Raw genomic sequence first — 46,596 nt, 5'->3', positions numbered from 1 at the left:
CTAATACTAATATCTTAGTTCAATCAATTAATGACATGGCTGAATCTATAAAAGAACAAGCTAATGGTATAACTCAGATAAATGATGCTATATCTTTACTAGAGCAATCTACTCAAGGTAATGTAAACATAGCAGATGATGCTTCTAAGATTTCTAACTCTGTAACTCATATAGCAGATGAGATAATGAATGATGCTAATAGGAAGAGGATATAAAAGAATATCTAAAAGAAGAAGTGTAAGGAGAGATAGTAAAAAGAATATCTAAAAGAAGAAGTGTAAGGATAAATAGCAAGAATAAATAGTAAAAAGAGATTCTCTTCTTATGGGCTAATTATTTCAATACTAAGCTTTTTTTTGGAAGAAAATCTAAGTTTAGATTCTCTTCCTATAGGGGGTGGATTCTATAAATATATAGGTTTATAAATATATGGATTCTATAGATTTATGGAATCTATTTCCATTATCGCTATGTTTGTTGCTAGGGGGCTAAAGTCTATGGCGTTGGATGTATTAAGACTATTATTAACACTGCAATTACAAAAGAGCATTTTACTTTGTTCTCTCTAAAACATATGACATAGTCTTTTGTGGTAATGAAGTCTTGATATATGATAGACTTTATATAAATTTAGACAAAAGAGATTCTATTTAGGGCTTGAAGAAGTACATATAAAAGTAGATGAAAAGTATAGGGCTATATTAGGCAGTAAGCATATAAGCTATAAAATAAAAAATATAACAAAACTAATATTACGCATAAATATTTTGCAAAAAAGTAAAGCAAAAGTATAATAAATCTGCTAGCGTATACTAAAGTGTTTACTAGCTATTAATAACCTTTAAGCCTTGCTTTTAGCTTTGCTATAATCTAATTTTTAATTCATAAAAGGTTGCTACTTTGAGTCTTGTTAGCATGGCGTTTCATCGATTATTCCCCAATATATACTCAACTGTATATATATGTGTAAACTTTAATGCAAACTCATGCAACGTTAGTGTTACTATTAAGAAATCTGGAGGCATCTTAAGCGAGGAAACTAAGGTTTTTAAGATAGTTAACTATCAGATCTCAATGGATGTTGTAAAGTACATAAGGAAGCTTCAAAATAAGTATCTTTTTAGCTATTTATGCATCATGAGTAAGACTAATGATGACATATTATTACCGACAAACGACAAGGCTAGATTTGAAAGCTATGGCGTGTCTGTTAGAGACTATAGAATGTTAAAAGTTATGAATAGCAACATCTGTCTTTCTAAGGTTGAGATAGCAAAGTTTGAAAGTATATTCAGCAAGTCTTTGGGGATAGATTATATATTTTCTGCTTATTTTGTGCTTTATATTAGGGCAAAAGAGCTTTTTGATACCAACTTAAGACTCTTTGTTTTGCTAGAAAAAGAGAGCATGTGTCTAATGGTAGCTAGCACTAAAGGTATAAGATATGGCGCTATCTTTGACTTACACGAAGAAGAAGTTCCTTTGCCTCCTACTAAGCCTATAGATTCTAATGTCAATAAGACCTTAGATAAAGAGCTAAGCACTAGCAGTTTGGACTTAGAAGATTTAGGAGAGCTAGAAGACTTAGATACAGATTTGGACGATTTAGATTCTATAGACTTTGATTTTAAAGATGATGGCAAGACTACTGATGCAAGCAATGCCATATCTTTAGACATCATCCAAGATCTAGGTCATATAAGTAGTGTTACTTTAAAGTTGCAAGATGCTATAGAAGACTTTTATCATAATAAGCTTTATGAAGCTGAATTTTTATATGAGGTAGTTGTGTTTGCGTCTTATAATATGCCCGTACAGTCGCTTATGCATATAAAGCAGGGCTTACTTTTAGATATAAGAAGTGAGCTTTTAGATGTTAACAAAGAGATGATTAAGCTAGCTGAGTTAGAGCTAGGAGGAAAGTGATAAATGACTTATAGTTTTACAAAAGCAAAGAGCAAAAGTGTCTTAAAGCTAGCAACGAAAATCTGGATTCCTTACATCATAGTAGCCATAGTCATACTTTTTGCATTTAAGTTCGTACTAGGTATACAAACTTTAGCATTGCAAAAAGACTATGAGCGCATAAGGCATGCAGATGCACAAACCTTATCTAATATATCAAAACTTCAACACGCTGAAGATAGACTAGCCTATGAAGGCCAGTTTATAAAAGATATAGACTTAAAAGACGCAAAGCTAACTAAGGCTTTTCTTGGAATCTTAAATCTGATTCCAAGTCAGATAAGGATTTCTGAGATCAAGATATCAGGAGGGGAGGTTTTTATAAAAGGCATAACTCCAAGTAAAGAGCTTTTTTTAAACTCACTTCAAACTCAGCTAAAAAGTATATTTGATAACAGTAAGTCTAGCTTTGTAGAGCTTGGCAGTGGTTGGTATAACTTTGAATCAGTAAGCACGTTAAGAAATAATGCGAATTTTCAAAATCGTATAGAAGATAAGTAGGGCAGGGGTTATGAAGTCTTTTTTTAACAACATAGACCCAGAATCAATCTTCCGTCACATCTTATGGAGTGCTGTTTTTATAATAATTTGTGCCTACATATGTATAGATATCATAGTCCCAGCCATTGCTAAGTATAAGGGTCAAGCTTTTATGAATGACTCTGCTAAAGTAAGTCTTGCACAAGTAAGTCAGATAGAAAAAGACTTACATGCAAAGATAGAGCTAATTAAGTCTCAAAATGCCCAAGCCCTAAAAGACTTTCACAGAAACGTCCAAGCAAGGGATATAAAAAAGGCGTTAAATCCATTTTTTGTAAATCTTAATGTAACTCAAGTTGGCTTCAAGATAGACCCTAAAAACAATGTAAAAGAAACTACTTATGAGATAAGTGGCACTAGTCCAAATATAAACTATATAACCGACATGGCTATAAATCTTAGAAAATCTCACATTTTTGCTAATGCCTCTTTTCCAGTCTCTATAAAGAGTAGAGGAAAGATGCTAGATTTCACATATACTGTGGTTGTCTTTCAGGGAGTTTTTAACTTTAGAGCTTTAAAAACACATCCTGTAGTGTTAAAAACTAGATAAAGCCATAAAGCTTAGAAAGGATATACATGCAGATAGATTGGAAGAAGCATCCACTAGTGCCTTGCGTAGTTCAAGACTATGAAAATAGTGAAGTTTTGATGCTTGCTTATATGAACGAAGAAGCCTTAAAGCTTACTCAAAGCTCTAAAGTCGCCCACTACTTTTCAAGATCAAAAGATCGTATATGGAAGAAGGGTGAAAGTAGTGGTAATTTACAGCATGTAAAAGAGATGTGGCTAGATTGTGATAGTGATACTATCTTGATAAAAGTACTACAAGTTGGAAGTGCTTGTCACACAGGTGCAAGAAGCTGCTTTTTTACTTCGTTAGATTCTAATAAGGAATCTAAAAGTGAGTTTAGTGAGACTAAGTATCCAGTGCTTTTAAAGCTTTACTATGAGCTTGTTTCCAAAAAGAGTGCAGACCCTAAGCTATCTTATACAGCAAGTCTTTATGCAAAAGCACCAAATGCCATAGCTAAAAAGGTGATAGAAGAAGCAGGTGAGTTTGCCCTAGCTTTAAAAGATAGTGATGAAAAAGAAGTGGTACATGAGTGTGCTGACTTGTTTTATCATATACTTGTTGGGCTAGCTTATAAAGATATCCACTTAGATAAGATAGACCAAGAGTTAAGTGCTAGGATGGGCTTAAGTGGACTAGAAGAAAAAAGACAGCGTAAATCATAATTAAGATAAATAAGTAAAAAAGCAAATGCAAATCTTTCACAGTATAGAAATCTTTTTAATGACACTTAGCCTACTAGAGATAGTAGTTTATATCATCATATTTAGCATAGGTGCATGCTTTGTGCTTCTAGCTTTGTTAGTTTTTAAGTACAAGACACTTTCTATCCTTTCTTTTATATTAGGCATAGTTATCATACTTTTAATCCCCTTTGCCATGCGCTACTTTATGCAAGAAAGACTTTACAAGATAGAAACTAGCATATCAAAAGATACAGTTTTAAGATATGTAAATACTTACTATTTAGATGCCAATGTCACTAATGTGGGCATGGCAGATATTAGCTACTGTGAAGTTGGTGTGCATATATTAAGGTCAAGTAGTACTAAGTTTGGAGCTTATAAAGGTAAAGTTTTAGATTTTTTTAGGCCACTAGCTGTATTTAAAGATCGCTTTAATATGGACTTAAAAGTAGGTAAAAGTGAAAATATCTCTTTGCAGTTAAACAACTTTAAGTATAGGGATTTTCCACGTGAAGTATATATACAGTGTCATGGTGTAAATCTAAAAGACCAGCTAAAAGAGATCAAAGAGAGGGTAAAAGGTTTATAAAAATACTAAGTTTTGTACGCTTAAATGGCAATTTTTAATTATCATGTCCCTTGTTATTTTACTATTTGGCTAGTTTTTGGATTTAATGGCATTATTATCACTTTGCATCCTGTGTTATAAAGGACGTTAATGAAATATATATCAATTGGACTGCTTAGTCTTATGAGTATAGTTGCTAGTGAGGCCTTAGCTCAGACTAGTCCACATATACATGAACATGGGAGCATAATAAAAGGGGTACAGCTTCCTAATAGCGACTTTGAGCATTGGTATGCGGTTAAAAATGATGATAATTACTATGATGATATAGGTGATAGTGCAAGCTCTAAAAACACGTGGTCTACTGGTAATGCAGGCTATGTAAAAGGCGTAGGAAGGCACGCCATAAGGGGTGCTATGCCAACTGATAAGGTGCAAGGTGAAAATGGAGGCTTTGCAGCAAGGCTTACTACACATGAAGTAGGACTTGGTGTATTTGCTAAAAAAGGCATAGCTGCTGGAAGCTTGTTTACTGGTGTGTTTTATATAGACCCAGATTCTAGATTTTTACTACATGATAATCAGATCCGCCCTATCTTTGGCGTGCCATTTACTAGCAAGCCAAAGTCTTTTTCTTTTAAGTATAAGTATCAGCCAGCCCCAGTTGTGGAAAATGGAAGGGATAGTAAGATGGATGGCATGGTGGATGCTATGGATGCTTATGTCATCTTGGAAAATAGAAGTGGTGGGAGTGTAAAAAGGTTAGCTATAGGATGGTTTAGAAGTAGTGCTACTCAAAACACTTGGAAGGAGCAAACTGTCCCTTTAGTTTATGCACATGGCAGTGCCCCAGCAGGCTTGCAAGACTATGAAAAGCGTATCTTAAAGTATGGTCCTGAAACGGTTAATGAAAGAAGTCTTGATCCATCAGATAAGCAGCCTCTTGCTAGTTGGGGGGATATATCCACTATGAATCCAACCCACATCATAGTTGTGTTTTCTTCTTCTTATGAAGGCGATGACTTTATAGGCGCACCGGGTAGTACGTTAACAGTAGATGATTTTAAGCTTAACTATTAAAGCTTTTTAAGCCTTACTTGTTTTGCCTCTCTTGTAAATGCGTGATTTATCTTAGCGCTTTGTGCATCTCTTACAAGTGATATAGCCTTTTATACAATCATATTTCTTATTAAATATCATTACTTAGTCACTGCAAAACTTGCTTACTACTAGACTTATAAAAATAAGTCGTGGAAACTAGGTATTTAAAAAACTTTTTTTGATTTTATGGAATCTAATTTTTATCAGCACGAAATGGGTGAGAATACCTTTTACCTAGAAAACTATCTTTATTAATACTTATTTATTTGCAAATAACTATATGTAAAAAAATTGTTACATGTAGTAGCCAAAGACTAATGATATTTAAAAAGACTTATAGGGATTAAGAAAGAAGAAGTTTAAGTTCTAGCTAGTTTTAAAAGTTTAAAACTAGCTAGTTTAAGTTTGAAAGCTTACTACTTAAAACTTAGGCATTTTAAGTTTGGCTTTGAAGCCAGCTATTATTATGATGATTAGTAATATGATACTTATCACATAAGAAGCAGGCGGTATAGGTGCACTTTCGCCACTTGCATAAGAGTGCATACCAGCTAGGTAGTAGTTAACTCCAAAGTAAGTCATGATGACACTATAAAAGCCAACTATAGCTAGGAGGTTAAGCACGTAAGGGAAGTACTTGATTTTTAAGAATCTTACGTGAAGTATAACTGCATACACACCAATAGATACTAGTGCCCAAGTCTCCTTGCTATCCCAGCCCCAGTATCTACCCCAAGATTCATTAGCCCAAACACCACCTAAGAAGTTTCCTATGACTAGCAAGAAAAGACCTAGCATTAAGCTCATCTCATTAACGGCAGTTAGTGAAGTTATGGCGTTATCTATATGTGGTCTTGTCTTGCCTCTTGCTATAAAGAGTAGTAAAACTATGATACCTAAGACTGCACTTAGTCCAAAGAAGCCATAGCTAGCTACTATGATAGAGACGTGGATGTTTAGCCAGTAGGACTTAAGAACTGGCACAAGATTCCCGATTTGTGGATCCATAAAGCCCCAGTGGGCTACAAGCAAGGCTATACCTGCTAGGAAAGTAGCACTACACAAGGCTAGATAGGACTTGCGAAGTATGATGATACCTGCTATACCTGCTGCCCAAGCTATATAAAGCATGGATTCATAGCCATTTGTCCATGGGGCGTGCCCTGAGATATACCACCTTAGGATTAGTGCTATGGTGTGGATTATCAAAGTTATAAGCATAAACACCCAGATAGTCCCGCCAAGGTACTTATTAACCCTTTTATCTCTTATTATAGCAACTAGTGAAAAGATGAAAAGGATGATACCAAGGATTAAGTAAGCATACTCTATGGCAGGGAAGATATCTACTTTATTTAAGATAAGTTCTGCGTTTACGTGTCCTTTATCTAAGAAAAGTGGGCCACCATTTTGATCTTGATAGTTGCTTAGTATCTCAAAAAGCTTATCCATATTGCTATAGTCATGTTCAAGCATAGCCATTTGTATCTCAGCCCTAAAGAAGATTCCAATAGCATTAATGATAATGGCAGTTTGAGGAGATATCTCTTTTAGCTTAGCTTCATCTTCTATGCTTAGTTGGAAAGCACCGGGATTTAGCTTTTTAACTATTAAGTCATCTAAGGCTAGCCAGTTATCATTTTTATTAGGGAAGATTTTTAGATAGCTCCATATATTGCCCGGATATACATAGCCTAGTTGTTCATTAAGCTTTATGACTGCTTTATCAAACTCATTTTGCTTGCCTTGAGGCTTTCTCATGGCGTCTTGGAAGAGATTATAAAGTTTATAAGAATCTGTAGAGCTATCGCCTTGTTCTATCTTTTTCATATCAAAAGCATCACTTAAAGCGACATACTTGCCTTTAGTTACACCTAAAAACTCTCTTAAGTGTTTGTCACTAACTTTTATAAATCTAACCTTAGCCATATCGCTTGAAAGTGTCATAAGCCCTAGTAAAAACTCAGTCGAGTTTATGCCTTTATAAGAGTCACTTCCTACTATCTTTCTCATCAAGTCAGTAGCAAAGGTATCAACTAGCTTTATACGACCATCAGTATCTTGCATCTGCAAGCGTTTAAACTCATCTAAATACTTTGACTTGATAGTCTTTAAGGAATCAACCCTAGCTTTTATGCTAGCTGGGTCATCTTTAGCAAAGGCTTGCTCTAGTACTGCATATCTATCATTTAGCACGCCTTTAGATTCTTCTATACTCTTATGTGCTTCTTCCATGGCTTGTGAAGTAGCAATCTTAGAATCTTCTTTAGGTGCTTCTTTGGCTTCTGCTTTTGCATTTTTAGATTCTTCTGCACTAACTTTAGCTGTATCTATAGGAGTTGAGCTTATGCCTAAAGATCCAAGTGCACTATCTTTACCGTGCATATCTATCTTTTGAACACTACTTGTGCTATTTGCTTCATTAGCCTTTAAAAGGTGAGGCATGCCAAGTGTAGCACCAACTACAACTAATACTGCTAAAGCCCTCTGAGACTTAACAAAACGTGAAAGCTTTCTAAAACGTCCATCTCTTACAAAAAGTAGCAGTATCGCACCTACTATCATAAAAGCATAAGACACATAGGTTGGAATCTTGCCGGGATCTTTATTAACTGAAAGAACAGTACCTGTGTTAATAGTAGTAAAGCTTCCATCACTTCTTTCTACATCTTTACTTGTATAAGAACTTTGGAAGAATCTATATCCTCTGTAGTCAAGAACGTGGTTCATGTAGATTTTAAATTTCATAGGTTCTTTTAATTCCTTATCGATTACTAAAACATCAGATGAGTAGGCACTGTGCATAGTAGAGCCCGGATACATATCAAGATGGAATTTCTCTAGCTTGATGGCAAAAGGAAGTGCTACTTTTTTAGGACCCCAAGTAAGGATTAAGATTCTATCACCTAGCATGACAAAGGCTTTATTATCATTATTTACTACATTGATATTTTGACTTACGCCATCATAAGTGACTTTAAGCCTAGCAACATAGAGGTTTTCTTTCTTTTCTTTTGAGATGTTTATTACATCAATTGATTTAATAGTTAGTTTTTTGCCATAGACCTCTAAAGAGTCATTAATCGAGCTTCTAGTATAAGGGCTAAGGTTAAAGCCTAGTGAAGTCTGAAAAGAGTCTTTAGAAATAATAGAATCTGCACTGATATTGTGTACATTAAAGTTTGAGGCATCTACTTCATTACTCATAGTTAAGTTTAAGTAGTGATCAGCTGAAGTTGCATAGTGGCTAGTTTCGCCATTTTGTATGCTCATAGTCCCTTCAAAGCCCCAAAAGCGTGTGATCCCAGCGCCAATTATTGCTAGGATAAAGCCAAAGTGAAGTATCTGTATAGCCCACTTAAACTTCTTTCTATAAATTATGCTTAATATCATACATCCTATAATGTTTAAGCCAAGCCAGATGTTTAATACATCAAACCACCACGCTTTATAAATGACATCATTTGCCACTACAGTTCCATAGTACTTTTCTATAAATGTCGCTATACCTATGGCTGCTGCATAGATTATCATCAAGGCTATGCTTAGCCCAATTGATGCAAAGAGATTTTTAATGATTAGTTTTATTACCTTCATTGTATAGCGACCTTAGGGTTAGGATGTTGGGCGTTGTAAGTTGCAAAAAGCTTCATTCTGTCATTTGGACTACTAGCTTTTTCCCAAAGACTTTCATCTTTTGTGAAATTTAATGCATTTATAAAAACATCTTGTGCCACGTAGCCTGGCACCCTAAGCACAGTAGCACCAGTCTTTGAAGCAAAGATGATAGAAGGAGTTCCTGCGACGTTATACATCCTAGCAAGATTTAACGTGTCTATTTTTTTGTTGTTTAAAAACTCTACATCATGCTGTTTTGTATAGCTTATATTGATGTAGTAGGCACTAAAGTCTTTTTCCATATAGTCTTGTATAGGCTTATCTTCTTTTAGGTCTTGTTTTAGCTTATCGCAGTAGTAGCAGTTATTTTGCCCAAAGATTAAAACGGTAGGTTTGTTATCAGTTTTTATATCTGAAGTTGGTTTGAAAACGTGTGTTAGTCCTGCATAGCTTTTTTCATCTATATTTTGAAGCTGTGCTACTTGAGAAGAGCTTAGGCTAGAGCCAGTAGATACAGAGACGTCATCGTCCCCACCACAGGCTATTAGTACACCAGCGATTAATATGCTAGAGCCATAGAGAATATATTTTTTCATAACACTTCCTTTCTTTCTTTGGGGTTTATGGGCGTTAGTTTAAGACGTAAGTTTCGAGTTTTGGCTAATTTTTCTTAAATACTATTTTTTTTCTTTTAGAGACTTTTCAAAACTTTGATAAAGCACTATCCTTTCTTGCTCACTGCTTGCACTCTTCCACTTATTGCTTTTTATAAACTTAAGCATAGTTACTAATCTATCATGTCCGGGATAGCCAGACACTCTAAATATAGTCTTTCCTTCCTCACTTACAAAAACTATCATAGGGGTTCCAGTTAGATTGTAAAGTCTAGCATAGTCTCTTGAGCTTATGTTGTTTAGTTTCAGATAGCTAACATTATGCTTTTTATCATGTCTTATGTTTATATAGTAGGGCGAGAAGTTTGCCTTAAGGTAGTTTTTTAAAAAATCATCTTTATTAATATCAGACCTTAGCATGGCACAGTAGTAACAGCCTGTTTGTCCAAAGACTAAAAATATAGGCTTATTATCTATTTTAATATCAGCGTTTGGGTTAAATATACCTTTTAAGTCAGGCTCACCATAAGTATAGCCATCATCAGTATTAGCTAGGGCTAGACCACAGCAAAGCAGAAGCAGGAAAGTAAGTCGTTTAAACATAAGCATAAGAAGTTAGTCCTTTTTGGTTAGATGTGAGATTAACTCTACAAAATCATCACTATCATTTAAGCACTCACAAACCCTATAGCTTGGCACTTTAAGTTCATCAGCTAGGTCTTGATACTGCATGGAGAGTTCGTATTTTGTTTCTGAATTATCTATGGTAAAACTTAATGGATAGATTATAAGTTTTGATTTTGCGTGTTTTTTTATAGTGGCGTCTGTATTTGGTCCTAGCCACTTTATAGGGCCTATCTTTGACTGATAAGAGAGGATGCAGTCTTTAAAGTGGATGTTTTTAGATTCTAAGTTTTTAATTATGGCTTCTTTGCTTGCTATGCACTCTTTTTCGTAGTTATCGCCTTTTTTTACAACACTAACTGGTATGGAGTGGGCACTTAGTATCAAAACAAAGTCTTTTGGGTCATCTTTGCCTAGGTTTTTTAGTATCTCTTTTACTATGCACTCTATGTATAAAGGATCATCAAAATATCTATCAACTACTTTTATACTTGGTTTGTAGTCTAAGATCTTAAGATTTTCTAGTACGTCTTGGAAGGAAGAAAGAGAGGTTGTAAAGCTATATTGCGGGTACATGCTAAAAAGCACTAAGTCTGTTATACCCATGTCTTTAATTTCTTTTAAGACCATATCAGCATAAGGTGGAGTATATCTCATAGCGTAAGTGTAAAAGTTGCTTTCATCTTTAGTTTGAAGCTTCTTTACTAGGCTAAAAGTTATAGGCGTTATAGGAGAGCTTCCACCTAGTGCCTCATAGATCTTGCTTGATTTATCACTTCTTTTTTTTACTATGAAGTTACCTATAAAGCCTCTTACTTTCTCACTTTTGATAGATAATATATTTGGATCATTAAACATATTTCTTAGAAAAAGAGGCACTTCAGTCGGGCTGTTTGGGCCACCCATATTTAATAAAATGATGGCTTTTTTATATTTTTCGTGGAGCATTACGGTAAGTCATGTCCTTTGTTTTGCGTTAATCCAAAATCTTAATAAAAAAAAGTTAATATTACCTTTTGCAAAATCTACTTACTCACTAAAAAGTATTATTTAAAAACAAGGAAGGCTTTTAGAAATCATGATGGACCACTCTATTATCAACCCCTATATGGATGGAAGGACTTTGCATCAAATCTTTGCAAGCCTTTTGTTCATACCCTATGTATGGTACATCTACGTACTTTTTACTTTTAAAACCTACAAGGCACTTAACTCAAAACTCTTTTTTATAATGCCCATAGTGTTTTTTCTAGTAGCAGTTAGCTTTTTTTCTGGAATCTTTTTGCTGGCTATGAGACATTTTGTAATGGACTTTAAGATAAGTGCTATGATCTTTGTGTTTTTATGCTACGCCATAGGTGAAGGCGTAAGGCTTAAAAAGATAAAGTTTGCTAGGACTAGTGAAGAGCGCTTTGCAAAGTATGTAAAGGGTTGCAAGATAATGTATATTTGCTTTTTAGTGCTTTATATAATCATGATGGGCATAGCTGAGGGGATGAATTAAAAAACTTCTGCTTTTCTTAAGGAGGCATTTATGAAGGTTGGAAAAAAGTTTTTAGAACACATTTTTGTAAGTGCCTCTATTAGACGGTGGAATGATCAAGCCTGCCCAGTTGAGTTTATAGAGCTTGATAAGCAAGCCCATAAGATGCTTATAGCTTTTTTACTAGTTAATCTTGAAGAAGAAAATGGCAAACATATAGATAAAGAAAGGCTTATAAAGTACTTCCTTTTTAACTTTTTTGAGAGAATAGCTTTAACTGACATTAAGCCGCCTATCTTTTATGAACTGCAAAAAGAGTGCAAAAAAGAGCTTGCTCACTTTGCTTGTGAAAGCTTTGTAGATGAGCTTCCAAAAGACTTTTTAGAAGAGATGAAGGAGTATCTAAGCAGTGATGTTAAAGATATAGAATCTAAAATCTTACTAGCAGCACACTTTTATGCTTCAAAGTGGGAGTTTGACATCATCTATAACTTTAACCCTAGGCTTTATGGCGTGCAGCATATAAAAGATGCCATCACAAAGTCTATAAGGGCTAATGAAGATTCTTTAAACTCACTTAGAAGCCTTTACGCCCTTCACTATAAAGACTTAATAGACATGTTCGCACAGTTAAGATTCCAAAAACGCTGGAGTCAAACTCCAAGAGTGCCTGCTACTAGCGTTTTAGGTCATATGTTAGTAGTTGCAACTGCAAGTTACTTTTTTAGCTTAGATCTTGGGCTTTGTGAAAAGATGAGGACTAATAACTTCTTTGCTGGTCTTTTTCACGACCTGCCAGAAGTGCTTACAAGGGACATCATCTCACCAGTTAAAAAAAGTGATGCAAGACTTGGGCTGCATCTAAAAGAGATGGAAGAAAAGCTTATGCTTGAAAATGTCTATAGCAAGATTCCACACCTTGTAGCTAAGAATCTAAAATACTATATAGAAAATGAGTTTGATAACAAATATATAAATAGCCATGGCGCTATAAAACACCTAGGGTCTAATGAGGTAGAAGTTTTTATCGCTACTTACAACAAAGATAGTTTTAACCCAGTCTGTGGGAGCTTAGTAAACTTTGCTGATAAGATGAGTGCTTGCATGGAAGCAAGTATATCTATAAAGCATGGCATCACAAGCGAGCATCTAAAACAGGGCATATCAAACATAGCAAAGCTTCAAAAAGAGTTTGCGTGGATAGATAAAAAGCTAGGGCATTTACTTGCAACTATAGCTTTGTAGGTAAAGCATCAATATATAAAATATATGCCTGCAAAATAATAGAATCTAACCCACAAGCTTATAGTAAAGGCACTAAAAAGCTTTTAAATCCTTTAGCTCAGCTAGCCTTTCTATCCTTTCAGGCTCTTTAGCCTTATAAAGCATGGCACACTCTTTTGCAAGCTCTCTTATACGCAAGATAAACTCTTGCCTTTGGGCGATTGATATAGCTTTTCTAGCATCAAGCACGTTAAATATGTGAGAACTTAGCACTGTGTAGTCATAAGCTGGCAAAGAAAGCTCATTTTTAAGGCAGTTTCTAGCCTCTCCGTGTAAGCCATCTAAAGTGGTAAATAAGAACTTAGTATCAGCTACTTCAAAGTTATAAACTGACTGTTCATACTCATTTTGCAAGTGCACATCTGCATAGGTAAATTTTTCATTCCACTTTATATCAAAGATAGATTCCACACCTTGTATATACATAGCAAGGCGTTCTATCCCATAAGTTAATTCAACACTTACACTCTCACAAGGAAGCCCTCCAACTTGCTGAAAGTAAGTAAACTGCGTCACTTCCATGCCATCTAGCCACACTTCCCAGCCTAGCCCCCAAGCACCTAAAGTTGGGCTTTCCCAGTTATCTTCAACAAAACGTATATCATGACGTGCTACATCAAGCCCTAAGGCCTTTAAGCTATCAAGATAGATTTCTTGAATATTTTCTGGGCTTGGTTTGATTAAGGCTTGGAACTGATAGTAGCTTCCTAGTCGGTTAGGATTTTGCCCATAGCGTCCATCTGTTGGGCGGCGAGAGGGTGCTACATAGGCTACACTCCAAGGGTCTTTATCAAGACTTCTAAGTAAGGTCGCTGGGTGAAAAGTACCTGCGCCAGCTGGTATATCATAGGGCTGGAGGATGACGCAGCCATTTTTTGCATAAAAGCTTTGTAAAGTGAGTATGATTTCTGAAAATGTAAGCATGACTTAGGAACCTTTTAAAAAGATAAAAAAATATTTAAAAATATTTTACAATATATTTAATAAGTGCTATAAAGTATTAACTTATAAAAACACAATACAGGAAAACAAATGTTAAAAATAGCAGATAAAAAATTTAATTCAAGATTAATAGTAGGTAGTGGTAAATATAAAGACTTTGATACAACTTTGCAAGCAACCCTTGCTAGTGAAGCTGAGATGATAACAGTGGCAGTTAGACGTATAAATATACTAAATACTAATGAGCCAAACTTAATGGAGTTTTTTAGAGGGACTAATATCACTTTTTTACCTAACTCTGCAGGCTGCACTACGGCTAAAGAGGCTATAAATCTTTTTAGGTTAGTAAGAGAAGGTATAGGACTAGATTTTATAAAGTTAGAAGTTATAGGTGATACTCATAAAACGCTTTATCCAGACGTTATAGAAACACTAGAGGCTGCAAAAGTGCTAGCAAAAGATGGCTTTAAGATTCTATGTTATACAAATGATGATCCTATTATGGCTAAAAAGCTTGAAGATGCAGGAGTGGCAGCAGTTATGCCGCTAGCGGCACCTATTGGCTCAGGGCTTGGAATCCAAAACATTTATAACATCCATTTTATAAAAGAAGCAGTAAAAGTGCCAGTTATCGTAGATGCAGGCATTGGCTGTGCTAGTGATGCAAGCCGTGCTATGGAGTTAGGCGCTGATGGCGTACTTTCTAACTCAGCCCTTGCATTAGCTAAAGATCCTATCAAGATGGCAGAAGCACTAAAGCTTGCTGTTCGTGCAGGAAGGCTTAGCTATGAAGCAGGTAGGATGGAGAAAAAAGCCTATGCTAGTGCTTCAAGTCCACTAAGCTTTATGCCTAATCTTGGTTAAGCTATGAACTATCCCCTAGACTTTAGTGATGACTTTCCTCGCGCACTCCGCTTTTGGATAGAGCGTTTTTTATACTATAAATTAACTAGTCTAGCAAGCTATAAAGTTAAAGATAATGACTTATTTTTACAAGCACTACAAAATATACAAAGTGGCGGTAAAAATAATATAGAAAAGATAGTTGAGATATGCCGCACAGCAAGGCTTAGCGGACTTTTAGGTATCACAACTTACATGGTGCCTTTGAAGCGATTTTATGACTACTGCACTAAGCTAAGACTTGCTTCTATGGAAGATATAAGTGAGGATTTAGCTCGTGAGTTTATGAGTATAACTACAAGCCACTTAAAACTAGCAAGCCAAAAAAACTATAGAACTGTACTTTTAAACTTTCTTAAGTTTATAGAAGAAAACAACTATATAGATAAAGAGGCTGGGAAGTTTCACCTCTTTCGTATAAAGTTAGAATCTTCACTAAAAAAGTATCACGATGCTTTGCCTGATCACTTAGATGATACTGAGATAAGGAGATTTTTAGAATCTTTAGAGAACTATCAAAACAAGATAGCAAAAAATATCACAAGGGATAAACTTTTAGTTAAGATAATAATCTATAGCGGGGCTAGGATAAGTGAAGTACTAGGGCTTAAGATAAATGACATCTTTGAAGAAGGAGAGTACTTCCGTTTTAATATAATAGGCAAGGGTAATAAAAATCGCATAGTCTACATGCAAGCAGTCCATATAAGAGATCTTCTTCATAGGTGGCTAGGACTAAGGGCTAATATCCCTAATAGTAAAAAGTCTAAGCTCTTGTTTATAACTGGTAGCACAAAAAGTCTAAATGCAACCTATGCTTATAGAGTAGTTCAAAGCATACTAATAAATGCAGGCATAAGAAAGCTAAAAAATGGCCCCCATATGCTGCGTCATAGTTTTGCCACTCTTTTATATAAAAAGAGTAAAGACTTAATCTTAGTGCAAGAAACTTTGGGGCATTCAAGTGTAGAAACTAGTAGAATCTATACTCACTTTGATAGAGACAATCTAAAATATGGTGCAGATCTGATAAACCCAAAGTCTAATAGATCTAAAAAAGGATAGATGATGATAAAAATTCTAGAAAGTAAAGATACATCTTTTGAAGCTAGTTTTGAAGAGATACTTAATAGGGCTAATATGGACATGTATAAGATTATCCCTAGTGTGCTTAAAACTTTACAAGATATAAAAACTGCAAAAGATGAAAGCGTAGTTTTAAAGCTAGTAAGTGAATATGACTCTTGGAATCCAAAAAGCTTAGATGAGCTAAGGATAGAGCCTACACACATGAAAGAAGCTTATAATAAGCTAGATTCTAAGACTAAGGTGGCATTAAAAGTAGCCTTTGATAGGATACAGAAGTTTCACTTTATGCAAACTCAAAATGGCTTTTTCCACTTTGAAGCTAATGGCAACTTACTAGGTCAAAGTATAAGACCAGTAAAAAGGGCTGGGCTTTATATACCAGGGGGTAAGGCTGCTTATCCTAGCTCACTTTTAATGAATGCAATCCCTGCCATTGTCGCTGGAGTAAAAGAGCTAGTAGTAACTACGCCTGCGCCTAAAGGTGAGTTAAACCACACCTTGCTTGCTAGCATGCATATGTGTGATATAAAAGAAGGCTTTAAGATAGGGGGAGTTGGTGCTATAGGTCTTATGACTTATGGAGTTAGTGGAAAAGATAAAAAAGTAGAAAGGGTAGATGTAGTAACAGGTCCGGGTAATATTTACGTAGCTACTGCTAAAAAGCTAGTTTATGGAGATGTAAATATAGACATGATAGCTGGACCTAGTGAGATAGGGATAATCGCAGATGATAGCGCAGACCCAAGAATCTTAAGTGCTGACTTACTCTCTCAAGCAGAACATGATGAGTTAGCAAGCTCTTTTCTCATAACCCCAAGTTTAGACTTAGCAAAAAAAGTACAAGCTGAGATAGATTCCATCTTAAAAAGCCTTCCTAGAAAGGCTATAGCTTCAAAAAGTATAGACTTAAGAGGGGCTATCATAGTAACAAAAGACTTAAAAGAGTGCGTAGAGTTAATGGACAAAATCGCCCCTGAACACCTAGAAGTTTGCGTTAATGACCCTATGAGTTTACTTCCTTTGATACAAAATGCCGGTGCTATATTTTTAGGACACCATACAAGTGAGGCTATTGGCGACTACTTAGCAGGGCCTAATCACACTTTACCAACTGGGGGAAGTGCACGCTTTTTCTCGCCTCTTAGTGTAGAAAACTTCTACAAGAAAACTTCTCTTATATCTTTTAGTAAAGAAGGCTTAAAAGAAGTAGGACAAGACTGTATAGTATTAGCACAAAATGAAGGATTAGACGCACACGCTTTAAGTGTAAGCGAACGCTTAAGACTTATGAAGTAAACTAGCATTAACCAAATACCTTAAGGAGACAAGCATGTGGGAAAACAAAGAAGATGAACTCGATATGTTTTATGGAAGTCCGATAGATAAGTGGAAAGAAGTTATATTTAACGCCTCTAGAACGCTTGCTTCAAAAGAGTTAGATAGGCTTTTAGAAGAGCTAGCACTTTATGAGCTTTTGTTTGAAGAGATAGAGTGCAATGTAGACTTGCGTGAGTTTTACTATAAGGCTAAAAATGAAAGTGCTGAGCTAAAAAAACGCCTTGAAGATAACAAGCAAAGCATAGCTTTAGAATCTACTTCAAAAATCCTAAGTGAAAATGAATAAATGAACTTTAAAAAAGCATCTTTGCTAGTTTTGATGCTAGTTTTGATGCTACCAGCTTCTTTTTTAGAGGCTAAAACTTTAGCGCCGACTTTTAGCACTAACTTAGTTTTAAAAAAAGATGAGGTTTATAAGGCTAGTATAAGTGCTAAAAAGTTTGCTAAACAGTCTAGTCTAAGTCCTAAAAACTTTACTTTAAGATGGACTTTGTATAAAAATAAGGGTTTAGTGGTTTTAATAAAATACGATAACTTTCCTTATCAGTTTATCTTATATAAGGATGGCTATAAGGCTTTAAAGTTTAATGGTTTTACTTTAAACCTAATAGATCCAAACGGTATAGCATCAAGCATGAATGAGCCCAACTTAAAGCTTTACTTTAAAGACATAAAAGATGGAGAAAGTGACTTAAAGGCTAAAGCTACTATAAAGTTAGAGCTTTATGGTGATGCTAGCATTAAAAAATACTAACTAAATGAGGTAGCTAACTTGCAACAAATCTTAGACCAGATTAATAAAATATCAAAAAACCTAGTCCAAAGTCATGATGTGCCCTACATAGAATCTATGTTTGAAAAAATAAGCACAGGCAAGATGCTGCGTTCAAAGCTAATTTTAAGCATAGCTAGTCCAAGTGAAGAAGTCTTAAAACTGTGCGCGATTATAGAGCTTATACAATCAGCTAGCTTGCTTCATGATGATGTTATAGATGAAAGCAAGCTTAGACGAAATGCACCAAGTATAAACGCTCTTTTTGACAACAAAGCCTCTATCATGTTAGGAGATGTGCTTTACTCTAGTGCTTTTTATGAGCTAACTTTTTTATCCTTAGAAGTGGCTAAGTCAGTTAGCCGTAGTGTTACTGCTTTAAGTGCAGGTGAGATACTAGATGTAGAACTAGGTAAAAGTTTAAATAGTAACTTAGAAACTTACTTAAAAATGATAGAGTTAAAGTCAGCTAGCCTTATAGCCGCAAGCAGTGAGAGTGCAGCCCTCCTAGCTGGCTTAGATCATAAAGCCTACTATGAGTATGGATTAAATCTAGGCATAGCTTTTCAGATAATCGATGATATACTTGACATAACCCAAGATGAAGCAACTTTAGGAAAACCTAGTATGAATGACTTTGCACAAGGAAAAACAACCCTTCCTTACATATACTTCTATCACGAAAGTAAAGAAAACGCCAAGCTTTTAGAATCTCTTTTTGGTAAAAAGCTAGATGGACTTCAAAAAGAAGCCTTGAAAAACAGTCTAGAAGAAAGCTTATTAAAAGCTAAAAAGCTAGCTTTAGAGTATGCAAAAAAAGCTAGTGACCTAGCACTAAAATTGGGCAATCAAAAACTAGATTCCATAGTTAAGGCTATGATAGAAAGGGATTTTTAAAGATGTATAGTGTAGTTAGCTTTTCACACAAAAACACAAGCATAGAGTTGCGTGAACTTTTAAGTATGGATGAGGATGAACAAAGCTTACTTTTAAATAGGCTTTATAACATAGAGGGTATAAAAGAAGTAGTCGTACTTTCAACTTGTAATCGTTTAGAAGTTTATATATGTGCTGATACTGAAGGCTCAGTGCTTTGTGATGAGATCTTACTTGAGATAGCAAACATCAAACATCTTGATATAAACATGCTTAAGTCTATAGTTAATCTTTTTACTAGGCTTGATGCAGTACACCATGCTTTTTGTGTGGCTAGCTCCCTTGATAGTTTAGTACTTGGTGAAACTCAGATAAGCGGGCAGTTAAAAAGTGCTTATAAACTAGCTTATGATAGAGGTTTTTGTGCTAAGGAGATAACTAGGCTTATGCACTTTGCTTTTAGGTGTGCGGCTAATGTTAGAAACTCAACTCAAATCTCTAAAAACCCAGTCTCCATAGCCTCTATAGCTGTAAGTAGTGCCCTAGATTCTTTAAAAGATGGCTCTTTAGGCGGTAGTAAAGTGCTAGTTTTAGGCATAGGTGAGATGGGGACTTTAAGCATAAAACATCTTAGTCGCCATAACTTTGATATAACCTTGACTAATAGAACTAAGTCTAAAGCCTTAGACTTCATAGCTAACTTTAATAGAAATATAAAATTTGTAGACTTTGAAGACGCTCTAAAAAATGTAAATGACTATGATGTGATATTTAGTGCTATGGCTGGGGGGCAGTTTATAAATGCAAGCAAGGTAGTTAAAAAAGATTCTAAAAGGATATGGTATGACTTATCTTTGCCTAGAAATATAGAAGAGTGTGATGTTGATCCAAACTTAGAAATAGTTTCAATTGATGATCTAAGTCAAAAAGCAAAAGATCATATCTTAGGTCGTCAAAATAACGCACGTGCTGGCATGGCTATAGTCGGTCAAAGCGTTTTAGAGTTTTCTCAGTGGGTAGAAAGACTAGATATTGAGCCACTTATAAAAGTTATGCGCGAAAAAGCAAAAGCTAGTATAAATAACAAGCTTAGCAAGGCAGTCAAAAAAGGCTATATCCCAAGTGAGCTAACTCCTAATGTAGAAAAACTACTAGTTAGCGTTATGAATGAGTTCTTACACATGCCAACTATAAGATTAAAGCAGCTTGCTAATAGCGAGCAAGCAGATTCTATATTAGAATCTATAGGCAATATTTTCGCAAACTCTGATAGCTTTATGCTTAATAGATATAAGTGTGAGTATGACACTACAGAAGCCAAAGGCTAACAAAGACAAAGGAAAGACCATGCACTTTAATGAGATTTTTGCTTTTACCACTAAAGAAGCGCCAAAAGATGCCACCCTTTTAAGCCAACAGTATCTTTTAAGGGCTTGTTTTATACAGCAAATTGGAAGTGGTATCTATAACATCTTGCCACTAGGAAAAAGAGTACTTGATAAGATAGAGCAAGTAGTAAAAGAAGAGATGGATAAAGCAGGGGCATTAGAAGTAAGTATGGGCTTTTTAACTCCAGCTTCACTTTGGCAAGAAAGCGGAAGATATGACTTTTATGGAGAAGAGCTAGCAGTCTTTAGTGATAGGAAAAATGCAGAGTATGTCTTAGGACCGACCTTTGAAGAGTGCGTGACTAATATCGCTAAAGCCTATATAAGAAGTTATAAGCAGCTGCCTTTAAACCTCTATCAGATTAACCTTAAGTTTAGAGATGAGTTGCGCCCTCGTTTTGGTTTGCTTAGGGCGAGAGAGTTTATCATGAAAGATGCCTATAGTTTTCACTCTAATAAAGAAGACTTAGGGCGTGAGTTTTTAAACATGCAAGAAGCTTATAGGAGGATTTTTACTAGGCTTGGGCTTGATTTTAGGCTTGTTGATGCTGATAGTGGGGCAATAGGTGGTAGTGGAAGTAAAGAGTTTATGGCACTAGCAAACTCTGGAGAAGACACTATAGTAGTTTGTAAAGACTGTGACTATGCAAGTAATATAGAAGCAGCTAAGAGGGCTTTTAAGCAAGCCCCAAGCGTGCCACCTAATGCTAGTAGTTATCACAAGTTTCACACGCCTAATACTAGCACTATAGAATCTGTAGCTGAGTTTTTTAAGATAGATCCCTACTTTTGCATAAAAGCTTTAATCTATAAAGTAAACCTAAGTGATGGAAGTTCAGACATAGCAGTCTTTTTTATGCGTGGGCTTGATAATATAGAAGAAACTAAAGCTTTAAACGCACTGCGTAGATTAGATTCCAAAGTGCTAAGCATAGAAGTAGCAGAGCTAGAGTTTTTAGAAAGCTATAACTTAGTTGCTGGATTTTGTGGGCCTATATCTATAAAGCACCTTACTAACTCAAACTTTATAGTCTTTGATAATGAGCTAGAAAACGCAAGTGATCTAGTAGCTGGGGCTAATGAAAAAGACCATCACTTTGTAGGGATAGACTTAAGTGAGTTTAGTGGCGTGGTGTATGATGACTTGGTTTTAGTACAAGAAGGTGATATCTGTCCAAAGTGCGGTGGGACTTTAGAGTATAAAAAAGGTATAGAAGTAGGTCATATCTTTAAGCTAGGCAGTAAGTACTCACAGCCATTAAATGCTAACTTTTTAGATGAAAATGGCAAAAATGCCACTTTAGAGATGGGCTGCTATGGTATAGGTGTTTCTAGATTAATGAGTGTTATCTTAGAGCAAAAAGCTGATGATAGGGGCTGTGTGTGGGGAAGTCTAGCCCCTTTTAAGCTTGATATCATCATCTCTAATATTAAAAATGAAGAAGAACTTCAAAAAGGCATAGAGTTTTACACTATGGCAAAAGAGCAAGGCATAGAAACAGTACTTGATAACAGAAATGAAAGATATGGCGTAAAGATAAGTGACTTTGAGCTTATAGGCTTTACTTACGCCATAGTTGTTGGTAAAAACTTAAGTGAAGGCAAGGTTGAGCTTGTCACAAGAGAGGGGCTAGTTAAAGAGCTTATAGACATAGATAAAGTAGAAAGCTTTTTAAAAGGGATAGCGCTATGAGTGATGTAGGTATATTAAAACTTGGCACAAGAGATAGTGTGCTAGCCCTTTGGCAGGCTAACTTTATAAAAGGTCTTTTAGAATCTAAAGGCATAAAAGTAGAGCTAAGAGCCATAAAAACTAAAGGCGATAAGATACTAGATGTCCCACTTCATAAGATTGGCGGGAAGGGACTTTTTACCAAAGAGTTAGAAAATGAACTTTTAAGTGGCGAGATAGATTTTGCTGTGCACTCTTTAAAAGATGTCCCAGTTGAGATTCCACAAGGGTTAAGTCTAGCAAGCATTACTAAAAGACATGATGATAGCGATAGTTTTTTAAGCTTTAAGTATAAAGATATAAGTGCTTTGCCTATAAATGCCAAAGTAGGCACAACCTCTCTTAGGCGCACTACTCAGCTAAAAATGCTAAGAAGTGATATAAACTCCCTCTCTCTTAGGGGTAATGTCCAAACGCGTCTAAGAAAGCTTGAAAGTGGCGAGTTTGACGCCATAATCCTAGCAAGTGCTGCCATTGATAGGTTAGAGTTAAGAGATAAGATTCCTTATATCACAAAGCTAGATTTTATCCCGGCTATGGGGCAGGGTGCACTTGGGATTGAGTGTAGAAGCCCAAGCTTACCTAGAGATGAAGCAATACACTCTCTTTTGCATAGTCTAAGTGATGAAAACTCTTCACTTTGTTGTAGTCTTGAAAGACGCTTTATAAAAGGGCTTAATGGCGGCTGCCAAGTGCCTATAGGCGTGCATGTGACTTTAAAAGAGCCTAGCAGCTTACTACATTTTAAAGCCATCATGAGTGACTTAGAGTGTAGTAAGATCATCCAAAAAGAGCTAAGCTTTAAAAAAGATGAGGCTTTAGAAGCTGTAGATTCCATAGTTGCTTACTTTATAGAAAATGGTGCTAGCGATATTTTAGAATCCATTTCAAAAAGCTTGTAGAGTTTGTATTTTGGCAAGTGGCTTTTAAGCTTTTTGGCTTATAGGCAAGGGCTTAACTAAGCTTAGAATCTAGACTTATTTTATAAAATCTAAATCCTTGCTTTTTTTGAAGTCCACTTTTTTAAAATCTAAATTCACTCCCTAGAATCTAAATTCCCTTAGAATCTAAATCCATATCTGGCACTTATAGCACTAGCTACTAGAGAGCTTTTAAAAGAGCCTAAGTAAGTAAGGCTTAAGTTTTGCGCCTCGCTTAGTGCGTAGCTTAAAGAAAGATTGACATTGCCTCCTAGGCTTTCATTACCAAGGCTTGCTACAAGAAAGCTTATCTCCCCATCTAATAAAGAGGCATTAACCAAAGGATCCTTAGATAAAACATCATAGAATATAAAAGCCCCAGCCATTAGCTTAAAGTCTTCATTTATCGTATATGTATAGTTAGCCCCAAGACTAGGCAGTAAGGCGTGTTGCGTTTTAGAATCTATTTTTAGTCCAAAGCTACCATTTTCTTCATAAGGGTTTTGAGATAGTAAGAGGTAGGTAAGTCTAAAGGCTGGAGTTATGCTGTGATGGTTGAAACTCATCTTATAGCCTAGTAAAAAAGAGGCATTAAACTCATTAGCTATATGGCTTGAAGTAGCCTTGCTTCCCAAAAAGCTTTGTATCCTTTCGCTTCCTATGGCGTGTAAGGCGTAACCTAGGCTTGCTTGGTAGGTAAAGCCTTCATTTAGCGAGTAGAGATAGATTCTAGGTGCTATGGTATTAAAGTTAGTCTCCCTTCCTACCATAGAGTTAGCATAGCTTAGATTCCCACCTACTATTAGATCTAGCACTCTATAGTTATAGCCAGCTAGAAGTCCAAAAGAGTTAGAAGAGTAGCCTTTGATGCCGGTTCTAGTGCCTTGAAAGATGTTTTGATAAAAGGCTTGTGCATAGACTTCACTACTAGGCTCTTCTATATACTCTACATATTCTATAGCGTCTTTGTCACTTTTAGTATCAGTGGTATTAGTAGTCAAAGCACTGGCAAATCTTAGCTTGCTTAAAGCTTTTAGCGAGTTAGCAAGGCTAGAATCTTGCACGATGTTATCTACTATGCTAGTAGTTGTGTTTTGGTTTTCTAGTGCGAAGTTTTGCAAGGAGTTATCTAAGTCGCTAGGAAGTAAGTCACCTAGCTTGTTAAGTGCACCTTCTCTTTGCTCTCTTTTATCACCTTCTATGATAAAAAATTGATTTAATACTCTATCGCTAGGAGATGTGCCTCCTGTAGTGCTTTTATGTTTACCACCAAACTTACCTATGCTTACAGCTAGCCTTTGGACATTACCACTTACGCCACTTTTAGAAGTTGGGGTAGCTTGTGGCTTTGTTTTATCACTGCTATTTGTTGCTTTGTCTTTTTCACTTGGCTTTGTGCCTTCACTACTTGGAGGACTAGATGGCGTGGTAGAATCTGTAGTGCCTGTGCTAGGATCATCACCTTGAGGCTTATCGCTTGTAGAGCCTTCATCTGGCTTGGTGTCTGTTATAAGTTCAAATAGCCCATTGTCATTATATTTAGCTAGGAGGTCTATGGTTTTATCCCCTTCGCTTGCAGTCTTTTCTTTCTTGCCAAGATAAAAGTCAACGAAGATAAAGTTAGACTTAAGCTTTTCTTCTACTAGCTTGTATTTTCCCTTATCTTTTCCTGTTATATCTTTAGCAGTATATGTTTGACTTAAAAAATCCCCATCATCTTCTGGTGCACTACTGTAGTAGATTTGTAAATTATCATGAGAGGTTGCGCTCAAGAATCCCTCTTTTAACAATAGGGCATTGGTATCTTTGGTATCTTTGGTTACACCTGCGGCTTGCATAAACTTTCTCAAGTTGTTTTTATCAGCTGTCTGGCTATCTTTTTTTCCATCAATCTTAGGCAAAGAAGCTAACCTTAAGTAGGATTCTCCCGTTTCTATTGTGCCTATATTAAAACTATTTTCTGTAGTAGAAAAATTAAATGTCGTAGATGTTATAGAAAAACCGCCTTTAGATTCTATAGTGGTAAAGGGGCTTAGGCTGGCACTACTAAAACTAGGGAGAGTGCTGGTGCTTGTCACTATTACTTTATTTATCTTACCGCTATCCCCGCCTTCTGTGGTTAGTTTCGCGGGATTTTTTATATCCGCAGTAGTTATGCTAGCACCATTTTTAAGTATTAGATCTAGCGGGTTTCCACTATCTATACTATCTTTAAAACTTGATATTCCTCCATCTAAAGTAAGCTTAGTAACCTTAAGCTTGTTGGCTGTAATGCTTCCTTTAAAGCTTAAGTCATCAACTTCCATATCTCCTGCTTTTATCTCATTGGTTCCTTGATTACTATTTCCTATACTTATGCTATATGCTCTAATATCATTATCAAAGTTTTCTTTATCTCCCAGAAGTTTATTACCACTCTCTCCATCAAAAACTATACTTTTTATACGAGGTATGGTTTTAAATCTTTCATCTCTACTTATATCTGTAAATTTTATATCTTTAGTTATTAGTGATAGTGTGCCTTGATTATCTTTAGTAGTAGTGATATTTCCTAAATTTGTATTTACATTAAACGAATCATCACTTGTGAAATTATGATCACTAGAGCTGCCTTCTGCTACTAGAGAGAAAGAAAATATTAAAGATGCAAGCACTAGAGGTTTGTATACAAGATTCTTAGTTTGCATTTATATCCTTTTATTCGAAGTTTAGGAGAAGATTCTAGCTTAATTAATATTAAAAGTAAGAATTAATCTTGATATTTTATATAATTTATCAATAATTATTGATATTTTTACTTATGCCTGTAAGGATGTAGATTCTATAAGTCTATAGTGATGATATGTGATGTAATGTGATTAGATAGCCATGCTTGTTGTAGTAAGCCTATAGTAAGTATGCAAGCTATGTTTACTGATAAAAAGATGACTTTATAAAAGATAGATTCTATATAACTATAGAATCTATAAAAGGCTTATGAGCAAGAGTTATTGTGGCAGACATTTAGTGCAAGACCACCTTTTGAAGTCTCTTTATACTTCTCGCTTATATCTTTACCAGTAGCATACATTGTAGCTATGATGGCATCTAGGCTGACTTTAGATTCAGTGTTTTGATAAAGTGCCATGCGTGCTGAGTTTATAGCTTTGACTGCTGCTATGGCATTTCTTTCTATGCAAGGGATCTGCACTAAGCCATCTACTGGGTCACAAGTAAGCCCTAAGTTATGTTCCATGCCGATTTCTGCTGCCATGCATACATGCTTTGCATTACCACCCATAAGCTCTGCTAAACCTGCTGCTGCCATGCTACAAGCTACGCCTACTTCTCCTTGACAGCCTACTTCTGCACCAGATATAGAGGCATTTTTAACATAAAGCATGCCTATAGCGCCACTTGTTAAGTAGTATCTTAGATACATATGTAAGTCTAGCTCTTTTACAAATTTGTTGTAGTAGGCTAAAGTAGCAGGTATGATGCCACAAGCGCCATTAGTTGGGGCAGTGACTACGCGTCCACCGTTGGCGTTTTCCTCACTTACTGCTAGGGCAAAGAGGTTCACCCAGTCAAAAACTACTAATGGATCATCTGAGTTTTTGCTAACTACTTGTTTATATAGACTAAAAGCACGTCTTGGAAGCTTCAAGCCACCACCTAAAACACCTTCTTTTGAAACACCTCTTTTTATACAAGCATCCATAGTGTTATAGATATCTTTAAAGTAAGATTCTATCTCTTCTTTTGTATGCATGGCTAGTTCGTTTTGCATAACTACGCTTGAGATTGACAAGGCGTTATCGTTGCAGTGCTTAAGTAGCTCTTTTGCACTTTTAAAAGGGAAGGGCACTTTGTGATGCTTGCCACTATCTTTTTTGCCTATATTTTCTCTAGTTTTAACTATGCCTCCACCTACGGAAAAGTAAGTATTTGCATAGAGTACTTTTTTGTTTGCATCTAGGGCTTCTATAGTCATAGCATTTTGATGCTCTTTTAAGAAAGTACTTTCAAAGATCAAATCCTTGTCATAGTCAAAGTTAACTTCTACTTTGCCATCAACTTTTAACTTTTTATCTTTTTTGATAGTTTTTAAGATCCCTTCAATAGAATCTATATTTACACTTTTTGCTTCATAACCACAAAGTCCCAAAACTGTAGCCTCATCAGTCCTATGACCCCTACCTGTCATGGATAAAGAGCCATAAAGATGCACTTTTAAGCTAGCTGGCTTTATCTTTTTTTCTAGCATCTCATCTGCAAACATCTTACCAGCCTTCATAGGCCCCATAGTATGGGAGCTTGAAGGCCCTATGCCGATTTTATATAATTCAAAAACGCTATCCATTTGTGTACCTTTTAATACTTCGATATACCTTAAATTAGTATTTAGATATATCCTACACTAAACCATAAATCGCTGCTGTTATAGCTATTATCCCAAAGACTACTACAAATATACTTATCCATATATTTCTATAAGCCTTTAAAGCAGGATATCTCCAGATAGCATAAATTGGCATTAAGAAAAGTATGGCAACTAGCACTAGTCCACCTATACCTTCTATGATATTTAAGATATTTGGATTTTCATAAGCTACAAACCAAGCTATTAAAAACATAATGATAACTGCAGCTATGTTTAGCTTTTTCTCAGAGATGTTTTTCCCACTTGCCTTTCTAACTATACCATTAAAGCCCTCTCTTGCACCAAGATAGTGACCTAAGAAACTTTTAGACATGGCGACGAAGGCAACTATTGGTGCTATTATCTCTAGTATTGGGGCGTTAAATTTATTAGCTACATAGCTAAGGATTGATATGTTTTGCTTGTTTGCTAGGGCAAAGTCATGTGGTGTTAGACAAAGCGCACAAGAAAATGTAAAAAACATAACAACTATTACCATTATGATATTGCTTCTTGAGATGATTTTAGAAGCTTTCTTATCAGCTAGCTCGCCATATCTTTTTTTCTCATGTACTGCAAGAGAAGAAATTATAGGTGAGTGGTTAAAAGAAAACACCATAACTGGTATAACTAGCCATAAAGTAAACCACATACCATGGCCGCCCGGCACGCCACTAAAGCTTATGTGTTCAAATAGCGATGTATTCCACTGAGGGATTAAAAAAAGTGCGACTATGATTAAGAAGGCTATGAAAGGATAGACTAGATAACTCATAATCTTAGTTACTACATTTTCTCCAAGATAGGAGATTATCATTAAGATTCCAACTAAGATTAGACTTATTATTATCCTGCTTAGTGAACTAGACCCAAAGTTTTCATAGCCCATTTGATGTACTACAAAGCTTATTAAGGTATTAGTAATACCAACGCTATATATTAAAACTATAGGGAAGATTGCAAAAAAGTACACAAGAGTTATTATAAACCCGCCAACTTTTCCAAAGTAGTTGCCAGCAACTCCAGTTATATCATCACTTGGATTTTTATCACTTAACACGAAACGACAAAGACCCCTATGTGTTAAAAACGTTAAGGGGTAGGCAAGTATAAGTATGATGATAAGAGGTATAAGACCTCCCATGCCAGCACTTATAGGAAGGAAAAGCACCCCAGCTCCTATGGCTGTGCCAAAGAGGCTAAGTGTCCACGTTGTATCGTCTTTGTTCCATTTCATTTTGTCTTTTATCTCTGTTGTTCCCACTCTAATGCTCCTTGTGTTTTGTAATAAGCGATTATACCAAGCTTTCATTCTATAAAAAATTTAAACTTAAAATTATATATTCTCTGATATTTTTATACTTCTATTATGTGGAATTACGATTTTACACTTTTATACATTTATAAGAAAAGGTTTTTACTCAAAATGAGAACATACATTTTATACATAAGCAACTTAAGCTGTCCAAGTTGTGTAGATGAGTTACAAGATGCCTTGCGAAAATTACAAGTTGTTAAAAAAGCTAACTTGGACTACGTACAAGGCACACTAGAAGTTATGACTAGTGACTTAAAGCAAGTCATAGCTACTATTAAAAAGATAGAGCCAGATAGCAACATCTCTCAAGATGAAGATTCCTTGCCAAAAGAGCACTTTTTTTCTAAAGAGTTTTTCTTGCTGCTTGGTCTTTTTATAGTTTTTATCTTTGCAGGCGGCATAGAGTATATAGTGGATAATATGCATGGGGAAAATAGCTTTTCACATAAAGACATTATAGATTATGTCATATGGTTTATCCTAGCTATCATTTATCTAATAGCTGGAAGAAATGTCTTTAAGGGTGCTTATCAAAGCATAAAGTCTTTAAGCTTTTTTGATGAAAATATGCTTATGCTTATAGCAAGTATTGCAGCAATAATTTTAGGTCACTACGCAGAAGCCTGTGCCATCATGCTATTTTTTAGTCTTGGGGACTACTTAGAAAGCAGGGCAGTAGCTAAGTCTAAAAACTCCATAAAGTCTTTGATAGATAAAGCACCAAAACTAGCTAACCTAGTCACAAGTGAAGGTAAAGTAGAAAAAGTATCGCCAAAAGATGTAGCTATAGGTGAAGTGATACTTATAAGGGTAGGGGACATGGTGCCACTAGATTGTGAGATTATAGAAGGGACTTCACATGTAGATAGATCTAATCTAAATGGAGAAAGCTTGCCTGCTAAAGTAGTAGTAGGTGATAGCTTAGAGCAAGGCGTGATAAATCTATACATACCCTTAAAGGCAAAAGTAACTAAGAAGTATGAAGATTCTAGGATGTCTAAGATTGTAGAGCTTGTAAGGCAAGCTTCTGATAAAAAGGCAAAGAGTGAACGCTTCATAACTGTCTTTGCAAGGTACTATACGCCTATAGTTGTTGTAGTGTGTTTGATAGTGGCTTTTGGATTCCCATTTATCTTTGGGGGGACTATAGGAGAGTGGGTTTATAGAGCTTTAGTCGTGCTTATGGTAAGTTGCCCATGTGCTTTAGTTATAAGTGTGCCACTAGCTTACTTTGGTGCTATAGGAGTGGCTAGCAAGTATGGAATCTTGATTAAAGCATCTAAATACTTAGAAGCCTTAAATGGCGTTAAGTTTATAGCCTTTGATAAGACTGGGACTTTGACTAATGGACGCTTTAGCATAGTGGATTCTAAGATTATAGAATCTAGTGATATCCCTAAGGGCTATGAAACCAAAAAAGCCTTCCTTTTAGATCTAGCAAGTAATATCCAAGCTTTTAGTAACCACCCACTAGCAAAGGCTTTTAGATATAAGCTAAATGCACTTAATGTAAGTGATGTAAAAGAAGTCGCTGGGCGCGGGATAAAAGCAAGGTATGAAGATAAAGATGTGCTTTTAGGAAACGCAAGCTTTTTAGAAGAAAATGGCATAGAAGTACATAGAGAAGCGGTTATATCTTCTATAGTTTATATGGCAGTTGATAAAAAGCTAGAAGCTATCTTTTATCTAAATGATGAGTTAAAAGTTGATACCTTAGAAGCTTTTAGACGCCTAAGAAAACTAGGTATAAAAAACACTTACATACTAAGTGGAGATAGTGAGGCTAAGGTCAAAGAGATAGCAGATGAGCTTCACTCAAACTATAGTGCTAATTTAAGTCCTGAGCAAAAAGAGCAAAAGTATCTAGAGCTTCAAAAGCAATTTAATGTTAAAAGTGCCTTTGTGGGAGATGGTATAAATGACGCCATAGTCTTAAAAAGAAGTGATGTAGGTATAGGGATGAATAACGGATCAGATGTAAGTAAAGAAAGTGCTGATGTTATCCTTACTCACTCGCTTATAACCTTGCCACTAAGTATAAAGATAGCTAGGAAAACTAGGACTATAGTTTGGCAAAATATAATCTTTGCACTAGTTGTAAAATTAATATTTATAGTTTTAGGGCTTATGGGCGTGGCAAATATCTGGGAGGCTGTATTTGGTGATGTTGGGGTTGCGCTAATAGCACTTCTTAACTCTATGAGGGTTAATGCTATAGAGCATGTTGCTTATAAAAAAGGTCAAGAGCTAGATGATATATAAAAGATTTTAAACATTAAACTAGCTACTAGTAATAATTTACTGTTAGTGAAATCAATTGTGATAGAATCCAAAAATATTTAAAATTTAGGAGTAATGAATATGAAAACTGTATTAGTACCTTTAGCAACTGGATTTGAAGAAATAGAGTTTATGGGCATAGCTGACACGCTAAAAAGAGCCGGTGTGAATGTAATAATAGCTGGGCTTAATGGTGCTAACGTAGTAGTTGGTGCTAATGGCATAGGTGTAAAAGCTGAAGTAAGCCTTGATGATGTAAATGTAGATAGCCTTGATGCTATAGCACTACCGGGCGGTTGGGATGGTATGGATAATCTTAAAAAAGATGCCAGAATCATAAAAATACTTCAAACACTAAATGAAAAACAAAAGCTAGTTTCAGCAGTTTGTGCTTCTCCACTAGTACTAGAAGAAGCAAAAGTATTGCCTGATAACTATACTTGCTATCCGGGATGTGAAGGACCTATAAGCCATGGCCAAAGACAAGATAAGCCAGTAGTAGTAAGTGGTAATATCATCACTTCAGCTGGTCCTGCTACAGCTATACTTTTTGGTCTTGAGATAGTTAAACACTTAGTTGGTGGCGAAAAGTATATGGAAGTAAAAGAAGGTCTACTTATACCTATGATAACCCATCATTAATTAACTAACTTTTATATACAGCTAAGGTCATCCTTAACCATTAATAGACTGCTAGGGTTTTTCTAGAAGTCTAGCCTTCATTGTAGTTTTGCTATAAAAAGCACTACTACAAAACCCCTTCATATCTTTTTAAAAATGCTTCAACTAATGAAAAACTTCCAAATACTACATAGGTCTCTTTTGGGTCTAAAGTCAAATCTTGCATAAAACTAGACTTTATCTCTAAGCTTTCTAGTGTGCTTTTTAGCGCTTCTGGGGCTAGGATACGAGGATTATCAACTTTAAAGATAAGCACTTTTTTTAAGATAGGCTTAAGTGTGTGCAATATCTCTTCATAGTCTTTGTCTTTGTAGGTATTATAAATTAGTGTGATATTTTTAAATATAGAAGAAAGATTGCGTGCTGCGTGGAGGTTGTGCCCTACGTCTATGTAGAGGTTATCTTGTAGTTTTTCTAACCTTCCTCGTAAGTCTAAAGGCTTGCTTAATAAAGGCACTTTTATGGAATCTAAAAAAAGACTTGCAAGACTAAGATTAGATTCTAAAAAAGGATAAAGATGATACTTTTTAGCATAGGCTTTTACTTCTTTTGAAGGCGTATCATCTTGAAAAACTAGCTTTAAATTCTTTTCTTTAGCTATCTTTAAAGCTATCTTTTTGGTTGTTTCTTGCTGAAGCCCTATAAAAGTAAGCCCATCCATTGCTTTTAGTTTAGTTGTAGCTATAGATTCTAAAGTAGTGCCAAGATAGTCTTTATGATCAAAATCAATTGGCGTGTATATGCTTGCATCATAGTTTATACAAGAAGTAGCATCATACTCGCCTCCAACCCCAGCTTCAGCTATAAGATAGTTAAGTCCTTGTGCTAACACTAGACAAAGAAAAAAGCTATATTCAAAGTAGCTAGCTTCATTTATAAAACTAAAACTTTGTAAAAAGTTATGCGCCTTTTCTAAAGTCTCAGAATCTACTATCTTGTTGTTTATAAAAAAGCGTTCTTCATACCTAAATATATGAGGGCTAGTAAAGTGAAGGGTGCTAAAGCCTGCTTCTTGCAAGCTTTGAGTGATAAAGCGTCCAGTACTACCTTTGCCATTAGTCCCCATGATGTGGACTGTGTGGTTTGGCAGCTTGAGATTTGGCTTTAAAAGAGCGTAAATTTTATGTACTCTAGCCTTATCAAAAGGGGCGTACTCAAGCCCTTTTTTATCCATATAGTCTTTTAGCATATTCTCTTAAGTCACACTTTTTTTAGAAAGCAAGTTTTTAAAACTATGACGCCACACTTATCTACTTTTGCTTCTACTTCGCCCTCGTTTCCATTTAAACGTATATTTTTTATAGTAGTGCCCCTTTTTATGGTTGCTTTTGCCCCACTAACTTTTAGGTCTTTTATCACACTTACGCTATCGCCATTTTCTAAAGTTGCACCATTACTATCTTTTACTTTTAAGTCTTCCATTTGCTTGCCTCTTTGTAGGATTTGATAAGGTGAGATTATATATAAAGTGTAAAGATTATAAAATGTTAAAAATCTATTATTAAAAAAAGTGTTTTATATGATCTTTGTTTTTATTGATTCTAAGTGTGATATCTGTCAAAACTATCAAAAATTTATGAGCATGAAAAAAAGACGCGAGTTAACTTTTATAGATTTAAGAGACAAAGCCAAAGTAAAAAACATCACTCCTAAAATCCTACTTTTAGATCCAAACAGCGGCATGATAGTTTATGATGAAGGTAAAGATTTATTATTACAGGGCTACTTAGCACTTAGTTACTTGCATGCTAAAAATAGATTCCAAATCTTTGCAATAAGGATAATCTATCTGCTTTTAAAGCTAGTTAGAAAGGTGATTTTAAGGCTTAAAAGAGTTAGAGATATAGACTTTAAAAATGCCCAGAACTAAGCATATTTTCTTATATTTGGCTTAAAATGAACAAAACATGTTAAAATTCCCCATACAAAAAAATTAGTTTTATGATGTTTTGATTAGGTTTTAAATGTTTGTGGAGCTAATATTTTAGTATTGAATTACATTTACCCAACCCAAAACCACAGGAGTTAAAAATGTTAGAGATAAGATGGCATAGTCGTGCCGGACAAGGTGCTGTGACAGGTGCAAAAGGGTTAGCTGATATAGTCGCAAGAACTGGCAAGAAAGTGCAAGCATTTGCAACTTATGGCTCAGCTAAAAGAGGCGAGGCAATGGCAGCGTTTGATAAGATAGATGATAAACCTATATTAAATCATGAAAAATATATGTCTCCGGATTATGTTTTAGTTATAGACCCGGGTCTTACATTTATAGCAGATATATTTGAATCAACCAAACCTACCACAAAATACATAATAACTACTCACCTAAGCAAAGAAGAGCTTATAGCTAAAAAACCAGATCTTAAAGATAAAGAATTTTACGTAGTAGATTGCATAAAAATCTCACTTGATACACTAGGTAAGCCTATACCAAATGCCCCTATGCTTGGCGCACTTATAAAAGTTACAGAACTTTCTGGCACGCCTTTATTAAAGTTTGATTTTTTCAAAGAAGCATTCAAAGAAGTTTTAGGTAAAAAACTACCTCAAAAACTAATAGATGGCAATATGTTAGCAGTTCAACGCGCATATGATGAAGTTAAATAACCCAAGTAATTTAAAGGACTGAACATGAAAAATGTACAAAAAGGTTGGAATGAACTAGCTATGGGTGCAGTTGTGTTCCCACTAGAATCTAAAGGCATAGAAAATTTAGACATATACCCAGAAAATAGAAACTATACTGATGAAAGCTCTTATAGCTTAAGCGTATCTCACTGGAGAGTTGATAAACCAGTACACAATGTAGATCATTGTATAAATTGCTATTTTTGCTGGGTGTACTGCCCAGATAGCTCTATCTTAGTAAGAGATGAAAAAATGACTGGTATTGATTATAAACACTGTAAAGGTTGCGGTATATGTGCTGATGTATGCCCTACTAATCCTAAGTCTTTAATAATGTTCCAAGATTTCACAACACAGCAAGAAGCTATAGCAAAATGGCCAGCTAAAGAAAAAAAAGTTAAGGAGTAAGGTTATGGCAAAAGTATATGAACTATTAAATGAGGAAGTTTGGGATGGTAACACAGCTGCAAGCCACGCCCTAAGACAAGCACAAATCGATGTAGTCGCTGCCTATCCGATAACCCCTTCAACTCCAACTATACAAAACTACGGTACTTTTCACAGTAATGGTTATATAGATGGCGAGCTTGTGTTAGTTGAATCTGAACACGCTGCTATGAGTGCTTGCGTTGGCGCTGCTGCTGCTGGGGGACGTGTGGCTACAGCTACTAGCTCTCAAGGTTTTGCTTTGATGGTAGAAGTGCTTTATCAAGCAAGTGGTATGAGACTACCTATAGTTTTAAACCTAGTAAACCGTGCCCTAGCTGCACCTTTAAACATACACGGAGATCACTCTGATATGTATTTAGGAAGAGATACTGGCTGGCTACAACTTTGTACTTGCAACCCTCAGCAAGCCTATGATTTTAACTTAATGGCTTTTAAAATCGCTGAAGATATGAACGTAAGGATACCTACTATTGTAAACCAAGATGGATTCTTAAGCTCTCACACAGCACAAAACGTAAGCCCACTAATGGATGATGTAGCTTATAAATTTATAGGTGAGTATAAAACTCATAATCCTCTTTTAGATTTTGAACATCCTGCAACTTATGGTGCCCAAGCTGAAGAAGACTGGCACTATGAACATAAAGCACAACTTCACCATGCTATCATGAACTCACCAGTTGTGATAAAAAAAGTTTTCAAAGAGTTTGCTGACTTAACTGGTAGAAAATATGACCTAATAGATACTTATAATATGCAAGATGCAGAAGTGGCGATATTTGCCATAGGCACAAGCTATGAATCTGCAAAAGTTGCAAGTGATACTATGAGGGCAAAAGGCATAAAAGCTGGTGTTGTAACAGTGCATGTTTTGAGACCTTTCCCTTATGCTGAGCTTCATGATGCCTTCCAAAATGTAAAAGCTATAGCTATTATGGATAAGTCAAGTCCAGCAGGTGCTATGGGCGCTATGTTTAATGAGATATCTGGCGCTTTGGTTAATGGCAAAAACCGTCCATTGCTAACTAACTATATCTATGGACTAGGTGAGAGAGACTTAACTCAAGTTGAACTATGTGATATCTACTCTCTTATGAACGAAGATGTTAAAGCTGGTAAACTAACTCACGCTACTCAGCTTTTCATAGGTCTTCGTGGTGCTAAAATGGGCTTTAATTAAGACTATAAGGAAGTGAAAAATGACTAAAGAAATAAAAAACTTAAAACAGTTTAGCAAAACAGCTGAAAGATTTGAAGGTGCGCATTTACTTTGTCCGGGATGTGCTCATGGGATGATAGTAAGGGAAGTGCTAAACGTAGTAGATGGCCCTATAGCTATAGGTAACTCAACAGGATGCTTAGAAGTTTCAACTGCAGTTTATCCTCACACTGCTTGGGATATACCTTGGATACACATAGGTTTTGAAAACGGTTCTACTGCTATATGTGGTGCTGAAGCTATGTATAAAGCCCTAGCTAAAAAAGGTCGCTACACAGGCAAAAAACCAAAGTTTGTAGCTTTTGGTGGTGATGGTGCTACTTATGATATAGGATTCCAGTTTATTAGTGGGTGCTTTGAAAGAGAACACGACTTTACTTATATCTGTGTTGATAATGAAAACTATGCTAACACTGGTGGTCAAAGAAGTAGTTCAACTCCTATGGGAGCAAGCACATCTACAACTCCAGCAGGAAGCACTAGCTTTGGTAAAAAAGAGCACAAAAAAGACATGATAGCTATCATGGCAGCACATGGCGCACCTTATGTAGCACAAGTTTCTCCAAGTAAATGGAAAGATATGAGTGCTAAGATAAAAAGAGCCATAGATACTGAAGGTCCTTGCTTTATAAACGCAGTTAGTGCTTGTACTACTGAGTGGAAGTTTGATCATAATAAAACTGTAGATATTTGTGATCTTGCAGTTGATAGCCACTTCTTCCCACTTTATGAGATTATAAATGGACATGAGTTAAATATAACTTATAGACCTAAAAACGTAGTACCAGTAAGAGATTACCTAGCTGCACAAGGAAGATTTAAACACCTTTTCAAAAAAGAAAATGAACACATCATCGACATCTTACAAAAAGAAGTAGATGAGAGATGGGAAGCGCTTCAAAGAAGAGAAGAAGCTAGAGTATAGCTTTTAAACTTATGCATTTTTAAGTCCCTTTAAGGGGCTTGGGCTTTAGCCCTATTTATTTTATCCTCCTAGCTTATCCTCCTAGCTTTGTCCTCTTTACTTTATTCTTTTTATTTTACTTTATTCTTTTTATTTGGCATTTTATTTATACTTTATCACTATGTATGAAAAGATTAGACTAGGCATATTAAGTCTTTTTATAAATACTTATTATTTTTCATAGGCTTTAGATTTATCATTTGCCCTATTTCTGGGGGTTAATTTCACTTATAAAGATAATTTTTTATTTATAATTTAACTCTAAAAAGAACTATTCTTTATACTTTTAGATGTAGACTTACTTAAAAGTGTAGTCTTTCCTAGCCAAAAGTAGAAAAATGCGTTTTATTACACTTTATGTTTTGTTAAAAATAGTTTTAGTTGTCAAAATGTGCATAAAATAAGACTTTATGTTTTATCGTTGTGATGCTTTTATAGTTTTATATAAAAACTAGCACTTAAGCAGTAATCTTAAATCTAAACAAAGGAAGTAGTGATATGAGTAAAATACTATTAATAGAAGATGACTTAGATATGCAAACGCTTATCAAGACTTATCTTAATCAAGCTCACTTTAATGTCATAAGCATAGTATCACCAACAGAAGCGCTTGATATCATACAAAAGGAGAGCATAGACTTAGCCATACTTGATCTTACTCTTCCTGAGATGGATGGCTTAGAGCTTTGCTGCAAGATTAGAGAGATGTCTCAGATACCTATAATAATCTCAAGTGCTAGAGATGACACTTTCAACAAGATTCAAGGCTTTAACCAAGGTGCAGATGATTATATAGCTAAGCCTTATGAGCCAGCTGAACTTATAGCTAGGATTAATGCACTCTTAAGACGCTTTAAGCTTAGAGAGATGGTCTTTGACACACTTTCAATCGACACTGAAAGGCGTGTAGTTCGGTCTAATAATCAAGTAGTAGATCTCACCATCACGGAATTTGATATACTAATATTCTTGATAGAAAATAGGCTTCAACCTATAAGTCGTGAGAGGATAGTTGGAGCAATAAGCGCCATACATGAAGACACAGGTTTAAGAAGTATAGATACCCATATAAGGAATCTCCGCTCAAAGCTAGGTGATAGCGCTAAAGAACCAAAATATATTCAGTCTGTATGGGGTATAGGATATAAATTTTGCATTTAATAAAGGTTATATAAATGAAGTTTTTTAAAGCGATACTACTCTCACTTAGTCTTAGTAGTGTACTTTTTGCAGGTGTGGATGGCACAAGTCCTATGGGCATGAATCCTACTAACTCTATGGATATGAATACAAGCAATATGAACACAGGGGCAGTGACGCAAGATAGTGCACAAGCTTCAGCTATAAAAGAGCTTAAGGCTTTAGCAGACACTATGGGTTCTTTTGTAAACTCTATGCCGCCTTATATAGCACCTAGTTTAAATCACGAGTTAAGCATCTTTCTTGCAAGTGTTGGCTTAAAGCAGAGTGACTTAAAGTGCGAACTAAAAGGCAATAAGGCAACTTGCAATATAGGCGATGATGTAAAAAAGAAAAACTTTATACAGGACTTTAAGGCTGAAGAAAATATTAATAAAACACAAATAGATTCTAACTTGCATCTTACGCTAGATAAAAGGTCTGACTTTTATGCTTCTTTAAGAGATAGTCTAAAACCTTTGATACCCAATAAGTTAGAGTGCAAAAATGTAAATAAAATCGAAAATCTTGAATATAAAGCAAACTCAAACTGTAACTTTAGTGCACCTAATGCCACCTATAAAATGGAAGTTAGCGGATATAAACATGATGAAGCTTATAAGCACGCTAAGGTGTTTGATAAAGCAAAGTCTGAAGCACTAAAGATGCCAAGTGATTCTAGGATAGATAAAGTAGATCTTATACTTGATATGGGCATTATTAAAACTACTATTTTAGAGTTTATGAACAGTGGGAACAACAGCGGTCAAAAAGTGGACTTTAACTCAGCTGTAGCTGGTTTGCAGACTATAAGTATGATGATGATTCCGCAATTAGTAACTGACCCTAATGCCATAGCTTTTATGAATGACTTAGCTAATCAGTTCTTTTTAGCCCTAAGATCTAATAAGAAAAATATCGAGATAAAGATAGTAGAAAAACCTTCTATGCATAACGTAAGTGTTGACATGGTACAAAAACCTGCTAATGAGCTTACAAATGAAGACTTAAACAAAGGCTTGAAAATCTTTGCAAGTCAGTATGACTTCAAGATAACTAGTTTTTAGCCAAATATTAAGATTTTCCTTATAAATATTTTATTACCACGTTGTAGACTTTATGGTCTACTTCTAGCATAATGCAATATCACTTAGTAAGAGATATATGCTTAAATTGTTTGCTAAGAAAGCACGCAGAACGCGGCAACTAAAAGAAGTGGTTTACCACGCTGTTATTGCATACTTTTAGTGTAGTGCGTACTCCTAGTGTAATAGAAGATAGGGTGGTTTTTTAGTATATATATACCACCATGAAGCTTACTTGTAAGCTGTGATAGTCCTTATGCTAATCTTATACTAGCTACATTTGCAAAAAAGAAGATTCCTACTTTCTTTTAGGCATAAACCCAGCACTTACTAAAGTGTGTATATGCAAGATTCCATCTACTTTAGAATCTTTGTCTATCACTACTAAAAGTTGGATCTTATTAAACTCTAATATTTTTAAGGCATCAATTGCTAGCATGTTTTTATCATCTATAGTTTTTGGATTGACATTAGCAAAAAGTAGTGCTGGACTATTTAGATTAAAGTCTTCTCTAGTCATAGCACGCCTTAAGTCGCCATCGCTTAAAACTGCTTTTAAACCCCCCTTAGAATCCACTATAAGGCAAGAGCCAAGCTTGCACTCACTCATGACAAGTACGGCATCTTTTAGGCTAGTATCTTCAGTGATGATTGGAAGGCTAGTTGTTTGCATCAAGTCTTTTACTTTGACAAAGAGGGCAAGTCCAAGGCTACCACCGGGGTGAAATGAAGCAAAATCTTTTGCCCTAAAGTCTTTTTGTATCATAAGAGAGGCATTTAAAGCATCAGTTATAGCAAGGGTTAGGGTTGTAGAAGTAGTAGGGGCTATGCCTAGAGGGCAGGCTTCTTCTAAGTTGCCAAGTGGCAAGATATAGTCATATATCATCTTAGAATCTCTATCTTTAGTTATAGCAACTATCTTTACTCCTAGTCTTCTTACATGTGGCAAGACTTCAAGTAGCTCCTTGCTTGCACCACTATAACTTATGGCTATAAGGCTATCTTTTGGACTTAACATGCCAAGGTCACCATGCATGCCTTCAGTAGCGTGCATAAATACACTTGGTGTCCCAGTGCTTGACATAGTAGCAGAGGCTTTTTTGGCTATAAGTGCAGACTTGCCTACACCACAAAAGACAACCTTGCCTTCTGTGTTTAAAAGTAGTGTCACTATAGCACTAAGGTCTTTTAAGTCAGCATGCTTGACATAGTCTAAAAGGCTGGCTGCTTCTTTATTTATAAGGCTTAAAAAGTCTTTATCTATGTTTGCTTGCATGGCTTTTAGTCTTTATTAAAAACATCTAGCAGCTCTTCATGTGTGTGGAATCGTCTCTCACTCCTTTCACCCTTATCAGCTTGCCTTTCACTTCTTTCACTTCTTTCAGGCTTTTCACTTCGCTCACTTCTGTGAACTCTCTCACTTCTTTCAAATCTTTCGTGTTTTTGGGCTGGTTTTTCAGCTCTTTCTTTTTTCTCTACTTCAAGATTTTCATCTTCTTTAGATTCTATAGCCTCACTTTTATGAGCCTTTCTATGCTCTCTAACTTGCTCTTTTGGAGTTTGCTGAACTTCGTTAGTAAAAAAAGCATTTATCAATATGGCAGGGTATTTTTTAAACTTCTTGAAAAGGAGTTTTCTAAAAAAGCTAAAAAGGTCAGCTTCAAAGGCCTTAGAATCTTTAAATACAAAAGGCTTTGCTACCTCTATATGTGCAAGTAAAGCTTCAAAACACTCTACTGCAAAGGCTTCTTCTTCTTTTTGATTTAAGATTCCAAAAACATTTATCTTATGACTTAGGACTTCTTTACTTATATTATCAAACCTTAAAGTTAGTACAAAGATTCCATCTTTTGAAAGTGCGTTTCTTTCAGTGACTACTTCTGCATCTATGTATTTATTAGTATTGTTATCTATAAAGCCTTTGCCAGTTTTTACGTGTTTTACTGTTCTCATATAGTTTGGATTAACTTCTATCTGGTCGCCATCTTCCATTAAGATGATATTTTTTTCTAAAACTCCACAAGATATAGCAGTCTGTTTATGGCGGGCTATATGGTTAAACTCACCGTGTACTGGCAAGAAAAACTTAGGCTTTACAAGTCTAAGCATAAGCTTTTGTTCTTCTTGGGCAGCGTGTCCGCTAACGTGGATTTCACTAAAGTCTTGGTAGGCTACCCTTGCACCTGCTTTCATTAAAAGGTTTAGTATGCTAGAGACTGAGCCTTCATTACCCGGGATGGCTTTGGCTGAAAGGATGATTAAGTCTTCTGGTTTTATGTTTATATGTCTATGGTCATTAGTGGCCATCCTATAAAGTGCACTCATAGGCTCTCCTTGTGATCCAGTAGTGACTATTAAGACTTCATTATCAGGGAGAGTGTTTACCTTGTGTGCGTCTATAAAGATGTCATTAGGCAAGTCTATGTAGCCTAACTCTCTTGCAAGATCTAGGTTTTTTTCCATACTCATGCCTATGACTGCTACTTTTCTTCCATACTTGATTCCATGTAAGATTGCTTGATAGACCCTATGTATATTAGAAGAAAAAGTACTCATGATAACTCTTCCTTTAGCACTTTGGAAGAGGTGGTCAAAAGCTGGACCTATGCTTGCTTCACTAGGAGTAACGCCGGGCTTATGGGAGTTAGTAGAATCACTAAGCATAAGCATAACGCCCCTTTCACCATAATATGCTAGGCGGTGAAGGTCTGTAGGGAGGTTATCAATAGGTGTGTGGTCTATCTTAAAATCCCCTGTATGAAGTATAGTTCCAGCCTCAGTTGTGATAGCTAAAGCACTTGCATCTATGATGCTATGAGTTATGTGAATCCACTCAACTTCAAAATCGCCAATTTGCACGGGCTTTCTTTTCTCAACAACGTGGCAGAGGTCACGGCACTTTTTAAGGCCGTGCTCATCAAACTTATTACTTATAAGTCCTAGTGCTAAAGGAGTTCCATAAAGTGGAAACTGCATGATCTTATAAAGATAAGGCACTGCTCCTATGTGGTCTTCGTGGGCATGGGTGATGATGACACCTTTAATCTTGTGCTTTATAGTTTGAAGATAACTAAAATCAGGCACTAAAATATTAACACCGGGCATGTTTTCATCAGGAAAGCTCATACCGACATCTATGACTATGGCTGAGTTTTCAGTTTCAAACACTGTCATGTTGCCACCTATCTCACCTAGTCCGCCAAGTGGAGTTATACGCACACTTGCTTTTGTGCCAAGATTTAATTTATAGTGGGGGTTAAGGCTACTTTTTTGTGCTCTAGTATTAGTTTCTACGCCTTTTTTGAGGTCTTTTTTAAAGCCAAAGTTTCCTTTTTGGTTGAACTTATTAAAGTCTTTCCCTTCGGCACTTTTAGATTCCCTTGGTGACTTAGCCCTTTCTTCGTGTCCTTCTTTATGACCTCTTTCTTCTCTAGGGGCTTTGGTATCTTGTCTATTTTTCCATCTTTTTTGTTGGCTGTTTGTGCCTTCAGCTTCTTCACTGTTAGCTTCTTTTAACTCTTTAAACTTAGGCTTAAAAAACTTTTTTCTCTCTCTTACGTTTTCTTTGCCATCTTTTGGGTTTTCTTTAGTGCTTGCGCCATCTCTTGTATGGTGCGTGCTTCTTTCAGTCCTTACTTCTGTATGCTTTTTTTGACCTTCATTTAGGTCACTTCTTTCGTTGTTGTTTTCCATTTTCCTACCTTTTGTAGTTGATTTAATAAATCTATATATGTATCAGTTGATACTTGATGTGGCCTTATCTGCAGGCTTAGATTAAGTTTGATAAACACTTCTTCTAACTCTTTTTTATCTATCTCTAGATTTTTAAAAAGCATCTTTCTTGGAGACTTAAAAGCCTGTCTTAGCAAAGATTCTAAGTCACTTATAAAGCTTTTAGTCTTGACAAAGTAAATCACAGCAGAATCTACTTTTGGCACAGGCTCAAAGCAGCTTGCCTCTACATCAAAAAGATATTTTATCTCTCCAAGGCTTTGACTTAAAACACTTAGTGCACAAAACTCTTTTTGGCCACTTAGTGCGCAAAATTTTAGTGCTACTTCTTTTTGTATCATCACCAAAAAGCCCTTGCAGTTCTTATCTTTTAAAGCCTTTAATATAAAGGCAGTCGCTACATAGTAAGGGAGGTTAGCTACTAAAAAGTAGTCTCCTTCAAAGATGTTAGTATCTTTAGAATCCATGATGTTTTTAAATCTTATCTCTAAAGATCCATCCTTCAAAGCGCTATCAAACTTAGATCTTAAAGGTGCTTCTAAGTCCTTGTCTATCTCATAGGTTACAACTTTTCCAAAGTCTAAAAGTCTTTGGGTCAAATCGCCCAATCCAGTCCCTATCTCAACGATTTGCAAGTCTTTTGCAAAAGAGGGAATTGATAAGAAGATTCTATCTTTTATAAGAGTATCTTTTAAAAAGTTCTGCCCTAGGTGCTTTTTATGAGAAAAAGACAAAAACCTATCCTTTAGTAATCTTTAACTTCAATTACTTTTTATGCAACACCAAGGCTGTTAAAAAATAGTTCTCTACATTTTAGCTATTTTTTATGTTTGCTGTCAAAGTTGTTTTAGTTTTTGTGCTTAGAATCTCCTAGAAAAGTTTAAAGAATAGACTGTATGTCCATATCCATCATCACCTATAGAAGGCACTGCTATAAAGCTATGATACCTAGTTGTAAAAAGATAGCCTACTCCCCAAGCAAGTACAGCTCCAGTTACTACTTGGGCTATAGTATGTCTATGGGCTACTACGCGGGAAGCGGCTACTGCAGTAGCTAGGAGTATGGCTGGAAGCCCTGGCTTCCAGCCATACCTATAAAATATATAACTAGCACCTGAAAAAGCCCCAGCTGAGTGACCACTAGGCATACCTTTATAGTCGTGTCCTCCATCAGGACGACGGCTTAACTCCCTAGGGTGACCAAGTCTAGCACTTAGTTCAAAACTCCTTTTACTAAGCTCTACTACACCTTGAGTGACTAAGCTTCCAGCTAGGACTTGCCCAAAGCCCTCATAGTCTTGCATAGCAAGACTTGCTATACCTGCATACAAAGGAAGCAAAGTAAAGACATCACCAAAGCCTCTAAACCACTCAGAGCCATTAAACCTTGCGATATCGTTTGCTTTTACGCCTCCAGCAAAAACGAAAAAAAGCATAAAAAACAATAAAATTTTTTTCATGAAGCCCTAATTTTGCATATAAAATTTTAAAAATTTTATCTTAAATAATTTTGTATAGTTTGAAAAGCACAGCTTAATCAACTTTAGTTTTTATAGAATCAAGTTTAATCTTTGCTTCAATGCTTAAAACAAGCTTTATAAATCTAAAATTTAGCTTAGAATCTAGACTTTTAAAGAATCTAGATTCTAAAAAACTCCTATCTTTAGGGGTTGTTATAAATTAAATGCAAAAAATATAGACTTAGACTTACTAGCTTAGCTAAAAAGGTAAAATCGCATTTTGCACCACTAGGGTGAAACTCTTAAATATTTAAGAGTATCTTTACTTGCACTATGTATGGCTAAAAATCAAGTTACTTTTGATTAGATTTGATATATATTTTGGCGTAAATGTGACATAATGGAAGAAAACTTTGTTCTCACTTTTATATAGTTTATGTTCATTTGTGCAAGTTTGATTTTTCTAGTGGATGTAGATTAGATAAAGGGCATATATCCTAAAGGAGCTTTTAGTAATGAAAAAGCAGATAAGCTTAAAAGTCGCAGTAGTAGTCGTTATAGTTACTTTTATAGTGATGTTAGTCTTAAGCATAATAGCCGCGGTAAACACTAGCAACGCTATGAATAGATCTATAAAACAAACATTAAGCCTAGCATCAGAAAGTATGAGTACCTTGCTTCAAGGCAAGATAACGCAGTCAAGTACTTCTATGAGTGTAACTGCTTCTAAGGCAAGTAATGTCATAGGTCACTGGGGTATGCTTCCTTCATCTTTAGTCGCACCAGAGGTAAAGTCTTTAAATAACGCTTCAGATGCAGTACTAAGCTCTCTAATCTATGCTAAAACTAAAACTGATGATCCAAGATATGTAGCACCTGATGGCAACACTCTTTTAAGGGTTATAAGTAATGCAGATGGGGATTCTACTTTTGTTAGCAATAAGGAAGCTTTTAATGAGATAGAAAGTAGCTCAGTTATAAGGTCTGCACTAGAAGGTAAGATAAGTATGGGTAGGCCTGCTGTAAAGACTATAAATGGCAAAGAGTACAACATAGTTCAGCTAGCAGTTCCTATTATTAAGGATGGGAAAGTTATAGGTGTAGTAGCCCAACTGCTAAATTTGCACTTTATGCAAAAGATAATAAGCGATATGACAGATATCCCAGAGGGTGATATCATAAGAAGTGCTAGTAGGTATCTTATATATGATGGCGTGGCTGTTGTGTCTAATGTAGCTAGTGATAGCTCTAAACGTATAGGCGATATAAGGCTATTTTCAGGCTATAAAGGCTTTGATTCCCTCCAAACCCATTTTGCTAATGGAGATGACTTTTATGAAAAGATAAGCTCAGATGGCACAGGCTACATCCTTGTTAATAACAGCTTTAAGCTTGATAAGTTTGGCACTTTGTGGAATGTCTTGGTTGCAGTGCCAACATCAGTTGCACTACATCCTCTAACCACCCTAATTTGGATCATAGTCATAACTGCCATAGTAGCCATCATCATCATAGTCTTATTCTTCTACTTCTATATAGATAAAGCCTTTATAAAAAGAGTAAGAAATATACAAGCTACTTTAATAGATGCCTTTGCTGTTATAAACCATGAAAAAGCCATACATATAAATAAATTAGATTCTAAATCTAAAGATGAACTAGGAGTTATATCTAATGTTATTAATGAAGCTATGGATAAAACAAGAAACTCTCTCTCCAAAGACTCTTCAGCAGTATCACAAGCCCTAGAAGTAGCTAAGACTATAGAAGAAGGTAATCTAAGTATACGTATAACTAAAAACCCTGCTAATCCTCAATTACTAGAACTTAAAGATGTACTTAATAATATGTTAGATGTATTAGAAACTAAGATAGGAAGTAATATGAATGAAATAGAAAGAGTATTTGATAGCTATCTTAGATTAGATTTCTCTACTTCTGTATTAGATGATAAAGGTAATATAGCTAATAAAGGTAGTGTAGAAAGAGTAACTAATGCCTTAGGAGAAGAAATAAGAAAGATGTTAAAAAGTTCTTTAAGCTTTGCTTCTTTACTTAATGAAGAAGCTAAAAAGCTAAATACACAAATTACTAATCTATCAACTAGCTCTAATGCACAAGCTTCTTCTTTAGAACAATCTGCTACTGCTATAGAAGAGATAACTCAGTCTATGCAAAATG

General features: G+C 35.6%; 41 protein-coding genes and 1 pseudogene. 28 read left to right on the top strand and 14 right to left on the bottom strand.

Annotated elements, in window-relative coordinates:
- The 7 genes and pseudogenes from BKH40_RS08765 to BKH40_RS07215 form a co-directional block, all read left to right on the top strand.
- Nucleotides 1-215 (top strand): annotated as a pseudogene (locus BKH40_RS08765) (methyl-accepting chemotaxis protein); the annotation flags it as partial.
- A gap of 685 nt (nucleotides 216-900) precedes the next feature.
- The gene (locus BKH40_RS07240) at nucleotides 901-1,926 is read left to right on the top strand and encodes a hypothetical protein (RefSeq protein ID WP_143428468.1); all 1,026 of its coding nucleotides are present in this window, start codon (nucleotides 901-903) and stop codon (nucleotides 1,924-1,926) included.
- 3 nt (nucleotides 1,927-1,929) lie between these two features.
- On the top strand, nucleotides 1,930-2,466 hold the full coding sequence (locus tag BKH40_RS07235; RefSeq protein WP_095278228.1) for a hypothetical protein: 537 nt from the start codon (nucleotides 1,930-1,932) through the stop codon (nucleotides 2,464-2,466).
- A gap of 10 nt (nucleotides 2,467-2,476) precedes the next feature.
- The gene (locus tag BKH40_RS07230; protein ID WP_095278226.1) at nucleotides 2,477-3,058 is read left to right on the top strand and encodes a hypothetical protein; all 582 of its coding nucleotides are present in this window, start codon (nucleotides 2,477-2,479) and stop codon (nucleotides 3,056-3,058) included.
- A 26-nt stretch (nucleotides 3,059-3,084) separates the two neighbouring features.
- Nucleotides 3,085-3,744 (top strand): bifunctional phosphoribosyl-AMP cyclohydrolase/phosphoribosyl-ATP diphosphatase HisIE, encoded by a 660-nt coding sequence (gene hisIE, locus BKH40_RS07225; protein ID WP_095278224.1) that lies wholly within the window; start codon nucleotides 3,085-3,087, stop codon nucleotides 3,742-3,744.
- A gap of 25 nt (nucleotides 3,745-3,769) precedes the next feature.
- A complete protein-coding gene (locus tag BKH40_RS07220; RefSeq protein WP_095278222.1) occupies nucleotides 3,770-4,354 on the top strand; it encodes a DUF2393 family protein in 585 nt (194 codons plus the stop codon).
- Nucleotides 4,355-4,483: 129 nt separating this feature from the next.
- On the top strand, nucleotides 4,484-5,413 hold the full coding sequence (locus BKH40_RS07215) for a PCMD domain-containing protein (protein WP_095278221.1): 930 nt from the start codon (nucleotides 4,484-4,486) through the stop codon (nucleotides 5,411-5,413).
- 441 nt (nucleotides 5,414-5,854) lie between these two features.
- On the opposite strand, the gene ccsA is transcribed toward BKH40_RS07215, so the two are convergent.
- The 4 genes from ccsA to hemH all read right to left on the bottom strand — a co-directional run bounded on the left by ccsA (nucleotide 5,855) and on the right by hemH (nucleotide 11,238).
- Nucleotides 5,855-9,031, bottom strand: coding sequence for a cytochrome c biogenesis protein CcsA (gene ccsA, locus BKH40_RS07210; protein WP_095278219.1), 3,177 nt, complete (start codon nucleotides 9,029-9,031; stop codon nucleotides 5,855-5,857).
- Nucleotides 9,028-9,648 carry a thioredoxin fold domain-containing protein gene (locus tag BKH40_RS07205; RefSeq protein ID WP_095278218.1) on the bottom strand — a complete coding sequence of 207 codons (621 nt, stop codon included), beginning with the start codon at nucleotides 9,646-9,648 and terminating at the stop codon, nucleotides 9,028-9,030. The genes ccsA and BKH40_RS07205 overlap by 4 nt, the downstream gene beginning before the upstream one ends.
- A gap of 81 nt (nucleotides 9,649-9,729) precedes the next feature.
- Nucleotides 9,730-10,275 carry a thioredoxin fold domain-containing protein gene (locus BKH40_RS07200; protein ID WP_095278216.1) on the bottom strand — a complete coding sequence of 182 codons (546 nt, stop codon included), beginning with the start codon at nucleotides 10,273-10,275 and terminating at the stop codon, nucleotides 9,730-9,732.
- Nucleotides 10,276-10,281: 6 nt separating this feature from the next.
- On the bottom strand, nucleotides 10,282-11,238 hold the full coding sequence (hemH, locus tag BKH40_RS07195; RefSeq protein WP_095278214.1) for a ferrochelatase: 957 nt from the start codon (nucleotides 11,236-11,238) through the stop codon (nucleotides 10,282-10,284).
- Between the two features lie 130 nt (nucleotides 11,239-11,368).
- Here hemH and BKH40_RS07190 point away from each other — a divergent pair, with 130 nt between their 5' ends.
- Together BKH40_RS07190 and BKH40_RS07185 are read left to right on the top strand one after the other, a co-directional pair.
- A complete protein-coding gene (locus BKH40_RS07190; RefSeq protein ID WP_095278212.1) occupies nucleotides 11,369-11,794 on the top strand; it encodes a hypothetical protein in 426 nt (141 codons plus the stop codon).
- A 30-nt stretch (nucleotides 11,795-11,824) separates the two neighbouring features.
- Complete coding sequence (locus BKH40_RS07185) at nucleotides 11,825-13,018, top strand: HD domain-containing protein (RefSeq protein WP_095278211.1); 1,194 nt, start codon at nucleotides 11,825-11,827, stop codon at nucleotides 13,016-13,018.
- 72 nt (nucleotides 13,019-13,090) lie between these two features.
- On the opposite strand, the gene glyQ is transcribed toward BKH40_RS07185, so the two are convergent.
- Entirely contained in the window at nucleotides 13,091-13,981 is an 891-nt protein-coding gene (gene glyQ, locus BKH40_RS07180) for a glycine--tRNA ligase subunit alpha (protein WP_095278209.1), read from the bottom strand.
- Nucleotides 13,982-14,089: 108 nt separating this feature from the next.
- On the opposite strand from glyQ, the gene BKH40_RS07175 reads away from it, so the two are divergent.
- Genes BKH40_RS07175 through hemC form a run of 9 tightly spaced genes read left to right on the top strand, consistent with a single transcriptional unit; the run spans nucleotide 14,090 to nucleotide 22,999 of the window.
- Nucleotides 14,090-14,863 (top strand): thiazole synthase, encoded by a 774-nt coding sequence (locus BKH40_RS07175; RefSeq protein WP_095278207.1) that lies wholly within the window; start codon nucleotides 14,090-14,092, stop codon nucleotides 14,861-14,863.
- A 3-nt stretch (nucleotides 14,864-14,866) separates the two neighbouring features.
- Nucleotides 14,867-15,967 carry a tyrosine-type recombinase/integrase gene (locus BKH40_RS07170; protein WP_095278205.1) on the top strand — a complete coding sequence of 367 codons (1,101 nt, stop codon included), beginning with the start codon at nucleotides 14,867-14,869 and terminating at the stop codon, nucleotides 15,965-15,967.
- 3 nt (nucleotides 15,968-15,970) lie between these two features.
- The gene (gene hisD, locus BKH40_RS07165) at nucleotides 15,971-17,287 is read left to right on the top strand and encodes a histidinol dehydrogenase (RefSeq protein WP_095278203.1); all 1,317 of its coding nucleotides are present in this window, start codon (nucleotides 15,971-15,973) and stop codon (nucleotides 17,285-17,287) included.
- A gap of 34 nt (nucleotides 17,288-17,321) precedes the next feature.
- The gene (locus BKH40_RS07160; protein ID WP_095278202.1) at nucleotides 17,322-17,615 is read left to right on the top strand and encodes a DUF2018 family protein; all 294 of its coding nucleotides are present in this window, start codon (nucleotides 17,322-17,324) and stop codon (nucleotides 17,613-17,615) included.
- Complete coding sequence (locus tag BKH40_RS07155) at nucleotides 17,616-18,083, top strand: hypothetical protein (RefSeq protein WP_095278200.1); 468 nt, start codon at nucleotides 17,616-17,618, stop codon at nucleotides 18,081-18,083.
- Nucleotides 18,084-18,101: 18 nt separating this feature from the next.
- Nucleotides 18,102-18,998 (top strand): polyprenyl synthetase family protein, encoded by an 897-nt coding sequence (locus BKH40_RS07150; protein WP_257842539.1) that lies wholly within the window; start codon nucleotides 18,102-18,104, stop codon nucleotides 18,996-18,998.
- 2 nt (nucleotides 18,999-19,000) lie between these two features.
- A complete protein-coding gene (hemA, locus tag BKH40_RS07145) occupies nucleotides 19,001-20,305 on the top strand; it encodes a glutamyl-tRNA reductase (protein ID WP_095278198.1) in 1,305 nt (434 codons plus the stop codon).
- A 19-nt stretch (nucleotides 20,306-20,324) separates the two neighbouring features.
- Nucleotides 20,325-22,058, top strand: a complete 1,734-nt coding sequence (locus BKH40_RS07140) for a proline--tRNA ligase (RefSeq protein ID WP_095278197.1) — start codon at nucleotides 20,325-20,327, stop codon at nucleotides 22,056-22,058.
- A complete protein-coding gene (hemC, locus tag BKH40_RS07135) occupies nucleotides 22,055-22,999 on the top strand; it encodes a hydroxymethylbilane synthase (protein ID WP_095278195.1) in 945 nt (314 codons plus the stop codon). The genes BKH40_RS07140 and hemC overlap by 4 nt, the downstream gene beginning before the upstream one ends.
- A 158-nt stretch (nucleotides 23,000-23,157) precedes the next feature.
- Here hemC and BKH40_RS07130 read toward each other — a convergent pair whose 3' ends face one another.
- The 3 genes from BKH40_RS07130 to BKH40_RS07120 all read right to left on the bottom strand — a co-directional run bounded on the left by BKH40_RS07130 (nucleotide 23,158) and on the right by BKH40_RS07120 (nucleotide 28,656).
- A complete protein-coding gene (locus tag BKH40_RS07130; RefSeq protein ID WP_095278193.1) occupies nucleotides 23,158-25,704 on the bottom strand; it encodes an autotransporter outer membrane beta-barrel domain-containing protein in 2,547 nt (848 codons plus the stop codon).
- Nucleotides 25,705-25,991: 287 nt separating this feature from the next.
- Nucleotides 25,992-27,359, bottom strand: coding sequence for an L-serine ammonia-lyase (locus BKH40_RS07125; protein WP_095278191.1), 1,368 nt, complete (start codon nucleotides 27,357-27,359; stop codon nucleotides 25,992-25,994).
- Nucleotides 27,360-27,411: 52 nt separating this feature from the next.
- Complete coding sequence (locus BKH40_RS07120; RefSeq protein WP_095278231.1) at nucleotides 27,412-28,656, bottom strand: aromatic amino acid transport family protein; 1,245 nt, start codon at nucleotides 28,654-28,656, stop codon at nucleotides 27,412-27,414.
- 189 nt (nucleotides 28,657-28,845) lie between these two features.
- On the opposite strand from BKH40_RS07120, the gene BKH40_RS07115 reads away from it, so the two are divergent.
- Nucleotides 28,846-30,999 (top strand): heavy metal translocating P-type ATPase, encoded by a 2,154-nt coding sequence (locus BKH40_RS07115; RefSeq protein ID WP_180675159.1) that lies wholly within the window; start codon nucleotides 28,846-28,848, stop codon nucleotides 30,997-30,999.
- A 99-nt stretch (nucleotides 31,000-31,098) separates the two neighbouring features.
- Nucleotides 31,099-31,659: a DJ-1 family glyoxalase III gene (locus BKH40_RS07110; RefSeq protein ID WP_095278187.1), complete on the top strand. Its 561-nt coding sequence runs from the start codon at nucleotides 31,099-31,101 to the stop codon at nucleotides 31,657-31,659.
- Nucleotides 31,660-31,765: 106 nt separating this feature from the next.
- Here the strand turns inward: BKH40_RS07110 and BKH40_RS07105 are convergent, their stop codons facing one another.
- The gene (locus BKH40_RS07105) at nucleotides 31,766-32,887 is read right to left on the bottom strand and encodes a Mur ligase family protein (RefSeq protein WP_095278185.1); all 1,122 of its coding nucleotides are present in this window, start codon (nucleotides 32,885-32,887) and stop codon (nucleotides 31,766-31,768) included.
- An 11-nt stretch (nucleotides 32,888-32,898) separates the two neighbouring features.
- Complete coding sequence (locus tag BKH40_RS07100) at nucleotides 32,899-33,120, bottom strand: alkylphosphonate utilization protein (RefSeq protein WP_095278183.1); 222 nt, start codon at nucleotides 33,118-33,120, stop codon at nucleotides 32,899-32,901.
- Between the two features lie 97 nt (nucleotides 33,121-33,217).
- Here BKH40_RS07100 and BKH40_RS07095 point away from each other — a divergent pair, with 97 nt between their 5' ends.
- The 7 genes from BKH40_RS07095 (at nucleotide 33,218) to BKH40_RS07065 (ending at nucleotide 39,205) form a co-directional block, all read left to right on the top strand.
- Nucleotides 33,218-33,568, top strand: coding sequence for a hypothetical protein (locus BKH40_RS07095; protein WP_095278181.1), 351 nt, complete (start codon nucleotides 33,218-33,220; stop codon nucleotides 33,566-33,568).
- Nucleotides 33,569-33,729: 161 nt separating this feature from the next.
- A complete protein-coding gene (locus BKH40_RS07090; protein WP_095278179.1) occupies nucleotides 33,730-34,305 on the top strand; it encodes a pyruvate flavodoxin oxidoreductase subunit gamma in 576 nt (191 codons plus the stop codon).
- A 24-nt stretch (nucleotides 34,306-34,329) separates the two neighbouring features.
- Nucleotides 34,330-34,734 (top strand): 4Fe-4S binding protein, encoded by a 405-nt coding sequence (locus BKH40_RS07085; protein ID WP_095278177.1) that lies wholly within the window; start codon nucleotides 34,330-34,332, stop codon nucleotides 34,732-34,734.
- A 4-nt stretch (nucleotides 34,735-34,738) separates the two neighbouring features.
- Nucleotides 34,739-35,956, top strand: coding sequence for a 2-oxoacid:ferredoxin oxidoreductase subunit alpha (locus tag BKH40_RS07080; RefSeq protein ID WP_095278176.1), 1,218 nt, complete (start codon nucleotides 34,739-34,741; stop codon nucleotides 35,954-35,956).
- 19 nt (nucleotides 35,957-35,975) lie between these two features.
- Complete coding sequence (locus tag BKH40_RS07075; protein WP_095278174.1) at nucleotides 35,976-36,920, top strand: thiamine pyrophosphate-dependent enzyme; 945 nt, start codon at nucleotides 35,976-35,978, stop codon at nucleotides 36,918-36,920.
- Between the two features lie 537 nt (nucleotides 36,921-37,457).
- Nucleotides 37,458-38,120: a response regulator transcription factor gene (locus tag BKH40_RS07070; protein ID WP_095278172.1), complete on the top strand. Its 663-nt coding sequence runs from the start codon at nucleotides 37,458-37,460 to the stop codon at nucleotides 38,118-38,120.
- Nucleotides 38,121-38,134: 14 nt separating this feature from the next.
- Nucleotides 38,135-39,205, top strand: coding sequence for a hypothetical protein (locus tag BKH40_RS07065; protein ID WP_095278170.1), 1,071 nt, complete (start codon nucleotides 38,135-38,137; stop codon nucleotides 39,203-39,205).
- Between the two features lie 316 nt (nucleotides 39,206-39,521).
- Here BKH40_RS07065 and BKH40_RS07060 read toward each other — a convergent pair whose 3' ends face one another.
- The 4 genes from BKH40_RS07060 to BKH40_RS07045 form a co-directional block, all read right to left on the bottom strand.
- A complete protein-coding gene (locus BKH40_RS07060; RefSeq protein WP_095278167.1) occupies nucleotides 39,522-40,499 on the bottom strand; it encodes a KpsF/GutQ family sugar-phosphate isomerase in 978 nt (325 codons plus the stop codon).
- Nucleotides 40,500-40,504: 5 nt separating this feature from the next.
- Nucleotides 40,505-42,916, bottom strand: coding sequence for an RNase J family beta-CASP ribonuclease (locus BKH40_RS07055; protein ID WP_095278166.1), 2,412 nt, complete (start codon nucleotides 42,914-42,916; stop codon nucleotides 40,505-40,507).
- Nucleotides 42,886-43,689 carry a 16S rRNA (adenine(1518)-N(6)/adenine(1519)-N(6))-dimethyltransferase RsmA gene (gene rsmA / locus BKH40_RS07050; RefSeq protein ID WP_095278164.1) on the bottom strand — a complete coding sequence of 268 codons (804 nt, stop codon included), beginning with the start codon at nucleotides 43,687-43,689 and terminating at the stop codon, nucleotides 42,886-42,888. The genes BKH40_RS07055 and rsmA overlap by 31 nt, the downstream gene beginning before the upstream one ends.
- Before the next feature lie 126 nt (nucleotides 43,690-43,815).
- Nucleotides 43,816-44,415: a phosphatase PAP2 family protein gene (locus tag BKH40_RS07045; protein WP_095278162.1), complete on the bottom strand. Its 600-nt coding sequence runs from the start codon at nucleotides 44,413-44,415 to the stop codon at nucleotides 43,816-43,818.
- Nucleotides 44,416-44,930: 515 nt separating this feature from the next.
- Between BKH40_RS07045 and BKH40_RS07040 the strand changes: the two genes are divergently transcribed.
- Nucleotides 44,931-46,596, top strand: a 1,666-nt coding sequence (locus BKH40_RS07040; RefSeq protein ID WP_095278160.1) for a methyl-accepting chemotaxis protein, incomplete at its 3' end; no start/stop codon positions are given.

The organism is Helicobacter sp. 11S02629-2 (assembly GCF_002272875.1).
Classification (GTDB): domain Bacteria; phylum Campylobacterota; class Campylobacteria; order Campylobacterales; family Helicobacteraceae; genus Helicobacter_I.
The sequence above is the reverse complement of the archived record's forward strand: the minus strand, read 5'-3'. Positions and strand labels throughout refer to the sequence as shown.

Coding starts and splice junctions, on each gene's coding strand:
- BKH40_RS07120 (WP_095278231.1), bottom strand. CDS start 28,656: ATGAAATGGAACAAAGACGATACAACGTGGACACTTAGCCTCTTTGGC.
- glyQ (WP_095278209.1), bottom strand. CDS start 13,981: ATGCTTACATTTTCAGAAATCATACTCACTTTACAAAGCTTTTATGCA.
- BKH40_RS07185 (WP_095278211.1), top strand. CDS start 11,825: ATGAAGGTTGGAAAAAAGTTTTTAGAACACATTTTTGTAAGTGCCTCT.
- ccsA (WP_095278219.1), bottom strand. CDS start 9,031: ATGAAGGTAATAAAACTAATCATTAAAAATCTCTTTGCATCAATTGGG.
- BKH40_RS07160 (WP_095278202.1), top strand. CDS start 17,322: ATGTGGGAAAACAAAGAAGATGAACTCGATATGTTTTATGGAAGTCCG.
- BKH40_RS07065 (WP_095278170.1), top strand. CDS start 38,135: ATGAAGTTTTTTAAAGCGATACTACTCTCACTTAGTCTTAGTAGTGTA.
- BKH40_RS07095 (WP_095278181.1), top strand. CDS start 33,218: ATGATCTTTGTTTTTATTGATTCTAAGTGTGATATCTGTCAAAACTAT.
- BKH40_RS07110 (WP_095278187.1), top strand. CDS start 31,099: ATGAAAACTGTATTAGTACCTTTAGCAACTGGATTTGAAGAAATAGAG.
- BKH40_RS07230 (WP_095278226.1), top strand. CDS start 2,477: ATGAAGTCTTTTTTTAACAACATAGACCCAGAATCAATCTTCCGTCAC.
- BKH40_RS07220 (WP_095278222.1), top strand. CDS start 3,770: ATGCAAATCTTTCACAGTATAGAAATCTTTTTAATGACACTTAGCCTA.
- BKH40_RS07205 (WP_095278218.1), bottom strand. CDS start 9,648: ATGAAAAAATATATTCTCTATGGCTCTAGCATATTAATCGCTGGTGTA.
- BKH40_RS07090 (WP_095278179.1), top strand. CDS start 33,730: ATGTTAGAGATAAGATGGCATAGTCGTGCCGGACAAGGTGCTGTGACA.
- BKH40_RS07100 (WP_095278183.1), bottom strand. CDS start 33,120: ATGGAAGACTTAAAAGTAAAAGATAGTAATGGTGCAACTTTAGAAAAT.
- BKH40_RS07080 (WP_095278176.1), top strand. CDS start 34,739: ATGGCAAAAGTATATGAACTATTAAATGAGGAAGTTTGGGATGGTAAC.
- hisD (WP_095278203.1), top strand. CDS start 15,971: ATGATAAAAATTCTAGAAAGTAAAGATACATCTTTTGAAGCTAGTTTT.
- BKH40_RS07140 (WP_095278197.1), top strand. CDS start 20,325: ATGCACTTTAATGAGATTTTTGCTTTTACCACTAAAGAAGCGCCAAAA.
- BKH40_RS07125 (WP_095278191.1), bottom strand. CDS start 27,359: ATGGATAGCGTTTTTGAATTATATAAAATCGGCATAGGGCCTTCAAGC.
- BKH40_RS07085 (WP_095278177.1), top strand. CDS start 34,330: ATGAAAAATGTACAAAAAGGTTGGAATGAACTAGCTATGGGTGCAGTT.
- BKH40_RS07115 (WP_180675159.1), top strand. CDS start 28,846: ATGAGAACATACATTTTATACATAAGCAACTTAAGCTGTCCAAGTTGT.
- BKH40_RS07235 (WP_095278228.1), top strand. CDS start 1,930: ATGACTTATAGTTTTACAAAAGCAAAGAGCAAAAGTGTCTTAAAGCTA.
- BKH40_RS07190 (WP_095278212.1), top strand. CDS start 11,369: ATGATGGACCACTCTATTATCAACCCCTATATGGATGGAAGGACTTTG.
- BKH40_RS07130 (WP_095278193.1), bottom strand. CDS start 25,704: ATGCAAACTAAGAATCTTGTATACAAACCTCTAGTGCTTGCATCTTTA.
- hemH (WP_095278214.1), bottom strand. CDS start 11,238: ATGCTCCACGAAAAATATAAAAAAGCCATCATTTTATTAAATATGGGT.
- BKH40_RS07200 (WP_095278216.1), bottom strand. CDS start 10,275: ATGCTTATGTTTAAACGACTTACTTTCCTGCTTCTGCTTTGCTGTGGT.
- BKH40_RS07060 (WP_095278167.1), bottom strand. CDS start 40,499: ATGCAAGCAAACATAGATAAAGACTTTTTAAGCCTTATAAATAAAGAA.
- BKH40_RS07105 (WP_095278185.1), bottom strand. CDS start 32,887: ATGCTAAAAGACTATATGGATAAAAAAGGGCTTGAGTACGCCCCTTTT.
- hemC (WP_095278195.1), top strand. CDS start 22,055: ATGAGTGATGTAGGTATATTAAAACTTGGCACAAGAGATAGTGTGCTA.
- BKH40_RS07075 (WP_095278174.1), top strand. CDS start 35,976: ATGACTAAAGAAATAAAAAACTTAAAACAGTTTAGCAAAACAGCTGAA.
- hemA (WP_095278198.1), top strand. CDS start 19,001: ATGTATAGTGTAGTTAGCTTTTCACACAAAAACACAAGCATAGAGTTG.
- BKH40_RS07175 (WP_095278207.1), top strand. CDS start 14,090: ATGTTAAAAATAGCAGATAAAAAATTTAATTCAAGATTAATAGTAGGT.
- BKH40_RS07155 (WP_095278200.1), top strand. CDS start 17,616: ATGAACTTTAAAAAAGCATCTTTGCTAGTTTTGATGCTAGTTTTGATG.
- hisIE (WP_095278224.1), top strand. CDS start 3,085: ATGCAGATAGATTGGAAGAAGCATCCACTAGTGCCTTGCGTAGTTCAA.
- BKH40_RS07215 (WP_095278221.1), top strand. CDS start 4,484: ATGAAATATATATCAATTGGACTGCTTAGTCTTATGAGTATAGTTGCT.
- BKH40_RS07070 (WP_095278172.1), top strand. CDS start 37,458: ATGAGTAAAATACTATTAATAGAAGATGACTTAGATATGCAAACGCTT.
- BKH40_RS07045 (WP_095278162.1), bottom strand. CDS start 44,415: ATGAAAAAAATTTTATTGTTTTTTATGCTTTTTTTCGTTTTTGCTGGA.
- BKH40_RS07055 (WP_095278166.1), bottom strand. CDS start 42,916: ATGGAAAACAACAACGAAAGAAGTGACCTAAATGAAGGTCAAAAAAAG.
- BKH40_RS07170 (WP_095278205.1), top strand. CDS start 14,867: ATGAACTATCCCCTAGACTTTAGTGATGACTTTCCTCGCGCACTCCGC.